The 57146-nt window shown below is 72.8% G+C and carries 51 protein-coding genes, 1 tRNA gene, 1 pseudogene and 1 riboswitch (1 of these 54 cut by a window edge); of the genes and pseudogenes, 41 read left to right on the top strand and 12 right to left on the bottom strand.

Annotation, left to right across the window (positions count from 1 at the left end):
* From B6R96_RS06640 to B6R96_RS06620, 5 genes are all read left to right on the top strand, one after another.
* On the top strand, positions 1-327 hold the 3' end of the coding sequence (locus B6R96_RS06640; protein WP_081521942.1) for a CaiB/BaiF CoA transferase family protein. The gene continues 831 nt to the left of window position 1, outside the view; 327 of the gene's 1158 nt are visible here — the last part of the coding sequence; its start codon lies beyond the left edge, outside the window; its stop codon occupies positions 325-327.
* Complete coding sequence (locus B6R96_RS06635) at positions 327-1352, top strand: LLM class F420-dependent oxidoreductase (protein WP_081521941.1); 1026 nt, start codon at positions 327-329, stop codon at positions 1350-1352. Before B6R96_RS06640 ends, B6R96_RS06635 begins: the two co-directional genes overlap by 1 nt.
* Before the next feature lie 9 nt (positions 1353-1361).
* Positions 1362-2504, top strand: coding sequence for an acyl-CoA dehydrogenase family protein (locus B6R96_RS06630; protein WP_081521940.1), 1143 nt, complete (start codon positions 1362-1364; stop codon positions 2502-2504).
* A 76-nt stretch (positions 2505-2580) separates the two neighbouring features.
* Positions 2581-3795, top strand: coding sequence for an acetyl-CoA C-acetyltransferase (locus B6R96_RS06625; protein WP_030385188.1), 1215 nt, complete (start codon positions 2581-2583; stop codon positions 3793-3795).
* Positions 3796-3846: 51 nt separating this feature from the next.
* A complete protein-coding gene (locus tag B6R96_RS06620) occupies positions 3847-6018 on the top strand; it encodes a 3-hydroxyacyl-CoA dehydrogenase NAD-binding domain-containing protein (protein WP_081521939.1) in 2172 nt (723 codons plus the stop codon).
* 65 nt (positions 6019-6083) lie between these two features.
* On the opposite strand, the gene B6R96_RS06615 is transcribed toward B6R96_RS06620, so the two are convergent.
* Positions 6084-6701: a maltokinase N-terminal cap-like domain-containing protein gene (locus tag B6R96_RS06615; protein ID WP_081521938.1), complete on the bottom strand. Its 618-nt coding sequence runs from the start codon at positions 6699-6701 to the stop codon at positions 6084-6086.
* A gap of 96 nt (positions 6702-6797) precedes the next feature.
* Positions 6798-7523: a MerR family transcriptional regulator gene (locus B6R96_RS06610; RefSeq protein WP_081521937.1), complete on the bottom strand. Its 726-nt coding sequence runs from the start codon at positions 7521-7523 to the stop codon at positions 6798-6800.
* An 85-nt stretch (positions 7524-7608) separates the two neighbouring features.
* Between B6R96_RS06610 and B6R96_RS06605 the strand changes: the two genes are divergently transcribed.
* On the top strand, positions 7609-9450 hold the full coding sequence (locus tag B6R96_RS06605) for an AMP-dependent synthetase/ligase (RefSeq protein WP_081521936.1): 1842 nt from the start codon (positions 7609-7611) through the stop codon (positions 9448-9450).
* Between the two features lie 64 nt (positions 9451-9514).
* On the opposite strand, the gene sph is transcribed toward B6R96_RS06605, so the two are convergent.
* Positions 9515-10504 (bottom strand): sphingomyelin phosphodiesterase, encoded by a 990-nt coding sequence (gene sph, locus B6R96_RS06600; RefSeq protein WP_030385183.1) that lies wholly within the window; start codon positions 10502-10504, stop codon positions 9515-9517.
* A gap of 130 nt (positions 10505-10634) precedes the next feature.
* Here sph and B6R96_RS06595 point away from each other — a divergent pair, with 130 nt between their 5' ends.
* On the top strand, positions 10635-11531 hold the full coding sequence (locus B6R96_RS06595) for an oxygenase MpaB family protein (RefSeq protein ID WP_081521935.1): 897 nt from the start codon (positions 10635-10637) through the stop codon (positions 11529-11531).
* Positions 11532-11616: 85 nt separating this feature from the next.
* Here the strand turns inward: B6R96_RS06595 and B6R96_RS06590 are convergent, their stop codons facing one another.
* On the bottom strand, positions 11617-13173 hold the full coding sequence (locus B6R96_RS06590) for a M1 family metallopeptidase (protein WP_081521934.1): 1557 nt from the start codon (positions 13171-13173) through the stop codon (positions 11617-11619).
* A 555-nt stretch (positions 13174-13728) separates the two neighbouring features.
* Here B6R96_RS06590 and B6R96_RS06585 point away from each other — a divergent pair.
* The 5 genes from B6R96_RS06585 (at position 13729) to B6R96_RS06565 (ending at position 19983) form a co-directional block, all read left to right on the top strand.
* Positions 13729-14592, top strand: a complete 864-nt coding sequence (locus B6R96_RS06585) for an SCO6745 family protein (RefSeq protein WP_053701439.1) — start codon at positions 13729-13731, stop codon at positions 14590-14592.
* 94 nt (positions 14593-14686) lie between these two features.
* On the top strand, positions 14687-17155 hold the full coding sequence (locus B6R96_RS06580; RefSeq protein WP_081521933.1) for a Tex family protein: 2469 nt from the start codon (positions 14687-14689) through the stop codon (positions 17153-17155).
* A 291-nt stretch (positions 17156-17446) separates the two neighbouring features.
* Entirely contained in the window at positions 17447-17947 is a 501-nt protein-coding gene (locus B6R96_RS06575) for a hypothetical protein (protein WP_030385178.1), read from the top strand.
* Complete coding sequence (locus B6R96_RS06570) at positions 17937-19112, top strand: MAB_1171c family putative transporter (protein WP_081521932.1); 1176 nt, start codon at positions 17937-17939, stop codon at positions 19110-19112. The genes B6R96_RS06575 and B6R96_RS06570 overlap by 11 nt, the downstream gene beginning before the upstream one ends.
* A 7-nt stretch (positions 19113-19119) precedes the next feature.
* Positions 19120-19983 carry an SDR family NAD(P)-dependent oxidoreductase gene (locus B6R96_RS06565; RefSeq protein ID WP_237291354.1) on the top strand — a complete coding sequence of 288 codons (864 nt, stop codon included), beginning with the start codon at positions 19120-19122 and terminating at the stop codon, positions 19981-19983.
* Between the two features lie 94 nt (positions 19984-20077).
* Here the strand turns inward: B6R96_RS06565 and B6R96_RS06560 are convergent, their stop codons facing one another.
* Positions 20078-21715, bottom strand: a complete 1638-nt coding sequence (locus tag B6R96_RS06560) for an ABC-F family ATP-binding cassette domain-containing protein (protein WP_081521931.1) — start codon at positions 21713-21715, stop codon at positions 20078-20080.
* Positions 21716-21815: 100 nt separating this feature from the next.
* Between B6R96_RS06560 and B6R96_RS06555 the strand changes: the two genes are divergently transcribed.
* On the top strand, positions 21816-22787 hold the full coding sequence (locus tag B6R96_RS06555) for a GlxA family transcriptional regulator (RefSeq protein ID WP_081521930.1): 972 nt from the start codon (positions 21816-21818) through the stop codon (positions 22785-22787).
* Positions 22788-22867: 80 nt separating this feature from the next.
* Positions 22868-23497: a DJ-1/PfpI family protein gene (locus tag B6R96_RS06550; RefSeq protein ID WP_081521929.1), complete on the top strand. Its 630-nt coding sequence runs from the start codon at positions 22868-22870 to the stop codon at positions 23495-23497.
* A 10-nt stretch (positions 23498-23507) separates the two neighbouring features.
* Here the strand turns inward: B6R96_RS06550 and B6R96_RS06545 are convergent, their stop codons facing one another.
* The gene (locus B6R96_RS06545) at positions 23508-24278 is read right to left on the bottom strand and encodes an enoyl-CoA hydratase/isomerase family protein (RefSeq protein ID WP_081521928.1); all 771 of its coding nucleotides are present in this window, start codon (positions 24276-24278) and stop codon (positions 23508-23510) included.
* Between the two features lie 75 nt (positions 24279-24353).
* Here B6R96_RS06545 and B6R96_RS06540 point away from each other — a divergent pair, with 75 nt between their 5' ends.
* The gene (locus B6R96_RS06540) at positions 24354-25046 is read left to right on the top strand and encodes an HdeD family acid-resistance protein (RefSeq protein WP_081521927.1); all 693 of its coding nucleotides are present in this window, start codon (positions 24354-24356) and stop codon (positions 25044-25046) included.
* 130 nt (positions 25047-25176) lie between these two features.
* Entirely contained in the window at positions 25177-25671 is a 495-nt protein-coding gene (locus B6R96_RS06535) for an ATP-binding protein (RefSeq protein ID WP_051779071.1), read from the top strand.
* A 65-nt stretch (positions 25672-25736) separates the two neighbouring features.
* Here the strand turns inward: B6R96_RS06535 and idi are convergent, their stop codons facing one another.
* From idi to B6R96_RS37970, 3 genes are all read right to left on the bottom strand, one after another.
* Positions 25737-26336, bottom strand: coding sequence for an isopentenyl-diphosphate Delta-isomerase (idi, locus tag B6R96_RS06530; RefSeq protein WP_030385169.1), 600 nt, complete (start codon positions 26334-26336; stop codon positions 25737-25739).
* A gap of 154 nt (positions 26337-26490) precedes the next feature.
* Positions 26491-27732 carry a bifunctional class I SAM-dependent methyltransferase/N-acetyltransferase gene (locus B6R96_RS06525; protein ID WP_237291639.1) on the bottom strand — a complete coding sequence of 414 codons (1242 nt, stop codon included), beginning with the start codon at positions 27730-27732 and terminating at the stop codon, positions 26491-26493.
* A gap of 499 nt (positions 27733-28231) precedes the next feature.
* On the bottom strand, positions 28232-28375 hold the full coding sequence (locus B6R96_RS37970; protein WP_234431683.1) for a hypothetical protein: 144 nt from the start codon (positions 28373-28375) through the stop codon (positions 28232-28234).
* Between B6R96_RS37970 and B6R96_RS06520 the strand changes: the two genes are divergently transcribed.
* From B6R96_RS06520 to B6R96_RS06445, 15 genes are all read left to right on the top strand, one after another.
* Positions 28370-30013 (top strand): DUF5941 domain-containing protein, encoded by a 1644-nt coding sequence (locus tag B6R96_RS06520; RefSeq protein ID WP_237291353.1) that lies wholly within the window; start codon positions 28370-28372, stop codon positions 30011-30013. The genes B6R96_RS37970 and B6R96_RS06520 overlap by 6 nt on opposite strands.
* Positions 30010-30762: a phosphocholine cytidylyltransferase family protein gene (locus B6R96_RS06515; RefSeq protein ID WP_030385166.1), complete on the top strand. Its 753-nt coding sequence runs from the start codon at positions 30010-30012 to the stop codon at positions 30760-30762. The genes B6R96_RS06520 and B6R96_RS06515 overlap by 4 nt, the downstream gene beginning before the upstream one ends.
* The gene (locus tag B6R96_RS06510) at positions 30750-31811 is read left to right on the top strand and encodes an iron-containing alcohol dehydrogenase family protein (protein ID WP_030385165.1); all 1062 of its coding nucleotides are present in this window, start codon (positions 30750-30752) and stop codon (positions 31809-31811) included. The genes B6R96_RS06515 and B6R96_RS06510 overlap by 13 nt, the downstream gene beginning before the upstream one ends.
* Positions 31789-32568, top strand: coding sequence for a CDP-alcohol phosphatidyltransferase family protein (locus B6R96_RS06505; protein ID WP_079408119.1), 780 nt, complete (start codon positions 31789-31791; stop codon positions 32566-32568). Before B6R96_RS06510 ends, B6R96_RS06505 begins: the two co-directional genes overlap by 23 nt.
* A 35-nt stretch (positions 32569-32603) precedes the next feature.
* Complete coding sequence (locus tag B6R96_RS06500; RefSeq protein WP_384511522.1) at positions 32604-33449, top strand: glycosyltransferase family 2 protein; 846 nt, start codon at positions 32604-32606, stop codon at positions 33447-33449.
* A gap of 94 nt (positions 33450-33543) precedes the next feature.
* Positions 33544-34473 (top strand): ABC transporter permease, encoded by a 930-nt coding sequence (locus tag B6R96_RS06495; RefSeq protein WP_030385162.1) that lies wholly within the window; start codon positions 33544-33546, stop codon positions 34471-34473.
* Positions 34466-35248: an ABC transporter ATP-binding protein gene (locus B6R96_RS06490; protein ID WP_053168875.1), complete on the top strand. Its 783-nt coding sequence runs from the start codon at positions 34466-34468 to the stop codon at positions 35246-35248. The genes B6R96_RS06495 and B6R96_RS06490 overlap by 8 nt, the downstream gene beginning before the upstream one ends.
* A gap of 409 nt (positions 35249-35657) precedes the next feature.
* The gene (hpnC, locus tag B6R96_RS06485; protein ID WP_237291352.1) at positions 35658-36542 is read left to right on the top strand and encodes a squalene synthase HpnC; all 885 of its coding nucleotides are present in this window, start codon (positions 35658-35660) and stop codon (positions 36540-36542) included.
* Positions 36539-37501, top strand: coding sequence for a presqualene diphosphate synthase HpnD (gene hpnD / locus B6R96_RS06480; RefSeq protein WP_081521924.1), 963 nt, complete (start codon positions 36539-36541; stop codon positions 37499-37501). Before hpnC ends, hpnD begins: the two co-directional genes overlap by 4 nt.
* 307 nt (positions 37502-37808) lie before the next feature.
* Entirely contained in the window at positions 37809-39188 is a 1380-nt protein-coding gene (gene hpnE, locus B6R96_RS06470) for a hydroxysqualene dehydroxylase HpnE (RefSeq protein ID WP_081521922.1), read from the top strand.
* Positions 39185-40360: a polyprenyl synthetase family protein gene (locus tag B6R96_RS06465; protein ID WP_199815937.1), complete on the top strand. Its 1176-nt coding sequence runs from the start codon at positions 39185-39187 to the stop codon at positions 40358-40360. Before hpnE ends, B6R96_RS06465 begins: the two co-directional genes overlap by 4 nt.
* Positions 40361-40480: 120 nt before the next feature.
* Positions 40481-42808: a squalene--hopene cyclase gene (shc, locus tag B6R96_RS06460; protein WP_237291351.1), complete on the top strand. Its 2328-nt coding sequence runs from the start codon at positions 40481-40483 to the stop codon at positions 42806-42808.
* On the top strand, positions 42808-43473 hold the full coding sequence (locus tag B6R96_RS06455) for a phosphorylase family protein (RefSeq protein WP_081521921.1): 666 nt from the start codon (positions 42808-42810) through the stop codon (positions 43471-43473). Before shc ends, B6R96_RS06455 begins: the two co-directional genes overlap by 1 nt.
* Positions 43474-43478: 5 nt before the next feature.
* Positions 43479-44510 (top strand): adenosyl-hopene transferase HpnH, encoded by a 1032-nt coding sequence (gene hpnH / locus B6R96_RS06450; RefSeq protein ID WP_030385154.1) that lies wholly within the window; start codon positions 43479-43481, stop codon positions 44508-44510.
* On the top strand, positions 44507-45925 hold the full coding sequence (locus B6R96_RS06445) for an aspartate aminotransferase family protein (protein WP_081521920.1): 1419 nt from the start codon (positions 44507-44509) through the stop codon (positions 45923-45925). Before hpnH ends, B6R96_RS06445 begins: the two co-directional genes overlap by 4 nt.
* Before the next feature lie 39 nt (positions 45926-45964).
* Here the strand turns inward: B6R96_RS06445 and B6R96_RS06440 are convergent, their stop codons facing one another.
* Complete coding sequence (locus tag B6R96_RS06440) at positions 45965-46756, bottom strand: tyrosine-protein phosphatase (RefSeq protein ID WP_081521919.1); 792 nt, start codon at positions 46754-46756, stop codon at positions 45965-45967.
* A gap of 315 nt (positions 46757-47071) precedes the next feature.
* A riboswitch (cyclic di-AMP (ydaO/yuaA leader) is annotated at positions 47072-47247 on the top strand.
* Positions 47248-47249: 2 nt separating this feature from the next.
* Here B6R96_RS06440 and B6R96_RS06435 point away from each other — a divergent pair.
* The 10 genes and pseudogenes from B6R96_RS06435 (at position 47250) to B6R96_RS06390 (ending at position 55298) form a co-directional block, all read left to right on the top strand.
* Entirely contained in the window at positions 47250-48212 is a 963-nt protein-coding gene (locus tag B6R96_RS06435) for a LysM peptidoglycan-binding domain-containing M23 family metallopeptidase (RefSeq protein ID WP_081521918.1), read from the top strand.
* A 163-nt stretch (positions 48213-48375) separates the two neighbouring features.
* Positions 48376-49163, top strand: a pseudogene (locus tag B6R96_RS06430) (SGNH/GDSL hydrolase family protein).
* Between the two features lie 98 nt (positions 49164-49261).
* Entirely contained in the window at positions 49262-50503 is a 1242-nt protein-coding gene (locus B6R96_RS06425; RefSeq protein WP_081521917.1) for an MBL fold metallo-hydrolase, read from the top strand.
* A 286-nt stretch (positions 50504-50789) separates the two neighbouring features.
* A complete protein-coding gene (locus tag B6R96_RS38630; RefSeq protein WP_081521916.1) occupies positions 50790-52601 on the top strand; it encodes a sensor histidine kinase in 1812 nt (603 codons plus the stop codon).
* Between the two features lie 38 nt (positions 52602-52639).
* The gene (locus tag B6R96_RS06415; protein ID WP_030385147.1) at positions 52640-53074 is read left to right on the top strand and encodes a roadblock/LC7 domain-containing protein; all 435 of its coding nucleotides are present in this window, start codon (positions 52640-52642) and stop codon (positions 53072-53074) included.
* Positions 53071-53484, top strand: a complete 414-nt coding sequence (locus B6R96_RS06410; protein ID WP_081521915.1) for a DUF742 domain-containing protein — start codon at positions 53071-53073, stop codon at positions 53482-53484. The genes B6R96_RS06415 and B6R96_RS06410 overlap by 4 nt, the downstream gene beginning before the upstream one ends.
* A complete protein-coding gene (locus tag B6R96_RS06405; RefSeq protein WP_078937780.1) occupies positions 53462-54094 on the top strand; it encodes a GTP-binding protein in 633 nt (210 codons plus the stop codon). Before B6R96_RS06410 ends, B6R96_RS06405 begins: the two co-directional genes overlap by 23 nt.
* The gene (locus tag B6R96_RS06400; protein WP_081521914.1) at positions 54091-54672 is read left to right on the top strand and encodes a GAF domain-containing protein; all 582 of its coding nucleotides are present in this window, start codon (positions 54091-54093) and stop codon (positions 54670-54672) included. The genes B6R96_RS06405 and B6R96_RS06400 overlap by 4 nt, the downstream gene beginning before the upstream one ends.
* Before the next feature lie 72 nt (positions 54673-54744).
* Positions 54745-55107 carry an MmcQ/YjbR family DNA-binding protein gene (locus tag B6R96_RS06395; RefSeq protein WP_081521913.1) on the top strand — a complete coding sequence of 121 codons (363 nt, stop codon included), beginning with the start codon at positions 54745-54747 and terminating at the stop codon, positions 55105-55107.
* A 117-nt stretch (positions 55108-55224) separates the two neighbouring features.
* Positions 55225-55298 (top strand) — tRNA-Pro (locus B6R96_RS06390).
* Between the two features lie 102 nt (positions 55299-55400).
* On the opposite strand, the gene B6R96_RS06385 is transcribed toward B6R96_RS06390, so the two are convergent.
* Positions 55401-55844, bottom strand: coding sequence for a DUF7144 family membrane protein (locus tag B6R96_RS06385; protein WP_030385142.1), 444 nt, complete (start codon positions 55842-55844; stop codon positions 55401-55403).
* Between the two features lie 165 nt (positions 55845-56009).
* Positions 56010-56795: a helix-turn-helix domain-containing protein gene (locus B6R96_RS06380; RefSeq protein ID WP_237291350.1), complete on the bottom strand. Its 786-nt coding sequence runs from the start codon at positions 56793-56795 to the stop codon at positions 56010-56012.
* Positions 56796-57146: the final 351 nt, after the last annotated feature.

The raw sequence follows: 57146 nt of genomic DNA, 5'->3' as shown, positions 1-57146 counted from the left end.
GACCTCGCCCGCTGGGGCGAGTTGCGCGAGGCCGTCGCCGCGCGCTTCAAGACCCGTACGCGGGCGCAGTGGACGGCTGTCTTCGAGGGCAGCGACGCCTGCGTGGCGCCCGTCCTCTCGCTGCGCGAGGCCCCGGACCACCCGCACCTCGCCGCCCGCGGGACCTTCACCGACTTCGGCGGGATCGTCCAGCCCGCGCCCGCGCCGCGGTTCTCGGCGACGCCGGGCGCCGTCACGGGGGGCCCGGCGCAGCCCGGAGCGCACGCCGCGTCGGTCGCCGCCGACTGGGACGTACCGGCCCTGCTCGGGAAGGAGGAGGAGAACTGATGGAACTGTCCATGATGCTCGACTACGCGGGGGACCCGCGCCGGGCCGCGGACCAGGCCGCGGCGCTGGAGTCCGCCGGGCTCGACGCCGTATGGGTGGCCGAGGCCTGGGGCTTCGACTCACCGACGATCATGGGCTATCTCGCCGCCCGCACCGAGCGCCTGAAGATCGGCTCGGCCATCCTCAACGTCTACTCGCGCACCCCCGGCCTCATCGCCCAGACCGCCGCCGGCCTGGACGCGCTGTCCGGCGGCCGGGCGCTGCTCGGCCTCGGCGCCTCCGGCCCGCAGGTCGTCGAGGGCTGGCACGGGATGCCGTACGACAAGCCGCTCGGCCGGACCCGCGAGACGGTCGAGCTGTGCCGGCGCATCTGGCGCCGCGAGACGATCGACCACCACGGCATCACCGACATGCCGCTGCCCCCGGAGCGGGGCAGCGGGCTCGGCAAGCCGCTCAAGATCCTCACCCGGCCGGTGCGCCCCGCGGTTCCCGTCTACATCGCCTCGCTCGGCCCGGCCAACGTGCGGATGACCGCCGAGATCGCGGACGGCTGGCTGCCCACCCTCTTCATCCCGGAGAAGGCCGCCGCGGTGTGGGGCGGCCCGCTCGCCGAGGGGACGGCCAGGCGGTCGCCGGAGCTCGGCCCGCTCCGGACCGTCGCGGGCGGACTGCTCGCCATCGGCGACGACGCGGCCGCCGCACGGGACCTCGCGCGCCCGCAGATCGCCCTGTACGTCGGCGGGATGGGCGCGGTCGGCAAGAACTTCTACAACGACCTCGCCGTCGCCTACGGCTACGGGGAAGAGGCCCGCCGGATCCAGGAGCTCTACCTCTCCGGGCGCAAACGCGACGCCGCGGCCGCCGTCCCGGACGAGTTCTGCGAGCTGATGACGCTCTGCGGGCCCGAGGGCTACGTACGCGAGCGCATCGAGGCCTTCCGCGAGGCGGGCGTCACCATGCTCAACGTCACGCCGGTCGGCCCCGACCCGGCCCGTCTGATCGAAACCGTCAAGAACTGGCTCTAGGGGGCCCCGATGCAACGCCGCATCTTCGACGCCGACCACGAGGCGTTCCGCGAGACCGTACGCACCTTCCTCGCCAAGGAGGTGCTGCCGCACTACGAGCAGTGGGAGAAGGACGGCATCGTCAGCCGCGATGCCTGGCGGGCCGCGGGCCGCCAGGGGCTGCTCGGCCTCGCCGTCCCGGAGGAGTACGGCGGCGGCGGGAACACCGACTTCCGCTACGCCGCCGTGATCGCCGAGGAGTTCACCCGGGCGGGCGCCCCGGGGCTGGCCATCGGCCTCCACAACGACATCATCGGGCCCTACCTGACCTCGCTCGCCACCGAGGAGCAGAAGCGCCGCTGGCTGCCCGGCTTCTGCTCCGGGCAGACCATCACCGCCATCGCGATGACCGAGCCGGGCGCGGGCTCCGACCTCCAGGGGATCCGGACCACCGCCGAGGACCGCGGCGACCACTGGGTGCTCAACGGGTCCAAGACCTTCATCTCCAACGGGATCCTCGCCGACCTGGTGATCGTGGTGGCCAAGACCACCCCCGAGGGCGGGGCGCACGGCCTGTCGCTGCTGGTCGTCGAGCGCGGCGCGGAGGGCTTCGAGCGCGGCCGCAACCTCGACAAGATCGGCCAGAAGTCCCAGGACACCGCCGAGCTGTTCTTCAACGACGTACGCGTCCCCAAGGAGAACCTGCTCGGCGAGCTCAACGGCGCCTTCCTGCACCTGATGACCAATCTCGCGCAGGAGCGCATGGGCATCGCGATGGCCGGCATCGCCGCCGCCGAGCACCTGCTGGAGATCACCACCCAGTACGTGAAGGAGCGCGAGGCCTTCGGCCGTCCGCTGGCCAAGCTCCAGCACATCCGCTTCGAGATCGCGGAGATGGCCACCGAGGTCGCCGTCACCCGGACCTTCCTCGACCGGTGCATCACCGACCACGCCAACGGCGAACTGGACCACGTGCACGCCTCGATGGCCAAGTGGTGGGCGACCGAGCTGCAGAAGCGTGTCGCGGACCGCTGCCTCCAGCTGCACGGCGGCTACGGCTACATGAGCGAGTACCCGGTCGCACGGGCCTTCACCGACGGGCGCATCCAGACCATCTACGGCGGCACGACCGAGATCATGAAAGAGATCATCGGCCGGTCCCTGCTCGGCTGAACCTCCTCTTCCGCCGGGCTCCGTCTTCCACTGAGCCCCTTCTTCCTCCCCCTGGAACCTCCGAAAGGCTTGACCAGTGAGCACCGAAGCTTACGTATACGACGCGATCCGCACCCCGCGCGGCCGCGGCAAGGCCAACGGCGCCCTGCACGGCACCAAGCCCATCGACCTGGTCGTCGGACTCATCGACGCCCTGCGCGAGCGCAACCCCGGCCTGGACCCCGCCACCATCGACGACATCGTGCTCGGCGTCGTCGGCCCGGTCGGCGACCAGGGCTCCGACATCGCCCGTATCGCGGCCATCGCCGCCGGGCTCCCGGACACCGTGGCCGGCGTACAGGAGAACCGCTTCTGCGCCTCGGGCCTGGAGGCCGTCAACATGGCGGCCGCGAAGGTCCGTTCCGGCTGGGAGGACCTCGTCCTCGCGGGTGGCGTGGAGTCCATGTCCCGGGTCCCGATGGCCTCCGACGGCGGCGCCTGGTTCGCCGACCCGATGACCAACTGGGACACCGGCTTCGTCCCGCAGGGCATCGGCGCCGACCTGATCGCCACCATCGAGGGCTTCTCCCGGCGCGACGTGGACGAGTACGCCGCCCTGTCGCAGGAGCGCGCCGCCGCGGCCATCAAGGACGGCCGTTTCGCGAAGTCCGTGGTCCCGGTCACCGACCGCAACGGCCTGATCGTCCTGGACCACGACGAGTTCGTCCGCCCCGGCACGACCGCCGACACCCTCGCCAAGCTGAAGCCCTCCTTCGCCGACATCGGCGAGCTCGGCGGGTTCGACGCGGTGGCGCTGCAGAAGTACCACTGGGTCGAGAAGATCGACCACGTCCACCACGCGGGCAACTCCTCGGGCATCGTCGACGGCGCCTCGCTCGTCGCCATCGGCTCCCGCGAGGCGGGCGAGCGCGGCGGGCTGACCCCGCGCGCCCGGATCGTCTCGGCGGCCGTCTCCGGCTCCGAGCCCACCATCATGCTCACCGGCCCCGCCCCGGCCACCCGCAAGGCCCTCGCCAAGGCCGGGCTGACCATCGACGACATCGACCTGGTCGAGATCAACGAGGCCTTCGCGGGCGTCGTCCTGCGCTTCGTCAAGGACATGGGCCTGTCCCTCGACAAGGTCAACGTCAACGGCGGCGCCATCGCGCTCGGCCACCCGCTCGGCGCCACCGGCGCGATGATCCTCGGCACGATCGTCGACGAGCTGGAACGCCAGGACAAGCGCTACGGGCTCGTCACCCTCTGCGTCGGCGGCGGCATGGGCGTCGCCACCATCGTCGAACGCCTCTGATCCGCCCTGTTCCCCCTGCCCACCGGACCTTCCGAAACGAAAGCAGTGACCATGAGCGAGTCCACCACGATCCGCTGGGAACAGGACGAGACCGGCGTCGTCACCCTGATCCTCGACGACCCCAACCAGTCCGCCAACACGATGAACCAGGCCTTCAAGGACTCCATCGCGGCCGTCGCCGACCGCGCCGAGGCCGAGAAGGACTCCATCCGCGGCATCATCTTCACCTCCGCCAAGAAGACCTTCTTCGCGGGCGGCGACCTCAAGGACATGATCCGGCTCCGCCCGGCGGACGCGCAGATCGCCTTCGACACCGGCACCGAGATCAAGCGCTCGCTGCGCCGGATCGAGACCCTCGGCAAGCCCGTCGTCGCCGCGATCAACGGCGCCGCCCTCGGCGGGGGTTACGAGATCTGCCTCGCCTCCCACCACCGCGTCGCCCTCGACGCGCCCGGCTCCAAGATCGGCCTGCCCGAGGTCACCCTGGGCCTCCTCCCCGCCGGTGGCGGTGTCACCCGTACCGTGCGCCTGATGGGCATCGCCGACGCGCTGCTCAAGGTGCTGCTCCAGGGCACCCAGTACACCCCGCAGCGCGCCCTGGACAACGGCCTCGTCCACGAACTGGCCGCCACGCCCGAGGAGATGCTGGCCAAGGCCCGCGCCTTCATCGACGCCAACCCGGAGTCGAAGCAGCCCTGGGACGTCCCCGGCTACCGCATCCCGGGCGGCACGCCGTCGAACCCGAAGTTCGCCGCGAACCTCCCGGCCTTCCCGGCCAACCTGAAGAAGCAGCTGAACGGGGCCCCGTACCCGGCGCCGCGCAACATCCTGGCCTGCGCCGTCGAGGGCTCCCAGGTGGACTTCGAGACCGCGCTGACCATCGAGGCCCGCTACTTCACCGAGCTGGTCACCGGACAGACCGCCAAGAACATGATCCAGGCGTTCTTCTTCGACCTCCAGGCCGTCAACGCGGGCCGCAGCCGCCCGCAGGGCATCGCACCCCGCACGGTCCGCAAGGTCGCCGTCCTCGGCGCCGGGATGATGGGCGCCGGCATCGCGTACTCCTGCGCCCGCGCGGGCATCGAGGTGGTGCTGAAGGACGTCACGCCCGAGGCCGCCGCGAAGGGCAAGGCGTACTCGGAGAAGCTGCTCGACAAGGCGCTCTCCCGCGGCCGGACCACCGAGGCCAAGCGCGCCGAACTGCTCGCCCGGATCACCCCGACCGCCGAGGCCGCCGACCTCGCGGGCTGCGACGCCGTCATCGAGGCCGTCTTCGAGGACACCGCCCTCAAGCACAAGGTGTTCCAGGAGATCCAGGACGTCATCGAGCCCGACGCGCTGCTCTGCTCCAACACCTCCACGCTGCCCATCACGGGCCTCGCGGAAGGCGTCTCGCGGCCGGCCGACTTCATCGGGCTGCACTTCTTCTCGCCCGTGGACAAGATGCCGCTGGTGGAGATCATCAAGGGGGAGCAGACGGGGGACGAGGCCATCGCCCGTGCCTTCGACCTGGTCCGCCGGATCAACAAGACGCCGATCGTGGTCAACGACTCGCGCGGCTTCTTCACCTCGCGCGTCATCGGCCAGTTCATCAACGAGGGCGTGGCGATGGTCGGCGAGGGCGTCGAACCCGCGTCGATCGAGCAGGCCGCGGCGCAGGCCGGATACCCGGCCAAGGTGCTCTCCCTGATGGACGAGCTGACCCTGACCCTGCCCCGCAAGATCCGCAACGAGACCCGCAAGGCCTTCGAGGCCGAGGGCAGGGCGTGGACCGAGCACCCCGCCGACGCGGTCATCGACCGCATGGTGGACGAGTTCGGGCGCCCCGGGCGCAGCGGCGGAGCCGGCTTCTACGCGTACGACGAAGCCGGCAAGCGCGCCGGCATCTGGCCGGGCCTGCGCGAGCACTTCGCCAAGCCGGGGTACGAGATCCCGTTCGAGGACATGAAGGAGCGGATGCTCTTCTCCGAGGCCCTGGACACCGTCCGCTGCCTCGACGAGGGCGTCCTCACCTCGATCGCCGACGCCAACATCGGCTCCATCATGGGCATCGGCTTCCCGGCCTGGACCGGCGGCGTGATCCAGTACATCAACGGCTACGAGGGCGGCCTCGCCGGCTTCGTCGCCCGCGCCCGCGAACTCGCCGAGAAGTACGGCGAGCGCTTCACCCCGCCGGCCTCGCTCGTCGCGAAGGCGGAGCGCGGCGAGACGTACGCCGACTGAGCGCACGGCGGCGTACCGCGGGTCCCGGGGGCGGCTGCCGCCCCGGGACCCGCGGTCCGGCGGGGTCAGCGCGCGGCGAGGGACGCGAAGACGCCCCGGTGCGCGGTTCCGTCCGGGCCGGTCCAGCCCGCGGTGACCTCGCCGAGGGAGCCGGTCGCCGGGGCCGCGTTCCCGAGCACGCGTGTCACGGTGAGCGCGTCGGCGTCGGCGCCGGCGCGGGCGTCGGCGTCGGCGTCGGCGACGGCCGGATCCGGTCCGTCGTACCGAGCGGTGACGGTGGGATCCGGGGTGTCGCTCAGGCTCTGCGCCTGCGGCACGGCGCGGCCATGGAACAGCGCGAGCAGCTGCGCCGCCAGCACCGGGTCGTGCGGCCCGTCGTACACCCAGCGGCGTCCGAGGACGCCGTGCTCGGTGGTGCCCACCAGGGCCGCCTCGGCGCCCGCCAGCGGCGCGCCGCGGTAGGTGAGCGGTACGTGGTACGCCGTCGGCTCCTCGCCGGAGGTATCGGTGACCACCATGAACTCGATGCCCACCTCGCCCTCGGGGTCGTCGAGCCGGAAACCGCCCGCGCGGGCCAGGGCCGGCGGCCGTCCGGTGGGCAGGTACCAGGGCTGCGCCGGCAGCCACGCGGCAAGCAGCTCCAGCTTGCCGGGGCTCATCGTGGTCTTGTGGATGATCGCCATGACGGCGAACCTACCCGGTGGGGCGCCCTGTTGGGCGACCCGGTGGGGCCGCGGGGCGTCACGCCTCCGGGGTGAACCGGTGGGGCCGCGGGGCCGTCACGCCTCCGGCGCGAACGCCGCCTTCAGCTCCTCCTTCAGCGACCGCTGGAAGGCCGTCACCAGCGCCTGCACCACCATCGGCTGCATGTGCGCCGACAGCGCCTTCATCGACTCCACCCGCTCCGGATCGCTCTCGCCCTGCGTGAAGGGCCCCCACACCTCGTCCCGGAACAACGCCGTCAGCTCGTGGGCCGCCGAGCGGGTGTGCTCCATCAGCACCCTGCGTGCCGCCAGGATCGTCTCGTGGGCGATCGGCACGTCGAGCAGCGCGACGCCCAGCCGCAGCAGCCCCACGTCCACCCGGAACCCGTCCCCCGAGACGGCGAGCACGTTCATTGCCGTCAGCCGCCGGACATCGGTGTCCGACAGGCTCCGTCCCGCCCGCTTCTCCAGCTCCTCCCGCGTCACCTCCTGGGCCGCGTCGGGAGCCCAACTGGCCACCATCGCCCGGTGGATGGCCAGGTCGTGGGCGCTCAGATCGTCGGGCAGCGCGTCCAGGTAGCGCTCGATGGCGGACAGGGTCATGCCCTGGTGCTGGAGCTCCTCGATCAGCGCCAGCCGGGACAGGTGCTCCGGCCCGTAGTGCCCCACCCGACGAGGGCCGATCACGGGAGGGGGCAAAAGCCCGCGGGTGCTGTAGAAACGAACGGTGCGCACGGTGACGCCCGCCCTGGCCGCCAGCTCGTCGACGGTGAGCATCGGCTCGGGTGCCTGGTCGGCCATCGTCTGCGCCTCGCTCTCTGCTCCACAGCTTGGGTTCAACAGTATTGCTGTCGCACCAACGATGTGAAACGGCCAGGAGCTGCCCATGACCACGAACCTGCGACTGCCCGGACGACCCGAAGAGATCACCCTGCCGGCCCTGCTGGCCCGCAACGCCGCCGCATACGGAGACCTGCCCGCCCTCTCCTGGCGAGCCGGCCCCGAGGCCGCCGACTGGACGACGCTGACCTGGGGCGACGTGCGCCGCAAGGTCGCCGTCCTCGCCGCCGGATACGCAGCCCTCGGCATCGAGCGCGGCGAGCACGTGCTGATGATGATGGGCAACCGCCCCGAGCACTGGCTCAGCGACCTCGCCCTCGTCCACCTCGGCGCCGTACCCGTCACCGTGTACGGGACCTCCGCGCCCGAGCAGATCGCCCACATCGCCCGCCACAGCCGGGCCCGGGTCGCCGTCGTCGAGGGCGCCCGCGAACTCCTGCGGTGGGAACCGCTGCTGGCCGATGCCGGCGTTCCCCTGGAACGCCTCGTGGTGGCCGAGGCCGCCGAGGCAGGCGGGCACTCCACCTACGCCTCCCTGTACTCCGGCGGGGCCCGGCTCCACCGCGGCGACGCCTTCGAGAAGGCCTGGCAGGAGACCCGCCCCGAGGACCCGCTGACCGTCGTCTACACCTCCGGCACCACCGGCGATCCGAAGGGCGTCCGGCTGACCCACCGCAACATCGTGCTCCAGGCGGTCCGCCTCGACCGGCACGTGGAACTGCCCGAGCACGCCGAGCACATCTGCTACCTGCCCTTCGCGCACATAGCCGAGCGCGTCCTCGGCATCTACCTGCCGCTGCTGCGGGCCTCGCACGTCCGGCTGTGCGCCGACCCCACCGCCGTGTCGGGGGCCGTCCGCGAGCTGCACCCGGTGCAGTTCTTCGGCGTGCCCCGGGTGTGGGAGAAGCTCGCCGCCTCGGTGCGCGCGGTCCTCGCCCAGCTGCCCGAGGCCCAGCGCACGGCCATCGAGGCCGCGAACGACCTGGCCCGGGCCCGCGCCGGCCACCGGGAGCGCGGCGAGGAGGTGCCGGCCGCGCTCGAGGCCTCGTACGCCGCGGCGAAGGAGCAGGTGCTGGACCCGCTGCTGCGGCTGGCGGGCCTGGACCGCCTGATGTGGACGGCCAGCGCCACCGCGCCGATGCCCATCGACGTGGTCCGCTTCTGGGCCGGCTGGGGCATCACCATCATGGACGCCTGGGGGCTCACCGAGACCTCGGGCGTCTGCACGGTCAACAGCCCGGACGGCTTCCGGCTCGGCTCGGTGGGCCGCGCGATCGAGGGGCTGGAGCTGAGGCTGGCCGAGGACGGGGAGATCCTCACCCGCGGGGCGACCGTGTTCGGCGGCTACCTGCGGCCGGACGGCTCGCTGGAGAGCGCCTGCGACGAGGAGGGCTGGTTCCCGACCGGGGACATCGGCCGGCTCGACGAGGACGGGTACCTCTGGCTCACCGACCGCAAGAAGGAGCTGATCATCACCTCGAACGGCAAGAACGTCTCGCCGGCCCTGGTGGAGAACACGGTCAAGGAGCACCCGCTGATCGGCCAGGCCCTGGTGCACGGCGACGGCCGCTCCTACCTCGTCGCGCTGCTGGTCCTGGACCCGGAGCTGGCCCCGGTCTGGGCCGCCGCCCGGGGCATCGAGGCCGCCTCCCCGTCCGCCCTCGCCGCGCACCCCGCCGTCCGCGAGGAGATCGCCCGTGCGGTGGAGGCGGCCAACGCCCGGCTCAACCGGACCGAGCAGATCAAGCGGTACCGGCTGCTGACCGAGGAATGGGGCCCGGAGACCGGGGAGCTCACCCCCTCGCTCAAGCTCCGCCGCCGAGTGGTCCGCGACAAGTACGGCGCGCTGATCGACGGCCTGTACGAGGAGCCGTACGGGACCGCCTGAAACCGAGACGCCCCGGTGCGGCGAGCGGGCCCGCGCCCACCGCACCGGGGCCGTCACGAGCGGGCTAGCGTCCGATCAGCGGGTAGTGGTCGGAGAGGTTGTTGTAGGTGTAGGAGGTGCCCCAGCTGGAGACCGTCCAGGGCGCCGACTGCTCCTTGACGACGTTGTTCTCCCAGCCCGCGGGGCGGGCGTTGCCCTTGCGGTAGAGGACGTAGTCCAGGTCCTCGCGCGGGTCTGTCGGGTAGCGGTAGTTCGCTATCGAGTTCAGCGCGGTGTCGAAGGAGTACGGGTGCCCCGTGCGGCTGTCGGAGCCGGCCAGGTCGGCGTTGGCGAGCAGGCTCGCGTACTCGGGGGTGCGCGAGTCGACGTTGAGGTCGCCCGCCACGATGACCTGCTCGTTCGCCGGGATGTTCTTGCCGTCCAGGAAGGCGTCGACGGCCCGGAACTGACGGGCGCGCATCTCCGCGGCCTCGCCCGCGCCGCAGCCGGGGTCGGTGGACTGCGCGTGCGTACCGACCACGTGCACCTTGGCGCCGTTCACGTTCAGGACGACGTACGCGAAGCCCTTGTTGGACCACCAGTCGGCGCCGCAGGCGTCCTTGTAGACGACCTGCTCCTTGCGGACGATCGGCCACTTGCTGAGGACGGTGACGCCGCCGTCCTCCGGGGTGGTGGAGGAGTAGGCGCCGCCCGTGGCGTCCCAGCCGCTCTTGCTGCGGCCGACGACCGGGGTCTGGTACGGGTACTGCGCGGCGGAGTTGGCCTTCAGCGCGTCCGAGGAGCTGTTGTCGAAGGCCTCCTGGAGCACGACCACGTCGTGGCCCTGGTAGAAGGACGCCTTGGGGATCTCGGCGGCGCGGTGGTCCTGGCCCCAGTTCGGGTACAGGTTCTTGCTCATCAGGAACACGTTGTACGACAGGACGCTGAGCCGCGGGGCGGCGGCGGTCTCCGCGGCCGTGGCGGCAGGCGCGGTGGTGGCGGCCAGCGCGCCTGCGGCGACCGCGGCGACGGCCGTGGCGGCGGCGCGGCGCGAGCGGGGCGTGGAAAGCAGCATGAAGGTCTCCGTCATTCCTGCGGGGGAAGATCGACGCCGTCATACAAGCAGCAGCAGTTACCTCTGGGTAACACCCGTGCAGAGACTTTCTGTCCGTGAGACGGCCGTCCGGTGCTCGCATACTTGTCATATGACGACGACGGACTCCGCACACCCCGCCGGACCTGCGGCCACGCGCCGCACCGACCCCGCGCCGCCCCCGCCGGGCGGGGTGCTGTGGACGATCGCCGGCGACGTCCGCGCCCTGCTGATGCTGCCCGCCGCCTTCACCATGCAGGTGGCGCACCCCGCGATCGCGGCCGGCGTCGACCAGTACTCGGTCTTCCGCACCGACCCCTGGGGCCGCGGCGAGCGGTCCCTGCGCTCGGTCCAGCTGTGGGTGTACGGCGGGGAGGAGGCGGCGCAGGAGGGCCGCCGGGTCCGCCGCCTGCACAAGGACATCCAGGGCACCGACACCCGCGGCCGCCGCTACCACTCCCTCGACCCCGCCTGCTACGCCTGGGTGCACGCCACCGGCTTCCCGGTCTACCTCTACGCGGGCCGCTACCTGCTGCGCCGCTTCACCCCCGCCCAGGAGCGGCAGCTCTACCGGGAGTGGCTCCAGGTGGGCCGGATCCTGGGCCTGCACGACCGGGACATGCCGCAGAGCATCGAGGAGTACCGGACGTACTGGGGCCGGATGCTGGCCGAGGAGATCGAGCCCACCGCGGTCGCCCGCGAGCTGGTCGCCACCGATGTGCCGCTGCCCCGGCCGCAGGCCGCCTCGCCCGCCGTGCGCCTGCTGCTGCGGCTGACCTGGCCGGTGCTGCGGGCGGCGTTCCTGCGCCTGCGGGCCTTCGTCACCGCCGGCTACATGCCGCCCGAGGCCCGCGCGGCGATCGGGCTGGAGTGGAGCCCGGCCCAGGAGCGCAGGCTCCGGCGGTTCAGCACGGCCGTACGGCTCCTCGTACCGCTCCTGCCGGAACGCCTGCGCTACCTGCCGATCGCCTACCGGGCCCGAGCCGCCTGGCACGCGGAAGCCCACTGACAACCCCGGGACGCACGACCCGGGGAAGCACGGGCCCCCGCCGAATGCGGGAGCCCGTGCGCGGTGGGCGGGGCCTTGCGCCGACTCAGTGCCGGTGGCCGGGCCCGGAGCCGTGCTCGGTGTCGTGGATCGTGTTGGTCTCCGCGATCTTCTTCCAGGACTTGGGCTCCGCGGCGGGCTTCGCCGGCTTCGCCGGGGCGGACTGCTGCAGCGAGCGGGCCGAGGGGCCCGCCGCCGACGGGTTCAGGGCCGAGGCCTCGGGCTTGCCGGGGGTGTAGAGCCAGGTCTCGAAGAGCTGGGCGAGCGGCTTCTTCGAGACCTTCTCGGCGTACCGGACGAAGTCCCCGACCTTGGCGTTGCCGTACGCCCGCTCGGTCGGCCAGCCCTTGAGGATCTCGAAGAACTTCTCGTCGCCGATCTCGTTGCGCAGCGCCTGGAGGGCGATGGCGCCGCGGTCGTAGACGGCGCCGTGGAACTGGTTCTCCGGACCCGGGTCACCCGGCTTGACCTGCCAGAACGCATCCTCGGCCGGGCGCAGGGCGTAGGCCCAGTCGGCGAGTTCCTGAGCCGTGCCCTCGCCCTCCTTCTCCGACCACAGCCACTGGCTGTAGCGGGCGAAGCCCTCGTTGATCCAGATGTCCTTCCAGCCGTCGACGGACACGCTGTCGCCGTACCACTGGTGCGCCAGCTCGTGCACGACCACGGAGACGTTGGCGCCGCCCCGGAACTGGCCGGGGCCGTAGAACGGCCGCGTCTGGGTCTCCAGGGCGAAGCCGGCGGTCACGTTCGGCACGTAGCCGCCCAGCGCGTTGAAGGGGTACGGCCCGAAGACCCCCTCCAGCCACTCGGCGACCTCGCCGGTCCGCTCCACGCTCGCGCGCGCCGCGCCCGCGTTGTCGCCGAGGTCCTTGCTGTACGCGTTCAGGATCGGCAGCCCGCTCGCCGTCTTGTCGGTGGTGATGTCGAACTTGCCGACGGCGAGGGTGGCGAGGTACGTGGCCTGCGGCTTGTTGGAACGCCAGTTGTACCGGGTCCAGCCGAGGCGCGAGGTCTGGGACTGCAGGACGCCGTTGCTGATCGCCTGGGTGCCGTCGGGCACGTTGACCGAGACGTCGAAGGTGGCCTTGTCCAGCGGGTGGTCGTTGCTGGGGAACCACCAGACCGCCGAGTCGGGCTCCTGCGCCGCCACCCCGCCGTCGGGCGTGCGCTGCCAGGCCGTCCAGCCGTCGACCTTCAGCTCGGAGGGCTTGCCCGCGTACTTGACGACCACGGACAGCGGGGTGTTGCGCGCCAGCGGCTTCGCCGGGGTGACCTCCAGCTCGTGGGAGCCGGAGGTGGCGAACTTCGCCCTGACCCCGTTGACCCGGATCTCGCTGACCTGGAGGCCGAAGTCGAGGTTGAAGCGGGACAGGTCCTGCTTGGCGGTGGCCAGCAGGGTGGCCGTGCCCTCGAGCAGGTCCGTCTTCGGCTGGTACTGCAGGCGCAGGTCGTAGTGCGACACGTCGTATCCGCCGTTGCCGCTGGCCGGGTAGTAGGGATCGCCGACACCCGGGGCGCCCGGACCGGCACTCGCCGCCGACGCCGGGATCACCAGCAGGAGGGAGGCGGCGAGGACGCTCGGGGCGATGACTTTGCGGTGCACGAATGGCTCCAAGTGGTAGGGGAGACAGATCGGTTCACAGAGTGGTTCAAGGCCTTGTCGCTCGACCGTATTCACCCGTGGCGGCTCAGGTCATGTCCATGGCCCCTGCTGTCACACGATCGCCATTCGGCCGTCACGGGTGAGCGGGTGGCGCGGCCCCGGGCCGGGTGGCAGCGGGCGCCGGACGGCCCCCTCGGGCGGCCCGTACGCCCCGTCCCGTGCCCGGTGGCCTGCGGTGCAGCTCCGGGCCGGGCGCCCCGCCGGCGCCCGCGGGGCCGCCGCCGCTGCGCGCGCCGAAGCCGAGCCGTGCCGGCCCCGGCATCCGCACCAGCCCCCGCGGATCGGCCGAATCGAGCCGGATGAGCTGCGCGCGGCGGACCGGGGGCCCCGGGGGCCCGGCCCCGCCAACGCCCGTCCGGCACCGGGGCGCTGGGGATCCGGCTGCCCGGTCGGGCCGGATCGGCGCGCGCGCCCGGTGCGCGCAGCAGGCGGTGAGACGCGTACTGCCGGATCCCGCCCTACCCGGCATACCGAACAGTCGGTAACCTGCCGGGCATGACGCTTCCCCTGCTCGCCGCCCGTCGCTGTTGGCATGCAGCGATCAACCCGCTGCACGCGACGATCTACTTCTCGCCGGATCTCGCCAAGGAGCTCGCAGCCCTCGGCGTCACGGACCCGGTGGCCGTCAATCTCGCCAGCCGCGCCGCCGCCATGGGCGCCGTCGGGCCCGGCACGGTGACCGCCACCTTCTACAACTACCGCCACGACCTGCTCGCCCGGCACCTTCCGGCCGTGTGGGACACCGCGACGCCCGAGCAGGTCCTCGCCGCCCGGCTGCGGGCCGCCGACAGCACCCTGCGCCGGCTGCTCGGGCCCGAGACCGTCGAGTCGCCGGAGATGGCCGAGGCCGCCGACCTGGCCATGCGCGCCACCGAGGGCTGCACCCGCCACGCCCGCACCCTCTACGCGGCCCACGCCGACCTCCCCGTACCCGAGGCCCCGCACCTGCGCCTGTGGCACGCCACCACCCTGCTGCGCGAGCACCGCGGCGACGGCCACCTCGCCGCCCTGCTCCTCGCGGCCCTGGACCCGGTGGAGGCGCTGGTCAGCCATACCGCCACCGGCCGCGGTATGACCGCCAAGTGGATCAAGGCCATCCGCGGCTGGGAGCAGTCCGACCTGGACGCCGCGACCGGCCGGCTGCGCGAGCGCGGGATCCTCGACGCGGACGGCGAGCTCACCGAGGAGGGCAAGGCCGTGCGCGAGCGCCTGGAGGCCGAGACCGACCGCCTCGACGTGGCCCCGTACGAGCACCTCGGCGAGCAGGGCCTGGCCCGTCTCGCGGAACTGGGCAGCGGCTTCGTGACCAAGGCGATCGGCGCCGGGGCCTTCCCGCGCGACCTCTTCGGCCGGGCCTGACCGCGGGCAACGGGCAGGGTTCCCGCCGTCCGTCACCGCCACCTGCCACAATTGGCAGCCTTCCAGTGCAAACGAAGGCAGGCGGGACCCGATCGTGACGACGTCCATCGAATGCAGGATCGCCGAGGAGCTCGGCGTACGGGAGCGGCAGGTCAAGGCCGCCGTCGAGCTGCTCGACGGCGGCTCCACCGTGCCGTTCATCGCGCGCTACCGCAAGGAAGCGACCGAGATGCTCGACGACGCCCAACTGCGCACCCTCGAGGAGCGGCTGCGGTATCTGCGCGAGTTGGAGGACCGCCGCGCGGCGGTCCTGGACTCCGTACGGGAGCAGGGCAAGCTCACCGACGAGCTCGCGGCCCGGATCGCCGCGGCCGACACCAAGGCCCGGCTGGAGGACATCTACCTGCCCTTCAAGCCCAAGCGGCGCACCAAGGCGCAGATCGCCCGCGAGGCCGGGCTGGAGCCGCTCGCCGAGGGGCTGCTGGCCGACCCGTCGGTGGAACCGGCCGCCGCCGCGGCCGCGTTCGTCGACGCCGACAAGGGCGTCGCCGACCCGGCGGCCGCCCTGGAGGGCGCCCGCGCCATCCTCACCGAGCGGTTCGGCGAGGACGCCGACCTGATCGGCGAACTCCGCGAGCGCATGTGGGGCCGCGGCCGCCTCGCGGCGAAGGTCCGCGAGGGCAAGGAGGAGGCGGGCGCCAAGTTCGCCGACTACTTCGACTTCGCCGAGCCGTTCACCGCGCTGCCCTCGCACCGGGTCCTCGCCATGCTGCGCGGCGAGAAGGAGGACGTCCTCGACCTCACCCTGGAGCCGGAGGAGCCGAGCGAGGAGCCCGGCCCGTCCACGTACGAGGGCATGATCGCCCGCCGCTTCGGCGTGGGCGACCGCGGCCGCCCCGGCGACAAGTGGCTGGGCGACACGGTCCGCTGGGCCTGGCGTACGAAGATCCAGGTGCACCTCGGCATCGACCTGCGGATGCGGCTGCGCCAGGCCGCCGAGGACGAGGCCGTACGGGTCTTCGCGTCCAACCTGCGCGACCTGCTGCTCGCGGCGCCCGCCGGCACCCGGGCGACCCTCGGCCTGGACCCCGGTTTCCGTACCGGTGTGAAGGTCGCCGTCGTGGACGCGACCGGCAAGGTCGTGGCCACGGACGTGATCTACCCGCACGTGCCCGCCAACAAGTGGGACGAGTCCCTCGCCAAGCTGGCCCGCCTGGCGAAGGAGCACTCCGTCGAGCTGGTCGCCATCGGCAACGGCACGGCCTCCCGCGAGACCGACAAGCTGGCCGGTGACCTCATCACGCGCCACCCGGAGCTGGGGCTCACCAAGGTGATGGTCTCCGAGGCGGGCGCCTCCGTGTACTCGGCCTCCGCCTTCGCCTCGCAGGAACTGCCGGACATGGACGTGTCGCTGCGCGGCGCGGTCTCCATCGCCCGCCGGCTGCAGGACCCGCTCGCCGAACTGGTCAAGATCGACCCGAAGTCGATCGGCGTCGGCCAGTACCAGCACGACCTGTCCGAGGTGAAGCTCTCGCGCTCGCTCGACGCGGTCGTCGAGGACTGTGTGAACGGCGTCGGCGTGGACGTGAACACCGCCTCCGCGCCGCTGCTCTCCCGGGTGTCGGGCATCAGCGGCGGCCTCGCCGAGAACATCGTGGCCCATCGCGACGCCAACGGCCCCTTCCGCAGCCGCAAGGGGCTCAAGGACGTGGCCCGGCTCGGCCCGAAGGCGTACGAGCAGTGCGCGGGCTTCCTGCGGATCCGCGGCGGGGACGACCCGCTGGACTTCTCCAGCGTGCACCCCGAGGCCTACCCGGTGGTCCGCGGGATGGCCAAGACGGCGGGCAGCGAGGTGGCGGCGCTGATCGGCAACGGCGATGTGCTGCGCTCGCTGCGACCGGAGCAGTTCGTCACGGAGGCCTTCGGCCTGCCGACCGTCACGGACATCCTGCGCGAACTGGAGAAGCCGGGCCGCGACCCGCGTCCCGCCTTCAGGACGGCCACCTTCAAGGAGGGCGTGGAGAAGATCGGCGACCTGGCGCCGGGGATGATCCTGGAGGGAGTGGTCACCAATGTGGCCGCCTTCGGCGCCTTCATCGACATCGGCGTCCACCAGGACGGGCTGGCGCACGTCTCGGCGCTGTCGAAGAACTTCGTCAAGGACCCCCGGGACGTGGTCAAGCCGGGCGACATCGTCCGCGTGAAGGTCATGGACGTGGACATCCCGCGCAAGCGGATCTCGCTGACCCTGCGCCTGGAGGACGAGGCGGGGGCGGAGCGCGGCGCGGGCGCGCCCCGGCAGCGCGAGGACCGGCGGGGCGGTGGCAACGGCGCCGGCAACGGCCGTCCCCCGCAGCAGCGCGGCGGCGCCGGCGGCCGTGAGGGCACCCGCGAGGGCGGCCGGAACCAGGGCCGGGGCCAGGGCGAACGGGGCCAGGGCGGCCAGGGCCGGCGGCAGGGCGGCGGCGGAGGCAGCGCCCCGGCCCCCGCCAACAGCGCGATGGCCGACGCCCTGCGCCGCGCGGGCCTCACCTCCGCCCCCGAGGAGCGCCGCAAGCGGTAGCGGCCGTCAAGGGTGTCTTGCAGCCACCCGGCGCGTGAGGATCTTCGTACAGGATGGCCGAATAGGTTCCCCACCTGGGGACTTGCCTTGCCAACTCACGTACAAGATCTGTAGGCATGGTGGAACGCCCGTTCGTCACTCGGCGGACGGGCGTCCGCGTTTTCTCCTCAGGACCCCCCAGGACCCCTCAGGACCGCGTTCCCCGAGGCCGCCTCGAAGGCACAGGACGTCATGCCCATGCCCACACACGCCTACCGCCGTTGCCCCGGAAAGGGTCCGAAGAGGGATCACATGCCCCACCGGCAACTCAGCATTCGCAAAAGGTGCGAGCAGATTCTCGGCCATCTGGATCTGACCCACCCCTTCTCCCTCGACGTCCTGTGCGGACGGATAGCCGAGCGGCGCGGACGCCCCATCCGGCTCCACCCGCTCCCCAAGGAGGCGGCGGAGTCCGGGGTCTGCGGACTGTGGGTGGGCACGGCCAGCGTCGACTACGTCTTCTACGAGGCGCAGACGACGCCGCTGCACCGGGAGCACATCGTCCTCCACGAGCTCGGCCACATCCTCTTCGGCCACCACTCGCTGGAGGGGGAGGAGAGCGACGGGAACGCCCCGGTCGTCCTCGGACGCACCAACTACACCACCCGCCAGGAACAGGAGGCGGAGATGCTCGCCAGCATGATCCGCATCCGCACGGCGAACACCGGGCCCCGCTCCACCGGCAGTGAACGCGGCACCCTGGCCCGGCTGGAGTCCGCCATGGGGTACGAGCGGGCCAACGATGGCAGCTGACCTCACCGCCTTCGGCAACTGGCTCGCCCTCCCCAGCGTGGTGTGCCTGTGGGCCGCCGTCCTGCTCCGCGCCCCCGGCGCCCTGCGCTCGCCCCAGCAGCGCGGCCTGTGGCTGGCCGTCGCCACCGCCGCCGCCGCGATGACGCTCAACCTCCCGGAGGTCGTCGCGTACGCGATGGACCGCGGCCCGGGCTACGCCCACACCATCGGCCTCGTCCGCAACCTCATCGGGGTGCTCTCGGCGGGCGCCGTCCTCTACTTCGTCGCCGCCACCACCCGCGGCCGCCGGCTCCAACTCGCCGCCTGCACCGCCACCGCGGCCTGGCTGGGCGCCCTCCTCGCCCTGGACGCGGCCGCGCCCGGCCACGGCACGCACACCATGCCCCCGGTCGGCGACCCGGTGCCCTCCCTCGCCTACTGGCTGGTGCTGATCTCCGCGCACGTGGTCGCCAACACCGTCTGCGTGGCCCTGTGCTGGCGCTACAGCCGCCGCACCGCGAGCCGGGGCCTGGCCGCCGGGCTCCGCCTGTTCGGCCTCGGCACCGCGCTCGCCGGCCTGTTCTGGCTGGCGTACCTGCTCAAGGCCCTGTTCGGCAGCACCTGGGCGATGCCCGCCCTCCCGCTGCTCATGAACCTGCACGGCCTGCTGCGCGCCGTCGCGATCCTCGTGCCCACCCTGTTCACCCTCCGCCGTACCTTCGCCGACCTGGCCACCGCCTGGCGGCTGTGGCCGCTGTGGCGCGACCTGGTCGAGGCGGTCCCGCACGTGGCCCTCAACAAGCCGCGCGCCTGCCGGGTGATGGAGCTGCTGTGGCCGCCGGTCCCGCGCAACCTGCTCGTCTACCGCAAGGTCATCGAGACGCGCGACGCGATCCTGATCCTGGGGGAGTACGCGGCGCCGGGCGCCCTGGACCGCGCCCGCGGCCAGGTCGCCGGACACGGCATCCCCGAGCAGCGGGCCACCGCCACCGCGCTGGCCCGCGTCCTGCGGGAGGCACGGCAGGCGAAGCTCGACGGGGCGCCCGGACAGCCGGGGGAGGGCGCCGCGCTGGAACTGCCCGCCGCGATCCACACCTCGCAGGAGGACGGGGACCTGGCGGACGAGGCCCGGTTCCTCGTCGACGTCGCCCAGGCGTACGCCTCGCCCGTCCCACCAAGGAAGTGAACCCGCTGTGACCACCGACCGGACCACCGACCGGACCACCGACCGGACCGCTGACCGGACCACCGATCCGATGACCGCGGCGAACGCCGCGGCGACCACCGTACTGATCACCGGGGCCAGCGCCGGACTGGGCGCGGCCTTCGCCCGGGGCTTCGCCGCCAAGGGCTGCGACCTGGTCCTCGTCGCCCGCGACAAGGACCGGCTCGACGCCGTCGCCGCCGAACTGGCCAGGGAGTACGGCACCGCGTCCGAGGTGCTGCCCGCCGACCTGCTGGACCCGGCGGACTGCGCCGCCGTCGCCGCGCGGCTCGCCGACCCGGCCCGCCCCGTGGACATCCTGGTCAACAACGCGGGCTTCGGGCTGCCCGCGCCCTTCCCGTACAGCCCGGTCGAGGACGAGGAGCGGATGCTCGACCTGCTGGTCAAGGTCCCGCTGCGGCTCACCCACGCCCTGCTGCCCGGCCTGCGCGCCCGCCGCCGGGGCGCCGTCCTGAACGTCTCCTCGGTGGCCGGACTCCTGCCGACCGGGACCTACGGGGCCGCCAAGGCCTGGATCACCGCCTTCAGCGAGTCGCTGCGGGTCGACATGGCGCCGTACGGGGTCCGGGTGCTGGCCGTGGTCCCCGGCTTCACCCGCACCGAGTTCCAGGCGCGCGCCGGGATGGACGTCAGCGCGCTGCGCGACGCGGTGTGGCTGGAACCGGAGGCCGTGGTCGCGCAGGCGCTGAAGGACCTCGCCCTGCGCCGCCCGGTCAGCATCACCGGCCGCCGCTACCGCGCCTACGCCCTCGCAGCCCGGCACCTGCCGCGCACCTTCGTCGCCCGGAAGATGGCCCGCAAGCGCCGGCCCCCGGCCGGGGCGGACATGTGACCCCGCCCCCGGAGCGGGCCCGCGAGGCCCGTGAGGGCTGTGCCCGGCGCGAGACCACGGGGTACGGCCGGCCCGGGGCGGCCCTTCCGGAGGACTAGAGCTCGGTGACCTTGCCGCCGGAGACCTCCAGGCGGCGGGTCACGTGTACCGCGTCCAGCATGCGGCGGTCGTGCGTGACCAGCAGCAGGGTGCCCTCGTAGGCGTCGAGGGCGGCTTCCAGCTGCTCGATCGCCGGCAGGTCGAGGTGGTTGGTGGGCTCGTCCAGGACCAGCAGGTTCACCCCGCGGCCCTGGAGCAGGGCCAGCGCCGCCCGGGTGCGCTCGCCCGGCGAGAGGGTCGCCGCCGGGCGCAGGACGTGCGCCGCCTTCAGCCCGAACTTGGCCAGCAGGGTGCGCACTTCGGCCGGCTCGGTGTCCGGGACCGCCGCGCAGAAGGCCTCCAGCAGCGGTTCGTCGCCGAGGAACAGGCCGCGCGCCTGGTCCACCTCGCCGACCAGGACGCCGGAGCCGAGGGTGGCGGAGCCGGAGTCCGGCGCCAGCCGGCCCAGCAGGACGGCGAGGAGGGTGGACTTGCCGGCGCCGTTGGCCCCGGTGATCGCCACCCGGTCCGCCCAGTCGATCTGGAGGCTGGCCGGGCCGAAGGAGAAGTCCCCGCGCCGGACGGCCGCCTCGCGCAGGGTGGCCACCACGGAGCCCGAGCGCGGGGCCGCCGCGATCTCCATCCGCAGCTCCCACTCCTTGCGGGGCTCGTCCACGACGTCCAGCCGCTCGATGGCGCGCTGCGTCTGGCGGGCCTTGGCGGCCTGCTTCTCGCTGGACTCGGCGCGCAGGTTCTTGCCGAGCTTGTTGTTGTCGCTCGCCTTGCGGCGGGCGTTGCGCACGCCCTTGTCCATCCAGTTGCGCTGCATCTGGGCCCGGCCCTCCAGGGCGGCCTTCTTGTCCGCGTACTCCTCGAACTCCTCGCGGGCGTGGTCGCGCGAGCGCTCGCGCTCCTCCAGGTAGGCGTCGTAGCCGCCGCCGTAGAGGTTGATCTGCTGCTGGGCGAGGTCGAGTTCGAGGACCTTGGTGACCGTCCGGGTGAGGAACTCGCGGTCGTGGCTGATCACGACCGTGCCGGCACGCAGCCCCTTGACGAAGCGTTCCAGCCGCTCCAGACCGTCCAGGTCCAGGTCGTTGGTGGGCTCGTCGAGGAGGAAGACGTCGTAGCGGGACAGGAGGAGAGAGGCGAGGCCCGCGCGGGCCGCCTGGCCACCGGAGAGCGCGGTCATCGGCAGGTCGAGGCCGACCGCGAGACCGAGGTCGTCGGCGACCTCCTGGGCCCGCTCGTCGAGGTCTGCGCCGCCGAGGTTCAGCCACTGGTCCAGCGCCGTCGCGTACGCGTCGTCCGCGCCCGGCGTCCCGTCCACCAGGCCCTGCGTCGCCGCGTCGAGCTCCGCCTGGGCGGCCGCGACGCCGGTGCGGCGGGCCAGGAACTCCCGGACGGACTCCTGCGGCCGGCGCTCCGGCTCCTGCGGCAGGTGCCCGACGGCCGCGCCGGGCGGGGACAGCCGCAGCTCCCCGGTCTCGGGAGTGTCCAGCCCGGCGAGCAGCCGAAGCAGGGTGGACTTCCCGGCGCCGTTCACGCCGACGAGGCCGATGACGTCGCCGGGCGCGACGACGAGGTCGAGATCGGCGAAGAGGGTGCGCTCACCGTGCGCGGCGGTGAGCTTCTTGGCGACGAGGGTTGCAGTCATGATGAGCCGATCCTATCCGCGCGCGGACGGGGCCCGGCATGGCCGGATAGGTGGGAAGCCCGTCATTGCGGCCGTCACGGGCGCAGAACACCATGGATCCATGGGGTCATCGCCGCGCAACGTCCTCGTCCTCCTCTACGACGGGGTCCAGAGCCTGGACGTGACCGGGCCGGTGGAGGTGTTCGCCGCGCTCGCCCACTTCCCGGGGCGGGCCGGGTACACGATCCGGACGGTCGCTCCCGCAGGAACGCCCGTCCGCACCGGAAGCGGGCTGACGCTGGTGCCGGACGGGGAGCTGGAGAGCGCCCGGCCGGACCCCGGGACCACGGTGCTGGTGCCCGGGGGGCGGTTCACGGCGGACTTCGAGCCGAGGCTCACCGACTGGCTCCGTGCCCACGGGGGCGGCGCGGGACGGCTGGTGTCCGTGTGCACGGGAGGACTGCTGCTGGCCGAGGCGGGGCTGCTGGACGGGCGGCGGGCGACGACGCACTGGTACGCCTGCGAGCGGATGGCGCGGGACTACCCGGCCGTCTCCGTCGAGCCGGACCCGATCTACGTACGGGACGGACCGGTGGCCACCTCGGCCGGGGTCACCGCCGGGATCGACCTCGCCCTGGCGCTGGTGGAGGAGGACCACGGCCGGGACGTGGCCCTGACGATCGCCCGGCACCTGGTGGTCTTCCTGCGCAGGCCCGGCAACCAGGCGCAGTTCAGCGCGCAGCTGGCCGCCCAGACCGCCCGGCGGGACCCGCTGCGGGACGTGCAGCAGTGGATCACCGAGCACCCGGGGGAGAACCTGGGCGTCGAGCGGCTCGCCGCCCGGGCCCGGCTGTCGCCGCGGCACTTCGCGCGCGCCTTCCAGGCGGAGACCGGGGTCACGCCCGGCCGGTACGTCGAACGGGTCCGGGTGGACCACGCGCGGCGGCTGCTGGAGGAGAGCGGGGAAGGGATCGCACAGATCGCCCGGGCCTGCGGGTACGGGAACCCGGAGGCGTTGCGCCGGGCCTTCGTACGGACCCTCGGCCAGCCGCCCGCCGAGTACCGCCGCCGGTTCGGCACGTCCCGCGCCTGAGGGCCGGCCCCGGCGGCCGAAGAAGAAGAGTCGCCCCCCAGGGGGTTCCGTCGTGTTCCGACCACCGCTCCGGAGGAGCCATGCAGATCGCCGTACTGCTCTACGACCACTTCACCGCCCTCGACGCCGTCGGGCCCTTCGACACCCTCGGCCGGCTCCCCGACGCCGAGGTCGTCTTCGTCTCCGAGCGGCCGGGTCCCGTGCGGACGGACAGCGGGGCGCTCGCGCTCGTCGCCGACAAGGGCCTCGACGAGGTCACCCGGCCCGACATCGTCATCGTGCCCGGCGGGCCGCATCCCGAGCGGGAGATGGCCAATCCCGTGGTCCTGGACTGGCTACGCACCGTCGACGCCACGACCACCTGGACCACCTCGGTGTGCACCGGATCCCTGCTGCTGGCCGCCGCCGGGCTGCTCGACGGCCGGCGGGCCACCAGCCACTGGCTGTACCTGGACCGGCTGGCGAAGCACGGGGCCGAGCCGACCGGCGAGCGCGTGGTGTTCGACGGGAAGTACGTCACCGCCGCAGGGGTGTCCTCCGGGATCGACATGGGGCTCACCCTGCTCGGCCGGATCGCCGGCGACGACTTCGCGCAAGCCGTGCAGCTGATGACCGAGTACGACCCCCAGCCGCCCTATGACGCGGGCTCGCCCGACAAGGCCCCGGCCGCTCTCGTCGAGATGCTGCGGGGCAGCGGCACGCCCGGCTGACGGCCGGCCGTCAGGGCGTCCACGTGAAGCGCGGTGCCCGGCGTTCCAGGAACGCGGCGACTCCCTCCGCGGTGTCCTCGCCGGCGGCGGCCCGGCCCTGCCAGTAGGCGTCCCGGTCGGTCCGGCCGTCCGCGAACTCCTTGGCGGCCGCCTGCGTCAGCTGGGAGCGCGAGGCCAGGATCCGGGTGAACTCGGCGACGCGCTTGTCCAGTTGGCCGGCCGGCAGCAGCTCGTTCAGGAATCCGGCGCGCAGCGCGGTCTCCGCGCCGATCAGCTCGGCGGAGAAGAGGAGGTACTTGGCCCACGCCGGGCCGACCAGGCCCGCCAGCCTGCGGGTGGAGGACGCGGGGTAGACGATGCCCAGCTTGGCCGGGGTCACTCCGAAGGAGGCGCCCTCCTCGGCGAAGCGCAGGTCGCAGGCCGCCGCCAGCTGGCTGCCGCCTCCCACGCAGAAGCCGCGGATCGCCGCCAGCGTCGGCTTGGGGAAGGCGGCCAGGGCCTCCTCGGCCGCGACGGCCAGGGCCCGCGGATCATCGGCGCCGGCGTCCCCGGCGTCCCCGGTCAGGGAGGAGATGTCGGCGCCCGCGCAGAAGGTCGCTCCGGCCCCGGTCAGCACGAGCGTCCGTACCGCCGGGTCGTCGGCCAGGCCCGCCAGCAGCTCCGGGAGCGCCCGCCACATGGCAGCGGTCATCGCGTTGCGCTTCGCGGGGTGCGAGATGACGACGGTGGCCACCCCGTCGGCGACCGTGTGCAGGAGGGTTGCGTCCTGGGCTGCGTCCATGCGCCGGATGCTATCCCGGGCGGTCATACCTATGATCAAGGGAGTCCGTCGGGGGTGCGAGGAGGTGGCACGTCCATGGGCGCAGACCGCGCAGACCGTACGGGGGCCAGGGTCGGGGGCCCGGAACCGCAGCGCGAGAAGAAGAAGCTGGGCCGCAGTTTCGCGCTGATGACGGCGCTCGGGGTGCTGCTGGTGCTGGCCGGACTGGTCGGCCTCGTCTACACCGGCCTGGCCACCCTCACCTCGATGTTCCTCTTCGGCTGGCTGCTGCTGATCGGCGGTGTGGTGGGCCTGCTGCAGGCCGTGCAGGCGCGCCGGAGCAACTACTTCTGGCTCGCCGTCGTCGTCGCCGCGATCAACCTCGCGGCGGGCTTCGTGATCCTGCGCCGTCCCGGGGCGAGCGCCGAGGCGCTGACCATGTTCGCCGCGCTGCTCTTCCTCACCGGTGGGGTGTTCCGGCTGGTGGGGGCGCTGGTGGTGCGCGGCTCCCACTTCGGTCTCGCGATCGTCCAGGGGGCGTTCGGGATCCTGCTGGGGTTCCTGATCCTCTCCGGCTGGCCCGGCAACAGTCTGTACGTGATCGGAACCTTCTTCTCCCTCGCCCTGCTGTTCGACGGGCTGAGCCTGGTCGCGATGGGCATGGGGTCCCGGCGCATCCTGGGGTTGGTCAGGGAGGACGGGCTCCCGGCGGAGGCGGCAGCGGCGGGCGTGCCGGGCGAGACGGCCGGGAAGCGTCCGGCAGAAGATCAGGAACAGTCGAACAACTGACTCTGTCATACGCCAGCGGTCAGAAAGTGCCCTATAGACGCTGACTTCTGGTCAGCAGTCCGGTCCGGACCAGCCCGTTCCCCACTCTTGTCGCGTGGAGACGATCGAGCGTGAAGACGGGGGACGGAAGATGGATGTGAGCGGGAGCATCCCGCCGGCCAAGGAGGGGGAGGCGGAGGCTCCGGCCGACCCCCTCGCCTACGAGGGAGTGTGGAGGTTCACCGCGCCCGCGGTTGAAGAATCCGTTCCGCAGGCCCGCCGCGCGGTCCGCGACCTGCTCGGGCGCCAGGGGGTGCCGGCCCACCAGGACCTGGTGTACTCCCTGCTCCTGATCGTCTCCGAACTGGTGACGAACTCGGTCCGGCACGCCGCCCTGCTCTCGCCGGAGGTCGCGGTCGAGGTGGCCATCGGCCGCGCATGGGTACGGGTGGCCGTCGAGGACAACCACCCCTACCGCCCCAAGGCGCTGGAGGCCGACTTCGGCCAGACCGGCGGCCGGGGACTGCTCCTGGTCCGGGAGGTCACACTGGAGGCCGGCGGGGTCTGCGACGTCGAGCACACCTCGACCGGCGGCAAGGTGATCTGGGCCGCCCTCCCGCTCACCGCCCCGCCGGCCGCGGGCTGAGCGGCGGTCGGCGGAACGGCGGAACGGCGGGGCCGCGCGGCGGGACGGCGCTGCGGGCCTGTGGGCTACCAGCCGGCCGCGTCGCCGGTCAGCTCGCGGATCGCGGGCCGCGCCGCGTCCAGGACGGTCATGAACCACGCCGAGAACGGCACTTCGGCGTGCCGCTTCGCCAGCTCCTCGGCGGAGACGAAGGCGGTGTCCTCGACCTCCTCCGGATCCGGCTGCACGGCAGCCTGCGCGAGTCCCACGAACAGGTGATTGAACTCCTGCTCCACGAGACCCGATGCGGGGTCCGGGTGGTTGTAGCGGACCGTTCCCGCCTGCGCGAGCAGCGAGGGCGACAGTCCCAGTTCCTCGTGGGTCCGCCGGGCCGCGGCCGCGAACGGAGACTCCCCGGGGTAGGGGTGACCGCAACAGGTGTTCGACCAGACGCCGGGGGAGTGGTACTTCCCGAGGGCCCGCTGCTGGAGCAGCAGACGGCCCTGCTCGTCGAAGAGGAACACGGAGAACGCCCGGTGCAGCTGCCCGGGCGCCTGATGGGCGGAGAGCTTCTCCGCCGTGCCGATGGTGTTGCCGGACTCGTCGACCAGTTCGAGCATGATCGGTTCTTGAGTACCGGTGCCGTTGGACGCGCTGTTCGCGGCGGTGGCTGGTGTGGTCGGCATACCCATCCTTCGCTTCGGACTTCGGCCTTCAGTCTGCCGTACAAAAGCGGCTTGTCCCCACTTCGGAGATCCACGCATGTCCGCCCCCCGTCGCGTGCTAGGCGACGAGGGGCGGATCACATCGCGGGCGACATCAGCGGATGCCGCGCGGGCGTCAGACCCCGAACGGGGCCGGGTAGCCGATCGTTCCCGCCGGCACCGGAACAGAATCGTCCAGCACCAGCGCCATCATCGCCCCGTCCGGGACCTCGAAGGGTGCCCGGATCCCGAAGTGCGACGCCGGTACGAAACCGAAGCGCGGGTAGTACTCCGGGTGCCCCAGGACGAGGACCAGCGACTCCCCGCGCTCCCGGGCCGCCGCCAGCAGGGCCCGTACGACCGAGCTGCCCGCGCCCGAGCGCTGGACCGCGGGATCGGCCGCCACCGGGGCGAGGGCGAGCGCCGGAACGCCGTCGACCTCGCACCGGGTCAGCAGGGCGTGCGCCGCCACCGACCCGTCCGGGGCCTCGGCCACGTACGACAGGCCGGGCAGCCAGGAGTCGTCCGTGCGCAGCGCGTCCACGAGGTCCGCCTCCAGCGGGGTCCCGAACGCCGCCAGGTTGACCTCCCGTACCGCGGCCGCATCCGCCGCGGTCTCCGGGCGGGCGGGCCAGGCGCCGCCGTCCCCGGCGGTGACCGGACGCAGGACGTAGCCCGTGTAGCCGTACTCGTGCCCGTGACGGGCCCGTACGTCGAGCTCCTCACGGGTCGCGGCCAGCGCGGCGGCCATCGCGGGGCTCTCGGCCCCGGAGAGGGTACGCACCCTCTCGGAGAGCGGGCCGTAGTACTCGGCCCAGTCGGCATCGGGCAGGTGGTGCACGCCGAGCACCCGGTACCCCGCCGCCTGGGCGGCCGCGAGGTTGCCGGCGGTGGTGCGCAGCGCGTAGTGCGGGTCCCAGAAGGCGCGGGCGCCGGCGGAGGGCTCGGGGACCGTCCACTGGCACTCGGTCAGGACGAGGGTGCCGCCCGGGGCGAGCAGCCGCTTCCACCGCGCGAGCGCGGCGTCGAAGCCGAGGATGTAGGCGGAGCCCTCCGCCCAGACGAGGTCGAAACAACCGTCCTCGAAGTCCTCGCCCGTGAGTGATCCCATGTCCGCCAGGGCGGTGCGGACGCGGTCGCCGAGCCCGCGGGCCGCGGCGGCCGCCCGGAGTTCTTCGAGGAAGGGGGCGTGCAGGTCGACGGCGGTCACCTCGGCCCCGCCCGCGCCCGCCTCGGCGGCGAGCAGGAGGGCGCTGCGGCCCGGACCGCAGCCCAGGTCGAGGACGCGCGGCCGCTCGGGCAGCGGTCCGCACAGGGACAGCAGGCGGCGGGTGCTCGCGTCGGAGCCCGGAGCCTGCCGGGGCAGGCCGTGGTGCAGGGCGAAGAAGGCGTGCGTGAAGTCGTCGACACCGCCCGACTCGTCGCAGGAGTCGTCGAAGCGGTCGTCGGAGGAAGTGCTGTCGGTCAACGTGAACCCTTGGAACGGGGGCTCCGGCCGACGAGGCCCAGCTGTGGGGTCAGGCCCGGCCGGATACCCGGAAGGAATGGGAGATGCACCGGAGTTCGCTGCGCATGGCCGCGACCACTACGACGGTCATCAACCCACCTCTTTCCACTCGACACGTTCAGGGGCGTGTCCACCGTAACATCCGGGCCGTTTGTGGTACCGCGCCGTGATCGTCAATGATGATCGGAACCCGGCCCGGAGCCCGGATATTCGGCTTATCGGGGCGTAAACGGGTGGTGAACCCCTGCTTCCATTCATCCGATAGCCTCTGCCGACGTGCCGCCGCCCCCTCAGGCGCGCGTTCGGAATTCGTTACAAGGAGTGAGTTCGTCTGCCGACCGTCATCCTCACCGGCCTGCCGGTCCCCGGATCACCGCTCGCTGACGAGCTGCGCTCCCTCGGCTTCGAGGTCCGCCCGGCCGCCGGTCCCCAGGACGCCGCCGCCGCACTGGCCGGCGTACCCGCCGACCAGCGCGTGGCCGTCGTGGACAGCGCCTTCGTCGGGCACGTGCACGCACTGCGCCTCGCGCTGACCGATCCGCGCTTCGACGCCTGCGCCGTCACCGGGGCCCTCGGCGTCCAGGCCGGCGCCCGTGAGGCCCTCGAGAAGGCCGCGGCCCTCGCCGCAGCGGAACCCGTTGGCGCCGAACCCGCCGCCGAACCCGCCGCCGCCGGCCCGTACCCGGACCGGCTCGCCGCCGCGGTCGAGGCCGCCGGCACCACCGTGCAGCGCCCCGAGCTGGGCACGCTCGTCGCCGCCGTCCCCGCGGGCCCGGCGGAGCGGGAGGCCGCGACCGCCGCCGTCGCCGCCGTCGACGACGAGGCCGTACGCCTGCGGACCGCCGTGAAGTCCCGCGACGGCTTCTTCACCACCTTCTGCATCAGCCCGTACTCGCGCTACATCGCCCGCTGGTGCGCGCGCCGCGGCCTGACCCCGAACCAGGTCACCACCGCCTCGCTGATCACCGCGCTGATCGCGGCCGGCTGCGCGGCGACCGGCGAACGCTGGGGCTATGTGGCGGCCGGCGTGCTGCTGCTCGTCTCCTTCGTGCTGGACTGCACCGACGGGCAGCTCGCCCGCTACTCGCTCCAGTACTCGACCATGGGCGCCTGGCTCGACGCCACCTTCGACCGCGCGAAGGAGTACTCCTTCTACGCGGGCCTCGCGCTCGGCGCGGCCAGGAACGGCGACGACGTCTGGGCCCTGGCGGTCGGCTCCATGATCCTCATGACCTGCCGGCACGTCGTGGACTTCTCCTTCAACGAGGCCAACCACGACGCCACCGCCAACACGAGCCCCACGGCCGCCCTCTCCGACCGGCTCGACAGCGTCGGCTGGACCGTATGGCTCCGCCGGATGATCATCCTTCCGATCGGTGAGCGCTGGGCGATGATCGCGGTCCTGACCGCCTTCACCACCCCGCGGATCGTCTTCTACGCCCTGCTGATCGGCTGCGCCTTCGGCGCGCTCTACACCACCGCCGGGCGGGTCCTGCGCTCCCTGACCCGCAGGGCCACCCGCACCGACCGGGCGGCCCGGGCCCTGGCCGACCTGGCCGACTCCGGCCCGCTCGCCGAGGTCCAGGCCCGCCTGCTGCGCGGCCGCGCCGGATCCTTCGGCTCCGTGTACGTGGCGGCCCTCGGCACGCTGGTGATGATCGCGGGCGCGGTGTTCCTGCCGTTCGGCGACCCGCGGCTGATCGCGGTCGCGGTGATCTACGCCATGACGGCGGGCCTCGCCGTCGCCGCGCCCCTCAAGGGCGCCCTGGACTGGCTGATCCCGCCGCTGTTCCGGGCCGCCGAGTACGTCACGGTCCTCGCGCTCGCCGTCAGGGCGGACGTCCCCGGGGCCCTCCCGGCGGCATTCGGCCTGATCGCGGCGGTCGCCTACCATCACTACGACACGGTGTACCGCATCCGCGGCGGCACCGGCGCGCCCCCGCACTGGCTGGTGCGGACGATCGGCGGCCACGAAGGCCGGGTCCTGCTGATCACGGTCCTCGCGGCCGTCCTCGTATCGCGCGAAGCGGACTTCCCCGTCGCGCTCACGGCCCTGGCCGTGTTCGTGGCACTCGTGGTGCTCGTGGAGAGCATCCGATTCTGGGTCTCCTCCGGAGCACCCGCCGTACATGACGAAGGAGAACCAGCATGATCGGCCTTGTACTCGCTGCCGGTGCCGGACGCCGTCTGCGTCCCTACACCGACACCCTGCCCAAGGCGCTCGTGCCGGTCGGCCCCGAGGGTGACGAGGAGAGCCTGACGGTTCTCGACCTGACGCTGGGCAACTTCGCCGAGGTCGGCCTGACCGAGGTCGCCATCGTCGTCGGCTACCGCAAGGAAGCCGTGTACGCCCGCCGCGAGGCCCTGGAGGCCAAGTACGGCGTCAAGATCACGCTGATCGACAACGACAAGGCCGAGGAGTGGAACAACGCCTACTCCCTGTGGTGCGCGCGTGAGGTCCTCAAGCAGGGCGTGATCCTCGCCAACGGCGACACCGTCCACCCGGTCTCGGTCGAGCGCACCCTGCTCGCCGCCCGCGGCAACGGCCAGAAGATCATCCTCGCCCTCGACACGGTCAAGAACCTGGCCGACGAGGAGATGAAGGTCGTCACCGCCGACGGGAAGGGCGTGCAGAAGATCACCAAGCTGATGGACCCCGCCGACGCCACCGGCGAGTACATCGGTGTCACCCTCATCGAGCCCGAGGCCGCCGAGCAGCTCGCCGAGGCGCTGAAGACCACCTTCGAGCGCGACCCCGACCTCTACTACGAGGACGGCTACCAGCAGCTCGTCAACGACGGCTTCACCATCGACGTGGCCCCCATCGGCGACGTCAAGTGGGTCGAGATCGACAACCACGACGACCTCGCCAAGGGCCGGACGATCGCATGCCAGTACTGACGAGGCTCATCCCCTCGCCCGTCGTCGTCGACATCAGTCGCGGGGCGATGGACGACCTGGCCGGCCTCCTGGCCGACCAGCGGATCTCCGCCTCCGGCAAGCTGGCCATCGCGATCAGCGGAGGCTCCGGCGTGGCGCTGCGCGCCAAGCTGGAGCCCGTCCTGCCGCACGCCGACTGGTACGCGGTCGTCGACGGCACCATCGACTCCGCGGTCAAGCTGGCCGACGACATAAAGGGCCGCCGCTACGACGCCGTCGTGGGCCTGGGCGGCGGCAAGATCATCGACGTGGCCAAGTACGCCGCGGCGCGGGTCGGGCTGCCCATGGTGGCCGTCGCCACCAACCTCTCGCACGACGGCATCTGCTCGCCGGTGTCCATCCTGGACAACGACAACGGCCGCGGTTCCTACGGCGTGCCCACGCCGATCGCCATGGTGATCGACCTCGACGTGATCAAGGAAGCACCGGTCCGGTTCATCCGCGCCGGCATCGGTGACGCGATCTCCAACATCTCGGCGATCGCCGACTGGGAGCTCTCGCACAAGATCACCGGCGAGCCCGTCGACGGCCTGGCCGCCGCCATGGCCCGTACCGCCGGCGAGTCCGTACTGCGCCACCCCGGCGGATGCGGCGACGACGAGTTCCTCACCGTGCTCTCCGAGGCGCTGGTGCTCTCCGGCATCGCCATGTCGATCAGCGGGGACTCCCGCCCGTCGTCCGGCGCCTGCCACGAGATCAGCCACGCCTTCGACCTGCTCCACCCGGGACGCTCCGCGCTCCACGGCGAGCAGGTCGGCATCGGCGCCGCCTTCGCGATGCACCTGCGCGGGGCCGCCGAACAGTCGGGCCTCTTCGTCGAGGTACTGCGCCGGCACGGCCTGCCGGTCGGACCCGAGGAGATCGGCTTCAGCGTCGACGAGTTCGTCGCGGCCGTCGAGTACGCCCCCCAGACCCGCCCGGGACGCTTCACGATCCTGGAGCACCTCAACCTGTCCGCCGCCGAGATCAGGGACGCTTACGCCGACTATGTCAAGACCATCCGTAGCTGAACTGAGGCCGGTCGTCCACCCCGCGGGTGTCAAGGACCGGGTCAGCGGCGAGCACTGGGGCGGGCGCCTCTACATGCGCGAGGTCTCCCTGCGCATCACCCGCTACCTGGTCACCACCAAGGTCACGCCGAACCAGCTGACCTACCTGATGACCCTCGCCGGCGTCCTCGCCCTCCCGGCCCTGCTGGTGCCGGGCATCCTGGGCGCCGTCCTCGGCGTGGTCGCGGTCCAGATGTACCTGCTGCTCGACTGCGTCGACGGCGAAGTGGCCCGCTGGAAGAAGCAGTACTCGCTCTCCGGCGTCTACCTGGACCGGGTCGGCGCCTATCTGTGCGACGCCGCGGTCCTGGTCGGCTTCGGCCTGCGCGCCGCCGACCTGTGGGGCCCCGGCGGCGCCGACTGGCTGTGGGCCTTCCTGGGCACCCTGGCCGCGCTCGGCGCCATCCTGATCAAGGCCGAGACCGACCTGGTCGGTGTCGCCCGCCACCAGGCCGGCAAGCCCGTGGTCAAGGACGCGGCCGCCGAGCCGCGCGCGAAGGGCATGGCCTTCGCCCGCCGCGCCGCCGCCGCGCTCAAGTTCCACCGCCTGATCCTGGGCATCGAGGCCTCGCTGCTCATCCTGGTGCTGGCCGTCGTCGACCAGGTGCAGGGCGACCTGTACTGGTCCCGCGTCGGTGTCGCCGTACTGGCCGGCATCGCGATGCTCCAGACCGTGCTGCACCTGGTGTCCATCCTCGCCTCCAGCAGGCTCAAGTGAGTGCCCCGCTGCGGCTGGGCGCCGTGATCATCACCATGGGCAACCGGCCCGACGAGCTCAAGGCGCTCCTGGACTCGGTGGCCCGCCAGGACGGCGCCCCCGTCGACGTGGTCGTCGTGGGCCAGGGCGTGCAGGTCACCGGCCTGCCCGAGGGTGTCCGCAGCATCGACCTGCCCGAGAACCTCGGCATCCCGGGCGGGCGCAACGTCGGCATCGAGGCCTTCGGCCCCGGCGGCCGTGACGTGGACGTGCTGCTCTTCCTGGACGACGACGGCCTGCTGGAGCGCACCGACACCGCCGAGCTGTGCCGCCAGGCCTTCACCGAGGACCCCGCGCTCGGGATCATCAGCTTCCGGATCGCCGATCCCGAGACCGGTGTCACCCAGCGCCGGCACGTGCCGCGCCTGCGCGCCTCCGACCCGATGCGTTCCTCCCGCGTCACCACCTTCCTGGGCGGCGCCAATGCCGTCCGCACGACGGTGTTCGAGCAGGTCGGAGCCCTGCCGGGGGAGTTCTTCTACGCGCACGAGGAGACCGATCTGGCCTGGCGGGCGCTCGACGCAGGGTGGTTGATCGACTACCGGGCGGACATGGTGCTGCTGCACCCGACAACTGCCCCCTCCCGGCACGCGGTCTACCACCGTATGGTGGCTCGTAACCGGGTGTGGCTCGCCCGCCGCAACCTGCCCGCCCCGCTGGTCCCGGTCTACGTGGGCGTCTGGCTCCTGCTGACGCTCGCCCGCAGGCCTTCGGTACCCGCGCTCAAGGCCTGGTTCGGCGGCTTCCGGGAGGGATGGACCACTCCCTGCGGACCCCGCCGCCCGATGAGATGGCGTACGGTCTGGCGGTTGACCCGGCTGGGCCGACCTCCTGTCATCTGACCAGCCCGCGTCTGGGAACATGACGCGATCACGGGCCTCGAGCCACCAGCCTGATGCCCACCTGGCCGCATCTTGAAGACGAAAGTTTCAACTTGTGAGTGACACAACCCACGACGGTGCCCTCGCCACGAGCAGGCCGCCGTCCGACGACGCGGGGCTGAGCCCCGCGGAGCTCGCCAGGAAGTACGGCCTCTCGGTCAGCGGCGCCCGGCCGCGGCTGGGCGAGTACGTGCGGCAGCTCTGGGGCCGGCGCCACTTCATCATGGCCTTCTCCAGGGCCAAGCTGGTCGCGCAGTACAGCCAGGCGAAGCTCGGCCAGGTCTGGCAGGTGGCCACCCCGCTGCTGAACGCGGCCGTCTACTGGCTGATCTTCGGCCTGATCCTCGGCGCGGGCCGGGAGATGCCCAAGGGCGTCTACGTCCCGTTCCTGATGATGGGCATCTTCGTCTTCACCTTCACCCAGAGCTCGGTGATGGCGGGTGTCCGGGCGATCTCCGGGAACCTCGGCCTGGTGCGCGCGCTGCACTTCCCGCGCGCCTCGCTGCCGGTGTCCTTCTCGCTCCAGCAGCTCCAGCAGCTGCTGTACTCGATGATCGTCGTCTTCGTGATCGCCGTTGCCTTCGGCAATTACCCGCGGCTCTCGTGGCTGCTGGTCGTCCCGACCCTGGCGCTCCAGTTCGTCTTCAACACAGGCCTCGCCATGATCTTCGCGCGGATGGGTTCCAAGACCCCCGACCTGGCGCAGCTGATGCCGTTCGTGATGCGTACCTGGATGTACGCCTCCGGGGTCATGTTCCCGATCGGGATCTACCTCGAGGACCAGCCCCAGTGGATCAGCGACGTGCTGCTGTGGAACCCGGTCGCGATCTACATGGACCTCATCCGGTTCGCGCTGATCGACGACTACGGCAGCAGCAACCTGCCTCCGCACGTGTGGGCCTTCGCGGTGGGCTGGGCCGTGGTGATCGGCATCGGCGGCTTCGTGTACTTCTGGAAGTCTGAGGAGCGTTACGGCCGTGGCTGACAACACCCAGGGGCGCATCCCCACCGTGATCGCGGACGACGTCCACATCGTCTACCGGGTCAACACCGGCAGCGCCGGCAAGGGCGCGGCCACCGCCGCGCTCAGCAAGATAATCCGCCGGAAGAAGGGCGACGCCCCGGGCGTCCGGCGGGTCCACGCCGTGCGCGGGGTCTCCTTCACCGCCTACCGCGGCGAGGCCATCGGCCTCATCGGTTCCAACGGCTCCGGCAAGTCGACCCTGCTGCGCGCCATCGCGGGCCTGCTGCCCTGCGAGGAGGGCAAGGTCTACACCGACGGCCAGCCCTCGCTGCTGGGTGTCAACGCGGCCCTGATGAACGACCTCACCGGCGAGCGGAACGTCGTTCTCGGCGGTCTCGCGATGGGTATGACCCGCGAGCAGATCAGGCAGCGTTACCAGAGCATCGTCGACTTCTCGGGCATCAACGAGAAGGGCGACTTCATCTCCCTGCCGATGCGTACCTATTCCTCCGGTATGGCGGCGCGTCTGCGCTTCTCCATCGCGGCGGCCAAGGACCACGACGTTCTGATGATCGACGAGGCGCTGGCCACCGGTGACCGCAGCTTCCAGGTGCGTTCGGAGGACCGGATCCGCGAACTGCGGCAGAAGGCCGGCACGGTGTTCCTGGTGAGCCACAACAACAAGTCCATCCGTGACACCTGTGACCGGGTGCTGTGGCTGGAGAAGGGTGAGCTCCTGATGGACGGGCCCACCGAGGAAGTCGTCTCGGCGTACGAGAAGGCCACCAACGGCTGACCTCCGGGTCGCGCGGCGCCCTCTTCCGGCGCTTTTCCGCTTCACCCGAAGGCCCCCGCCGCTCAGCGCGGCGGGGGCCTCAATCGTGCTCCCGCATTCCGCGGCGACATTCGGTGGCGGAGCGAATACCCGGGAGGGCTCCGCGACGTTCTACAGCGTAAGCTGAGGCGGTCCTCAATCACGGCAAGAGGGGACGATTCCCCGCAGGTGAAGGGCTCTGGGGCGGCCCGGGGAATCCCCGGGCGGCGTGTCCGAAATAGGATGTAATGGGTCGGCAGTGTAGAACGGGAGATGTGACGGCAATGGCTACGGGAATTCTCCGGCCCCCAGGCACAACGGCCGTCCCCGCCCCGGGCGGCGGGCGGTGACCCCGGGGCACGGCATCCGGCCCCTGTCCGACACGGTCCACGTGAACGCCACCCTCGACAAGGCGACGGCGGAGAACTTCCCCGTCGCCCCCGTCTTCCTGCCCCGCGCCTGGCGCGACGGACTGACCGCCGTCTACGGCTACGCCCGCCTCGTCGACGACATCGGCGACGGCGACCTCGCCCCCGGGGGCCGCGACGCCGTCCTCCTCGGCCTGGACCCCGCCGCCGTCGACGACCGGCTCGCCATGCTCGACGCCCTCGAGGCGGATCTGCACCGGGTGTTCGGCGGCACGGACGGCCCCCCGCGGCACCCGCTGCTGCAGGCTTTGCGGCCCGTCGTGCGCGCCCACGACCTGACCCCCGAGCCGTTCCTCGGACTCATCGAGGCCAACCGCCAGGACCAGTACGTCGCGCGCTACGGGACGTACGCGGACCTGCTCGGCTACTGCGAGCTGTCCGCGAACCCGGTCGGCCGCCTCGTGCTCTCCCTCACCGGCACCAGCACCCCCGAACGGATCCGCCGCTCCGACGCCGTCTGCACCGCCCTGCAGATCGTCGAACACGTCCAGGACGTCGCCGAGGACCTCGGCCGCGACCGGATCTACCTGCCCGCCGAGCACATGCACCGCTTCCACGTGACCGAGGCGGAGCTCGCGGCCCCGACCGCCGGCGCGTCCGTGCGCTCCCTGATCGCATTCGAATGCGATCGCGCACGCGAGCTGCTGAATGAAGGCACCCCGCTCGTGGGTAGCGTGCACGGCAGACTCCGGCTGCTGCTCGCGGGCTTCGTGGGAGGGGGGCGTGCGGCCCTGCGAGCCGTCACCGCCGCCGGCTTCGACGTCCTCCCCGGCCCGCCCAAGCCCACCAAGAGCGGCCTGCTCCGCGAGGTGGCCGCCGTCCTGCGCACAGCGCCGAGAAAGGGGTGAGCCCGACCGTGGAGGGCCCCACACACGTGTCCGCACCGGTCCAGGCCGCCTACAGCTACTGCGAGGCCGTCACCGGTGCCCAGGCACGCAACTTCGCCTACGGCATCCGGCTGCTGCCGAACGACAAGCGGCAGGCGATGTCCGCGCTGTACGCCTTCTCGCGGCGGGTCGACGACATCGGCGACGGCACGCTGGCGCCCGAGGCCAAGTTCGCCCGGCTCGAGGAGACCCGCGCCCTGCTCGGGCGGATCCGGGCCGAGGAGATCGACGAGGACGACACCGACCCGGTCGCCGTCGCCCTCGCGCACGCCGCGCGCCGCTTCCCCATCCCGCTCGGCGGCCTCGACGAACTCATCGACGGGGTCCTGATGGACGTCCGCGGCGAGACCTACGAGACGTGGGACGGCCTCAGGACCTACTGCCGCTGCGTGGCCGGAGCCATCGGGCGGCTCTCGCTCGGCGTGTTCGGCACGGTGAACGGCTCCGCCCTCGGGGCTTCCGACTCCGCGCGCGCCGCGGAGTACGCCGACACCCTCGGCCTCGCCCTGCAACTCACCAACATCCTGCGCGACGTTCGCGAGGACGCCGGCAACGGACGCACCTACCTGCCCGCCGAGGACCTCGCCAAGTTCGGCTGCTCGGACGGCTTCCACAGCGACCGGATGCCCGCCGGCGCCGACTTCGCCGGGCTGGTCCACCACGAAGTCCGCCGCGCCCGGGCCCTGTTCGCCGAGGGCTACCGGCTGCTGCCGATGCTCGACCGGCGCAGCGGCGCCTGCGTCGCCGCCATGGCCGGCATCTACCGGCGCCTGCTGGACCGCATCGAGCGCGAGCCCGAGGCGGTGCTGCGGGGCCGTGTGTCGCTGCCGCCGCACGAGAAGGCGTACGTCGCCGTGCGCGGCCTGTCCGGCCTCGACGCGCGCACCGTGTCCCGCCGCAGCACGCGGAGGAGGGGCTGATGGCCGCGATCACCCGGCCCGCGCCGGCGGCAGCCGGTCCGGCCGCGCCCGCCGCGGCGTGCACGTGCCCGCCGGGCCGTCCCGGCGGGGACGCCGCCCGCGCGGTGCCCGGCGCCGGGCACCCGGCGAGCGCGCCCGCGCACCCGCGCCCGCACCGCGCCCCCGCGCGGCCCGGGGCCCGGTTCCGGGCAACCACGGCGCAGGCGGCCGCGTCTCTCCCACGGGACTTCGCACCGGGCGGGGCCGCGGCGCCCGCCGAGGACCGACCGGCCGGCCCGCAGGGCCGGCGCAGCACGGGGGAGGGCGCATGAACGGCATCGAACAGCACGCCGTCGTCGTGGGCGGCGGACTCGCCGGGGTCACCACCGCCCTCGAACTCGCCGACGCCGGGCTCCGCGTCACCCTGATGGAGGGCCGCCCGCGGCTCGGCGGCCTCGCCTTCTCCTTCAAGCGCGGCGACCTCGACGTCGACAACGGCCAGCACGTCTACCTGCGCTGCTGCACCGCCTACCGGTGGTTCCTCGACCGCGTCGACGGCGCCGCCCTCGCCCCCCTCCAGGACCGGCTCGACGTTCCCGTCCTGGACGTCGCCCACCCCGGCGGCCCGCGCCTGGGCCGGCTGCGCCGCAGCGCCCTGCCCGTGCCCCTGCACCTGGCCGGATCGCTCGCCTGCTACCCGCACCTGTCCCTCGCCGAGCGCCTGAGCGTCGGCCGCGCCGCGCTCGCGCTGCGCCGCCTGGACCCCACCGACCCGGCGCTGGACGGCCTGGACTTCGCGACCTGGCTCAGCCGCTACGGGCAGTCGGCCCGCACGATCGAGGCCCTGTGGGACCTCGTCGGCATCGCCACCCTCAACGCCACCGCCGAGCAGTCCTCGCTGGGCCTGGCCGCCATGGTCTTCAAGACCGGCCTGCTCTCCGAGAACGGCGCCGCCGACATCGGCTGGGCCAGGGTCCCGCTGGGCGAACTGCACGACACCCTCGCCCGCAAGGCGCTCGACGCGGCAGGCGTACGGACCGAGCTGCGCACCCGGGTCACCGACATCTCCCGCATGCCCGAGGGGGCGTGGCGGATCGACACCGAGGACGAGTCCCTGGAGGCGGGCACCGTGGTCCTCGCCGTCCCGCAGCGCGAGGCGCACGCACTGCTGCCCGCCGGCGCCCTGCCCGACCCCGACAAGCTCCTGGACATCGGCACCGCGCCCATCCTCAACGTCCACGTGGTCTACGACCGCAAGGTGCTCAAGCAGCCCTTCTTCGCCGCCCTCGGCTCCCCGGTGCAGTGGGTCTTCGACCGCACCGACTCCTCCGGACTCCCCGACGGCGGCCAGTACCTGGCGCTCTCCCAGTCCGTCGCCCAGGACGACATCGACGAGCCCGTCTCGGTCCTGCGCGCCAAGTACCTGCCCGAGCTGGAGCGGCTGCTGCCGGCCGCGCGCGGCGCCAAGGTACGGGACTTCTTCGTCACCCGGGAGCGGACGGCCACCTTCGCCCCCACCCCCGGCGTCGGCCGGCTGCGCCCCGGGGCGCGCACCGACACGCCGGGGCTCTACCTCGCCGGTGCGTGGACTGCCACGGGCTGGCCCGCGACCATGGAGAGCGCCGTCCGGAGCGGACTGAGCGCGGCACACGCCGCGCTCGCCGCGCTCGGCCGCCACCGCGAACACCCTCTGCAGGAGGCGGCATGACGAGCACCACCAGCAGCACCGGCACCACCAGCACCACGAGCACAGCACGTACAGGAACAAGAGGAGAGCCAGTGAACCCGGGGAATCCGGCTGTCGAGAACACGGATGCCAGTGTGGGCACAGCCGGAGGGGGCGTGGAGAAGGCGGACACGATCGCTCTCCTGGAACGCGGCCGTACGCTGTCGACCCCCGCGCTCCGCGCAGCCGTCGACCGGCTCGCGGCGCCCATGGACACCGTCGCCGCCTACCACTTCGGCTGGATCGACGCCCAGGGCAACGTGGCCGACGGCGACGGCGGCAAGGCCGTGCGCCCCGCCCTCGCGCTGCTCTCCGCCGAGGCCGCGGGCGCCGCACCCGAGGTCGGCATCCCCGGCGCCGTCGCGGTCGAGCTCGTGCACAACTTCTCGCTGCTGCACGACGACCTGATGGACGGCGACGAGCAGCGCCGCCACCGCGACACGGTGTGGAAGGTGCACGGACCGGCCCTCGCGATCCTCGTCGGCGACGCCCTGTTCGCCCTCGCCAACGAGGTGCTGCTGGAGCTCGGCACCGTGGAGGCGGGCCGTGCGACCCGCCGGCTGACCACCGCCAGCCGCAAGCTCATCGACGGCCAGGCGCAGGACATCTCCTACGAGCACCGCGAGCGCGTCAGCGTCGAGGAGTGCCTGGAGATGGAGGGCAACAAGACCGGCGCCCTGCTCGCCTGCGCGGTCTCCATCGGCGCCGTCCTCGGCGGCGCGGACGACCGTACCGCCGACAAGCTGGAGGAGTACGGCTACCACTTGGGCCTCGCCTTCCAGGCCGTCGACGACCTGCTGGGCATCTGGGGCGACCCGGAGGCGACCGGCAAGCAGACCTGGAGCGACCTGCGTCAGCGCAAGAAGTCCCTGCCCGTCGTCGCCGCCCTCGCGGCCGGCGGGGAGGCCTCCGAGCAGCTCGCCGAACTGCTCGCCGCCGACGCCAAGAGCAGCGACTTCGAGAACTTCTCGGAGGAGGAGTTCGCGGCCCGCGCGGCCCTCATCGAGGCGGCCGGCGGCCGCCGGTGGACCGCCGACGAGGCACGCCGCCAGCACGCCGTCGCGATCCGGGCCCTGGACGACGTCGACATGCCGCAGCGCGTGCGCGACCAGCTCGTGGCCCTCGCGGACTTCGTCGTCGTGCGCAAGAGGTGATCGCCACCCGACAGCGGATATGAATCGCGAGTCGCCGGCCGGCGCCGCCACCTGAGCGTGGCGCGCACCGGCCGACGGCAGACCCCAGCACAGCACAGGACACTGTTCTAAGGGGAAGCCATGACAGCGACGACCGACGGCAGCGCCGAGGGCGCTGGCGCTGGCAGCGAATCAACTCCGGGCGCCCAGGGGCTCCCGGCAGGCACCGGCGTGGGGCGCGCCCGCGGCCCGGCCGCGGAACCGGGGCGGCCGCCCGCCCCGACCCGTGCGGGGCGGGCAGGCCCGCGGGCCGAGTACGGGCCGCCGGGCACGCCCGGCCCGCAGGGCGCCCGCTCCGCCCCACCGGCGGCCGAACCGGGGCCGCTGCTCCCGCCCGCCGGCCGGCAGGGCGTGGCCACGATGCCGCCCGAGGCGAAGCCGGCCGGCCCCACCGCGCCGGACACCGGCCGGGGCGGCGGCCGTGCCCGCACCGCGGACCCGTCCGCCGGCCCGGGGCCCGACCGGCCGGGCCGGACCACCACGGCCGCCGACCTGCGCCGACCACCGGAGGGCGTCCGGCCGGGGGTGTACGAGGCCGCCGCGCGCGCCACCCGGAACCTGCTGGAGCGCCAGGACCCCGAGGGCTGGTGGAAGGGCGACCTGGAGACCAACGTCACCATGGACGCGGAGGACCTGCTGCTGCGGCAGTTCCTCGGCATCCGGGACGAGGCCACCACCCGCGCCGCCGCCCTCTTCATCCGCGGCGAGCAGCGGGACGACGGCACTTGGGCCACCTTCCACGGCGGACCGCCCGAACTGTCCGCCACCATCGAGGCGTACGTCGCACTGCGCCTGGCCGGGGACGCGCCGGACGCCCCCCACATGAGCCGCGCCTCGGCCTGGATCCGGGCCCACGGGGGGATCGCCGCCGCCCGCGTCTTCACCCGGATCTGGCTGGCCCTCTTCGGCTGGTGGAACTGGGACCACCTGCCCGAACTCCCGCCCGAACTGGTCTTCCTGCCGTCCTGGGTGCCCCTGAACATCTACGACTTCGGCTGCTGGGCCCGCCAGACCATCGTGCCCCTCACCGTGGTCTCCGCACTGCGCCCGGTCCGCCCGGCCCCCTTCGCCCTGGACGAGCTGCACGCCGACGCCCGGAATCCCCACCCCGTCGCCGGACTCGCCCCGCTGACCAGCTGGGACGGCGCCTTCCAGCGCATGGACCGGGCCTTGCACGTCTACCGGCGGTTCGCCCCGCGCCGGCTGCGCAAGGCGGCGATGGCCACCGCCGGCCGCTGGATCATCGAACGCCAGGAGAACGACGGCTGCTGGGGCGGGATCCAGCCGCCCGCCGTGTACTCGGTCATCGCCCTGCACCTGCTCGGCTACGACCTGCGGCATCCGGTGATGCGCGCCGGACTGGAGTCCCTGGACCGGTTCGCGGTGTGGCGCGAGGACGGCGCCCGGATGATCGAGGCCTGCCAGTCCCCGGTGTGGGACACCTGCCTCGCCGCGATCGCCCTGGCCGACGCGGGACTGCGGCCCGACCATCCCGCACTGGTCAAGGCCGCCGACTGGATGCTCGGCGAGGAGATCGTCCGCACCGGGGACTGGGCGGTGCGCCGGCCCGGACTCGCCCCCGGCGGCTGGGCGTTCGAGTTCCACAACGACACCTACCCCGATATCGACGACACCGCCGAAGTGGTCCTCGCCCTGCGCCGGATCAAGCACCCGGACCCGGCCCGGGTCGAGGCGGCCATCGCCCGCGGGGTGTCCTGGAACCTCGGCATGCAGTCGCGGAACGGGGCGTGGGGAGCCTTCGACGCCGACAACACCAGCCCCTTCCCGAACAAGCTGCCCTTCTGCGACTTCGGCGAGGTCATCGACCCGCCCTCGGCCGACGTCACCGCCCACGTGGTGGAGATGCTCGCCTTCGAGGGCCGGGCGGGCGACGCGCGGACCCGGCGCGGCATCGCCTGGCTGCTCGCCGAACAGGAGCCGAGCGGCGGCTGGTTCGGCCGCTGGGGCACCAACTACATCTACGGGACCGGGTCGGTGGTCCCGGCCCTCGTCGCGGCGGGCATCGCGCCGGGGCACCCCGCGATCCGGCGGGCCGTGCGCTGGCTGGAGTCCGTACAGAACGAGGACGGCGGGTGGGGCGAGGACCAGCGCTCCTACAAGGACCCGTCCTGGGCCGGGAAGGGCGCCTCCACCGCCTCGCAGACCGCCTGGGCGCTGATGGCCCTGCTGTCGGCGGGCGAACGCGAGGGCAAGGCCGTCGAGCGGGGCATCGCGTACCTCGTGGAGACCCAGCGGGAGGACGGCACCTGGGACGAGCCGTACTTCACCGGGACCGGCTTCCCCTGGGACTTCTCCATCAACTACCACCTGTACCGGCAGGTGTTCCCGCTCACCGCGCTCGGCCGCTACCTGTACGGAGAACCGTTCTCCCCGGCCGGGGAGGCGTGATGTCCGCCGCGGGCGGGCCCCGGGCCCCGGGTCCCGATCCGCTGCTGGTGGCCTGCGCACTGCGCATCGAGCAGGCCGCGCTGCGCAGCGCCGGGCGCGGGCCGGACCGCGGGCCGGCCGGCGGGCACACCCTGCTGCGCACCGGGATGGGCCCGAGCGCGGCCGAGCGGGCCGTCGGCCGGGCACTGGGGCGGCCCGGGATGGACCGGGCCGCCGTCCTCGCGACCGGGTTCTGCGCCGGGCTGGTCCCCGGCATGCACCCCGGTGACCTGGTCGTCGCCGAGGAGACCCGGGATCCGCACGGGACCGTCCCGTGCACCGGCAGTGCCCTGCTCGCCGAAGCACTGGCCCGGGCCGCCCCGGGCCGGACCGTGCACACCGGCGCGCTGACCGGATCCGACCACGTCGTCCGCGGCCAAGAGCGCGCGCAGCTGCGCGCCACCGGCGCGATCGCGGTCGACATGGAGTCCGCGGCCACCCTGTGGGCCGCCACCCGGGGCGGTGACCGCCCGGTTGCGGCCGTCCGGGTGATCGTGGACGCTCCGGAGCACGAGCTCGTCCGTATCGGCACGGTTCGCGGGGGAATATCGGCCTTCCGTGTCCTGCGTGCCGTACTGCCCGCGTTTCATGAATGGCACCGTTCGTTGCTGCTCCCCAGGAGGTGAGCCAGATGGCCATGCCGCTGCGCCAGTCCATCAGGGTCGGGACGTATCTTCTCGAACAGAAGCTCCGCAAGCGCGAGAAGTTCCCCCTGATCGTCGAACTGGAACCGCTCTACGCCTGCAACCTGGCCTGTGAGGGGTGCGGGAAGATCCAGCACCCGGCCGGGGTGCTCAAGCAGCGCATGCCGGTCGCCCAGGCGGTCGGCGCCGTGCTCGAGTCCGGTGCCCCCATGGTGTCCATCGCGGGCGGCGAGCCCTTGATGCACCCGCAGATCCACGAGATCGTCCGCCAGTTGGTGGCGCGCCGGAAGTACGTGTTCCTGTGCACCAACGCGATGCTGCTGCGCAAGAAGATCGAGAAGTTCACGCCCTCCCCGTACTTCGCCTTCGCCGTGCACATCGACGGGCTGCGCGAGCGCCACGACGAGTCCGTGGCCAAGGAAGGCGTCTTCGACGAGGCGGTCGCGGCCATCAAGGAGGCGAAGAGGCGCGGCTTCCGGGTGACCACGAACTCCACCTTCTTCAACACCGACACCCCCCAGACGATCATCGAGGTGCTCAACTACCTCAATGACGACCTCCAGGTCGACGAGATGATGATCTCCCCCGCCTACGCCTACGAAAAGGCTCCCGACCAGGAGCACTTCCTCGGCGTCGAGCAGACCCGGGAACTCTTCAGGAAAGCCTTCGCGGGCGGCAACCGGCGGCGCTGGCGGCTCAACCACTCCCCGCTCTTCCTGGACTTCCTGGAAGGGAAAGCTGATTTCCCCTGCACGGCCTGGGCCATTCCGAATTACTCCCTCTTCGGCTGGCAGCGTCCCTGCTATCTGATGAGCGACGGGTACGTACCGACGTACCGCGAGCTCATCAACGACACCGACTGGGACAAGTACGGCCGCGGAAAGGACCCGCGCTGCGCGAACTGCATGGCGCACTGCGGCTACGAGCCCACCGCCGTCCTCGCCACCATGGGCTCCCTCAAGGAGTCCCTGCGCGCGGCCCGGGAGACGATCGGCGGCAACCGGGGTACGTCGGCATGACCGCGCGGCCACAGCAGGAAGGGGGCGGCCGGGGCAAGGGCTTCGACCTCGGCGCCCTGCTGGCCGAGCGCGGCGCCGAGCGCTACGAGCTGCACGCCAAGCACCTCAACCACCAGCTGCCCCGGATGCTGCACACCATCGGCTTCGACAAGGTCTACGAGCGGGCCGAGGGCGCCCACTTCTGGGACGCCGAGGGCAACGACTACCTGGACATGCTGGCCGGGTTCGGGGTGATGGGCCTGGGCCGGCACCACCCGGTCGTCCGCCGCGCCCTGCACGACGTCCTGGACGCCCAGCTCGCCGACCTCACCCGCTTCGACTGCCAGCCGCTGCCCGGACTGCTGGCGGAGAGACTGCTCTCGTACAGCCCCCACCTGGACCGGGTCTTCTTCGGCAACAGCGGCACCGAGGCCGTGGAGACGGCCCTGAAGTTCGCCCGGTACGCCACCGGGCGCCCCAGGATCCTCTACTGCGACCACGCCTTCCACGGGCTGACCGCCGGCTCCCTCTCGGTGAACGGGGAGGGCGGCTTCCGCGACGGCTTCGCGCCGCTGCTCCCCGACACCAGGATCGCGCTGGGGGACCTCGCCGCCCTGGAGCGGGAGCTGAAGCGCGGGGACGTGGCCGCCTTCGTCGTCGAGCCGGTCCAGGGCAAGGGGGTGCTGGCCGCACCGCCCGGATTCCTGCTCGCCGCACAGGAGATGCTGCATCGGCGGGGGGCGCTGCTGATCGCGGACGAGGTGCAGACCGGCCTCGGACGCACCGGGGACTTCTACGCGTACCAGCACGAGCCGGGCGTGGAACCGGACCTGGTGTGCGTGGCGAAGGCGCTGTCGGGCGGCTACGTGCCGGTCGGCGCCACCCTGGGCAAGGACTGGATCTTCAAGAAGGTCTACTCGTCCATGGACCGGGTCCTCGTGCACTCCGCGAGCTTCGGCTCCAACGCCCAGGCGATGGCGGCGGGCCTGGCGGTGCTGTCCGTCATGGAGGACGAGGAGGTCGTCGCCAACGCCCGGGCCATGGGCGACCTGCTGCGCGGGCGGCTGGCCGCGCTGGTGGACGAGTACGAGCTGCTGCACGAGGTGCGGGGGCGCGGGCTGATGATCGGCATCGAGTTCGGCCGGCCGTCCTCGCTGGGCCTGCGCAGCCGCTGGACCATGCTGCAGGCGGCCCGCAAGGGTCTCTTCGCGCAGATGGTCGTGGTGCCGCTGCTCCAGAAGCACCGGATCCTCACCCAGGTCTCCGGGGACCACCTGGAGGTGATCAAGCTGATCCCGCCGCTGATCGTGGACGAGCGGGACGTGGACCGGTTCGTCGGCGCCTTCCGCGACGTCATGGACGAGGCGCACGGCGGGTCCGGGCTGATCTGGGACTTCGGCAGGACGCTGGTGAAGCAGGCCGTCGCCGCGCGCTGACGGCCTGCCGACCCCGGCGGGGAACCGGCCCCCGCCCCGTCAGACCAGGAGCCGGTCCCGCAGCCGGTCGAGGGTCTCGGGCCGCAGCCCGAGGCCCTCCGCCAGGTAGCGGTCCACCCCGCCCCAGATCTCGTCGATGGTGTCGAAGGCGGCCACCAGGTATTCGGCGCGCGCGTCGAAGAGCGGTGCGAGCAGCTCCATCACCTCGGGGGAGCGGGCGTCCGCCGACTCGTCGGTGCGGCGCACGCGGTAGCGGCGGTGCGGGGCGTTCGACTCCAGGTAGTCCGTCACGATCGCCTCGCGCTCGACGCCCAGCGCGAGCAGGGTGACGGCGATCGACAGGCCGGCCCGGTCCTTGCCGGCCGCGCAGTGCATGAGGGCGGGGACGCTGTCCTCGGCGAGGGCGTGCACGACCCGGCTGTGCTCGGTGGTGCGCAGGCGGATGATCCCGCGGTACGAGTTCGACATCCGGGCGGCGGCCCTGCCCTCGCCCAGGAGCTCGCGCAGCTGCACGAGGTCGCCCTCGCGGACCAGCCGCCAGAACTCCCGCCCGTCGGCCGGGTCCGAGAGCGGGATGTTGACGTTGCGCACGCCCGGCAGTTCGACGTCCGGCCCCTCCAGGGCGTGGTCGGCGCCGTTGCGGAAATCGAAGATGGTGTGGAGGCCGAGCGAGGCGAGGAACTCCGCATCGCTTTCGGTGGCATGTGCGAGATGTCCGCTTCGGTACAGTCGTCCCGTCATGACCGTTCGGCCGTCAGAAGTCGGCAATCCGCCCACATCGCGGAAATTGCGCACTCCGGTCAGCTCCGGCTCCTGTATCTGCTGGGTCAAAGCAACTCCTCCGCCGCATCCTGGGTGCTGTGTCCGAATTACACTACTTGGCGCCAACTTGCCATATCCGGAGGCGAGATCGGGCACGTCCCCGTGAGCCAGATCATACGGTGACCGTGAGTGCCTGATCGCTGAAGGCGAATGGCCCGGTCGGGGCGGCTGTTGACGGTCGGGAATGGACGCAGGGTGACCGGAATTCCGCCGGTCCCTCATGCCTGTTATTCCGTCAGGGAATTCGCGGCTTGTAGCGCGCGGCCGCAAGGGATTACCTTCGCGATCGATCCGGGCGGAACGCCAAATCCTGCCGCCTCCCGGAAACCGCATCCGACCTATTCGTGCGGCAGGAGCGGGGGAACCAGGTAAGCCGCCGGCCCGGAGATCCTTTCACCGGGACGGCTCGGGGTGAAGCCGTTCATGTCCCGTACATGTACGGCCGGACATCTCCAGTCCGAACCCGACAGCTCACCTCGCAGGCGCCGGAGAGGAATTCGTCATGCCTGCAAAGGGTAAGCACCGCCGCCCCAAGTCCCTTTCCCTTTCGCGCGGTTTCGCCGTCGCCGGAACCGGCGGCGCGGCCCTCGCGCTGCCGCTGATCGGTGCCGCCGGCGCCCAGGCGGCCGGTGCTCCGGCCGCCGCCCCCGCGGTCGCTCCCGCGGTGGCCCCGCAGGCCCCGGCCGCGCTCCCGGCGGCGCCCGTCGCCGCCGTGCAGGCCGCCCCGTCCGTGTACACGGTCGTGCCGGGCGACTACCTCTCCAAGATCGCCGCCGAGCGCCACCTGTCGGGCGGCTGGGAGCAGCTGTACGCCGACAACCGCGAGGCCGTCGGCAGCAACCCGTCGCTGATCCACCCGGGCCTGAAGCTGACCCTCGGCGGTGCGGGCCGGGCGGCTGCCGCCCCGGCCGCCCCCGAGGCCGACGCGAAGCCGGCCGAGCCGGCCGCGCCCAAGCAGGAGCGCAAGCAGGCCGGCAAGGCCGCCCCCGTGCAGCGCGAGGCCACCACCGGGTCCCGCGCCGAGGCCCGCGCCGAGGCCCCGGCCGCGCCGCAGTCGGCCGCCGGCTTCGTGGCCCCGGTCAGTGGTGGGATCTCCACCCAGTACAAGGTCGCGGGAGCCATGTGGTCCTCCGGTTACCACACGGGCGTCGACTTCATCGCGAGCTCCGGCACCAGCGTCAAGGCCGTCGGCGCGGGCACCGTGGTCTCCGCCGGCTGGAGCGGCTCGTACGGCAACGAGGTCGTCATCCGCCACGCGGACGGCAAGTACTCCCAGTACGCCCACCTCTCCCAGCTCTCCGTCTCCTCCGGTCAGAGCGTCACCGCCGGCCAGAGCATCGGCCTCTCCGGCTCCACCGGCAATTCGACCGGCCCGCACCTGCACTTCGAGATCCGCACGAGCCCGTCCTACGGCTCGGACCTGGACCCGATCGCCTACCTCCGCTCGAAGGGCGCGAGCCTCTGACGGCACCCGCCGGCGGACCGCCGACCCGCGTGGGGCCGGGACCCGAGGGGGGTCCCGGCCTCACGTGTACTTATTCCTTATCCCATGCGTGGTATAGATCACGGTCCGTCAACCCCTCATTACGTTGGCGTAGGTTGGTTACGGGAGTGAAGTATGGGTTCCCGTGGCAGCGACGACGACGAAACTCAAGACCATCGGCTCGTACGCGGCGATCGGGGACAGCTTCACCGAAGGCGTGGGGGGACCCGGGACCCGGGGGATTCCTATCTCGGCTGGGCCGACCGGCTCGCCGTGCTCCTGGCGGACCAGCGCGACGAGCACGACTTCCGTTATGCGAATCTGGCGGTGCGGGGGAAGCTCCTCGACCAGATCGTGGCCGACCAGCTCCCGAGGGCCAAGGCCCTCGCGCCGGACCTCGTGACCTTCTGTGCGGGCGGCAACGACATCATCCGGCCCGGGACCGACCCGGACGACGTGGCGGAGCGCTTCGAGGCGGCCGTGGCCGACCTCACCGGGGCCGTCGGCCAGGTCATGATCACCACGGGCTTCGACACCCGCGGCGTGCCGGTGCTCAAGCACCTGCGCGGCAAGGTCGCGACCTACAGCGCGCACGTCCGCGCCATCGCCGACCGCTACGACTGCCCGGTGCTCGACCTCTGGTCGCTGAAGTCCGTACAGGACCGGCGGGCCTGGGACACCGACCGGCTGCACCTCTCACCCGAGGGCCACACGCGGGTCGCGCTGCGCGCCGCCCAGGTGCTCGGCCTCCCGGTGCCGGCCGACCCCGACCAGCCGTGGCCCCCGCAGCGCCCGCGCGGCTCCGTGGACGTCACCCGGGACAACATCCAGTGGGCGCGCGAGCACCTCGCGCCGTGGATCGGCCGACGGCTGCGCGGGGAGTCCTCCGGCGACCACGTGGCGGCGAAGCGGCCGGACCTGCTGCCGCTGTAACAGGGTCGGGGGCGGCAAGCGGAATCCTTCGGGGCCGGTGTGCGTTGGGATGGTCGTAGAAGCACGACCATCCTGACCCCACCCTCCCTGGAGGCGCTTTGACCGGCTCCCGTCCCTTGCGTCCGCGGCTGCGTGCCCTGCGGCCCGAAGCCTTCGGTGCGGACCCGTCCGGTGCCCGGCTGGAGCGGATCCGCCGCTCGCCGAACTTCGCCGACGGCGTCTTCCAGAACCCGGTCGGGGCCCGGAACAGGCCCTCGGGCTCGATGACGGAGTTCGCCAAGATCTACTTCCACCGGGAGCAGCGGGTCCGGCGCAGCCCCGCCGCACCCATCCCGGTCCACCCGACGACCCTCGCGGACCTGGCGAAGCCGCCCGCGAGCGGCCTGCGGCTGACCTGGATGGGGCACTCCAGCGTGCTCGCGGAGATCGACGGGCGCCGGGTGCTGTTCGACCCGGTGTGGGGCGAGCGGTGCTCCCCCTTCCCCTTCGCCGGCCCCAAGCGCCTGCACCCGGTACCGGTCCCGCTGGCTTCGCTGGGCACGGTCGACGTCGTCGTCATCTCGCACGACCACTACGACCACCTCGACCTGCCGACGATCAAGGAGCTGGCCGGTACGGACACGGTCTTCGCCGTCCCGTTGGGCGTCGGCGCGCACCTGGAGCGCTGGGGCGTACCGGCCGACCGGCTGCGCGAGCTGGACTGGAACGAGAGCACCGAGATCGCCGGCCTCTCCCTCACGGCGACCCCCGCCCGGCACTTCTGCGGCCGCGGCCTGCGCAACCAGCAGCACACCCTGTGGGCGTCCTGGGTCGTCGCGGGCGGCGAGCACCGGATCTACCACAGCGGGGACACCGGCTACTTCCCCGGCTTCAAGGAGATCGGCGCCGAGCACGGCCCCTTCGACGCCACGATGATCCAGATCGGCGCCTACTCGGAATACTGGCCCGACATCCACATGACGCCCGAGGAGGGCATGCGCGCCCACCTCGACCTGCAGGGCGGCACCCCGCACGGCACGATGCTGCCGATCCACTGGGGCACCTTCAACCTGGCCCTGCACCCGTGGGACGAGCCGGGCGAGGGCACGCTGTCCGCGGCCGAGGGGGCCGGAGCGGCCATCGCGCTGCCGATCCCGGGCCAGCCGTTCGAGCCCGGCGCCGCCGGCGCCCCCCACACCCCGTGGTGGCGGCCCTTCGTCGCCGGGACGACGGCGGGCGGCCGGGTCGACGGTCCGTCGTCCGTGCCCCCGCTCGGAGCCGGGTCAGTGGCGGGGACCGCGGCGCGCGTCGGGTCCGCGGCGGCCGGCGGACAGGAGAAGCCGGAGTCCGTCGGGTCGTAGCGAGCCACACCGGCGAAGCGTCCGGCCGCCCCGGCACACCGGGGCGGCCGGCGGCCGTTCGGACCGGTCCCAGCGGCCGCCGCGGGGCGGCGCCGGGGCGGCCCGCAGGGCCCGACCGGCGCATTCGGGCTGCTGTACGAGCGCTCCACCGGGAGCGGGAAGCACCCCCGCGAAGTTCGCAAACTGGTACTCCCGGGCGCGGCGGAGGGGTCTAGCGTGGGTATTCGGTGATCAACACCGGGCCCCGGGAACGCCGGTGGCCGGGCCCCACGTACCGAGGACCCAGATGTCCGGACTCCGCGCCGCCCGCCACGCCCCGTCGAGACACGCCGTCACCGGTCCCGGCCGGCAGATACGGCCCCTGTTGGTGCGCGCCGCCGTACTGCCCGTGCTCGCCGCCGCGCTCAGCGGCGCCGCCGCGGTGATCTTCACCCTCCAGCTCGGCGGGGGAGCGGGCGAGCGCGACGCCCGGCTGTGGCCGGTGCTCACCGGCTGCGCCCTCCTCGTGGTGGGCGCCCTCGCGGCCGCCCTCCTCGGGGCCCAGCGCGCAGCCAAGGCCGTACGGGACCGGTGCGAGGCGCTGCGCCGCTCCAGCGTGCGCGGCCGCCACGAGCTGCGCACCGCCGCCGACCGGCTGGACCGGGGCGAGACCCCGCCCCGCCCGGTGCGCGGCGGCCCGAGCTCCCCGCCGCCCGGCGGGGATCCCGCCGGCCTGGACGAGTTCTGGCTGCTCTCCCAGGAGCTGCGCAGCGCCCGCGAACAGGCGCACACGACCCTGCTGCGGCTGGCCGGACCGGCCGCCCCGTCCGACAGCGAGCGCAAGGTCGAGGTCTTCGTCAACCTCGCGCGCCGTCTCCAGTCCCTCGTGCACCGCGAGATCTCGCTGCTGGACGACCTGGAGGACACGGTCGAGGACCCGGACCTGCTCAAGCAGCTCTTCCACGTCGACCACCTCGCCACCCGCATCCGCCGCCACGCCGAGAACCTGGCCGTACTGGGCGGCGCCGCCTCCCGGCGCCAGTGGACCCGGCCCGTCGACCTGAGCGAGGTGCTCCGCTCCTCGGTCGCCGAGGTCGAGCAGTACACCCGCGTCAAGGTCGTGCCCCCGGCCGGCGGCAGCGTCCGCGGGCACGCCGTCGCGGACGTGGTGCACCTGCTCGCCGAGCTCGTCGAGAACGCCACGGTGTTCTCCGCCCCCGACACGGACGTGGTGCTGCGCGCCGAGCGGGTCACCGCCGGGATCGCCGTCGAGGTGGAGGACCGCGGGCTCGGCATGCCGGCCGAGGAGCAGCACCGGATGAACGCCCTGCTCGGCGACCCCGACCAGGTCAGCGTCCGGCACCTGCTGGCCGACGGACGGATCGGCCTCTTCGTGGTGTCGGCCCTGGCCCGCCGCCACGGCATCGCCGTCGAGCTCAAGTCCAACATCTACGGCGGAGTGCTCGCCGTGCTGGTGCTGCCGCAGGAACTGCTGGGCGCCGAGGCACCGACCGCGGCCGACGCGGCGGGGGGCTCACGGGCCACCTCGTGGGGGACCGGGCAGGGGGCCGCGGCCGGGCCGCTGGAGCCGGTCCGGATGCACCTGCCGGGGCCGGGGCCGGCGCCCGAGCCGCGCCCCGCACCCGTACCGGGTCCGGCGCCCGAGCCCGTACCGGCACCCGTACCGGTGAGCGTCGTGGAACCGGCGCCCCTGCCCGCGCCCCGGTCCGGCACGGCGGCCGGGCCCGTACCCTCGCCGCGGACCGGTGCCGATCCCGCCTTCGGCCGCCCGCCGTCCGATCCGCCCTCCGGCGCCGGGGCGATGGCCTGGTCGGCGCCCGCCACCGGGCCCCGGGGCGGTCCCGCGCCGGGCCCGGCGACCGGGGCGGTGGCCTGGTCGGCCCCGGAGCCCCCGGCCCCGCCCGCACCCGGCGGGCACGACACCGGTGACCGGCCTCTGCTGCCCCGGCGCCGTGCCCAGCAGCACCTCGCGCCCCAACTGCGCGAGGCGCCCGCTCCCCGGCGGCCCGCGGATCCCGAGCAGCCCGTCCACGACCCGGGCCTCATGGCCGCGTTCCAACGGGGCTACGGGCTCGCCCAGTCGGAGCACCAGGCATGACCCCGACCCCCCACCCCCTCAGCAAGGAGCGCACCCCCATGGGCGGCGAAGTGGCGACGAAGACCGGCAGCCGGCTCTCGGACCTCGACTGGCTGCTCAGCGGCCTGGTGCAGCGCGTGCCGTACACGCGCAGCGCCGTACTCCTCACCGCCGACGGGCTCGTGACCTGCGTGTACGGGCTGGACGCCGACAGCGCCGACCATATGGCGGCCCTCGCGTCCGGGCTGTACTCACTGGGCCGCAGCGCGGGCTCCCGCTTCGCGGACGGGGCCGACGTGCGGCAGGTGGTGGTCGAACTGGACACCGCGCTCGTCTTCGTCTCCGCCGCCGGATCCGGCACCTGCCTGGCGGTCCTCGCCGACCGGGACGCCGACGCCGGAGTGCTCGGCTACGAGATGGCGATGCTGGTCAAGAGCGTCCGCCCGTACCTGGCGGCCCCGCCGAGGCGGCCCGTCGCCGACGCGGAGCGATGAGGCTCCGCGGGCCGGGGGCGCACACGAAGGGCCGGGACACACCGTGGCTCGACGATTCGGCGGGCCGGGTGATGCGCCCGTACACGGCCAGCGGGGGGCGGACCAGACCGGGCGTCGCGCTCGACCTGCTCTCGACGGTGACGACGACCGGGGTGCGCCCGCGCGTCCCGCTCGGCGCGGAGCACACCCTCGCCCTGCGGATCTGCGCGGGCTCCGCGACCGTCACCGTCGCCGAGGTGGCCGGGCAGCTGCGGCTGCCGGCCGTGGTGGTGAAGGTGCTGCTGTCCGACCTGATGGAACACGGGGCCCTGATGGCGCAGGCGCCGCGGTTCCCGGGTGGCGGCTCCTTCGCCGCCGATGACCGGTCCCTGCTCCTGGCGGTGCTCGATGGCCTGCGCAAACGACTGTGACACCCCCGCTCCCGTGGCCGGCCCTGCCCACGGGCGCGCCCCCGGCCCCCCGCCCGTGACGCTGAAGATCCTGGTCGCGGGCGGCTTCGGGGCGGGCAAGACCACCTTCGTGGGCGCGGTGAGCGAGATCGAACCGCTGAGCACGGAGGAGCTGATCGGCGGCATCGGCGCGAGCGCCGACCCGCTGCACGGCGTCGAGGAGAAGACCACGACGACCGTCGCGCTCGACTTCGGCAGGATCACCCTCGACGAGCGCCACGTGCTCTACCTCTTCGGCACGCCCGGGCAGCACCGCTTCTGGTTCCTGTGGGAGGAGCTGTGCGCGGGCGCGCTCGGGGCGGTGGTGCTCGCCGACACCCGCCGCCTCGCCGACTGCTTCCCCGCCGTGGACTTCTTCGAGCGGCGCGGCATCGCCTTCATCGTCGCCGTCAACGAGTTCGACGGCGGTCACCGCTACGCGCCCGACGAGGTCCGCGAGGCGGTGGGGATCGGGCCCGAGGTGCCGGTCGTACGGTGCGACGCGCGCCTGACCAGTTCCGGGACGGGGGCGCTGGCCGCCCTCGTCCGTCATCTGCTGTGCATGTCTTCGGAGTCGGGGGAACCGTTATGACCTACTACGAATCGACCGGACACCTGCTGCTCACGCCGGTGGACCGGGAGGCGCCGGTGCGCGCCGTCCGGCTGCGCGAGCTCGGCATCGGGGAGCGTACCGACGCCGAACTGGACGCCTTCGCCCGCCGCGTCTCCGACACGCTCGGCGCACCCTACGCGGGGGTCAACTTCGTCGGGGAGGAGCGGCAGTTCTTCGCCGGCCTGCACCACGCCGCCGAGGCCCCGGCCAGCGGCTACCCGGCCCGGGTGCTGGCCCGCGACCACGGCTACTGCCCGCACGTGGTGGTACGGCGGCGGGCGCTGGTACTGGAGGACGTACGGGACTTCGCGCGCTTCGCGGGCAATGCGGTCGTGGACGAGAGCGGGGTGCGGTCCTACGTGGGCGCGCCGCTCCTGGACCGGCGCGGGATCGTGCTGGGCACGGTGTGCGCGGTGGACGTGGTCCCGCGGCGGTGGGGGACCGAGGGGCTCACCACCGTGAAGGCCCTCGCGGCGGAGCTGGTGGCCCTGGTGCACGAACGGGAGGACCGGGGGCAGCTCCCCGGGGCGGCGCCGGGGGAGGACCGGCGGGGGTGAGCACGAGGGCCGGTGGCGGGCGCTACGGTCGCGGGACAAGGGTCCACCGGTGGCTGGAGAGGAGTTTCGGGGATGGCCGCAACCGCGCAGGACGTCCGCCTGATCGCGCTGTCGCTCCCGGACAGCACGGAGAAGCTCGCCTGGGGCATGCCGACCTTCCGGGTCGGCGGGAAGATCTTCGTCTCGCTGGCCGACGACGACACCACGATCGGGGTGAAGTGCCCGAAGGAGGACCGGGCCGAGCTGATCGCGGCGGAGCCGGAGAAGTTCTTCCTGCGCGCCGGCCACGACGACAACTACGCCTGGATCCGGGTCCGGCTGGCGGCACTGCAGAGCACGGGCGAGCTGCGCTCCATCCTGATCGACTCCTGGCTCCAGGCGGCGCCCAAGCGCCTGATCGCCGCCCATCCGGAGCTGACCGGAGCCACCGGCTGAGGGCCGCGACACGCCCCGGGGGGCCCGGAGGCGGAAAAGGTGCGCGCGACCACCCCACGAAGTGCGGTATCGTTCTCCTGCGCGTTCAACCAGGGGAAAGCCCAGGTCAGCGCGCATCGGGACGTGGCGCAGCTTGGTAGCGCACTTGACTGGGGGTCAAGGGGTCGCAGGTTCAAATCCTGTCGTCCCGACTCGGAAGAGTCGTAGATCGAAGGGCCGGTCCGGAGCAATCCGGACCGGCCCTTCGATCGTTCCCGGCCCTGCTGGGCCTGCTGCGGCTGCTGCGGCCGAGGTCAGGCGGTCGTACCCGCGTCGGCCTCCTTGTGCATGCCGGCGCACAGCGCCCAGACCACGAACAGGTTGACGGCGACCAGGGTCAGGGCCCACCAGGGGTAGTACGGCACCCACAGGAAGTTGGCGATCGCCGCGAGTCCGGCGACGGCCACGCCGAAGAAGCGCGCCCACAGGGCTCCGGTGAACACGGAGCAGCCGGCGATGACGAGGGCGATCCCCAGGATCAGGTGGACCCAGCCCCAGCCCGTCAGGCTGAATTCGAACACGTAGTGCCGTGTCACGACGAACAGGTCGTCCCGGGCGAGCGCCGCGATCCCCTCGAAGATCGCCATCGCACCGCCGAAGACCATCAGGGCTCCCGCCGTGATGGTGGTGCCCGATGTGGGCGCGTGCCAGGCGCTGGGCTGCTGGCTTGTCCGGGGCCTGCTGGCGTCACTGGCCATGTCGATCTCCTCGGTGACAGAGCCGACCTGGCACGCCAGGATCGGCGATCCCCCGATTCAGCGTGTCACGGTCACCCTCCGTCGGCACTCCGGCCCGACGGAGGGGCCCTTTCGGACCAATCCGCAAACGGCCCCCCACCGTCCGGCGGTCGGGATCCGGGCTGCCTAGGCAGGTACCGGGTGCGGGGCCCGGGTGCCCGGCGGCCGGTCGGGGCGCTCGCGGTGGGGCCGGGCCCCGGCGGCCGGCCGTCGCGCCAGATTGGCGCTGATCATCGCCGCCGCGCGGGCCACGGACTCACCCAGCGGGGCGATCTGCCGGGCCTCCAGGGCGGTCGCCGCCACAGCGGCCACCACCTGCCCGGACGCGGAGAGTATCGGCGCCGATACGCACGAGAGCGAGCTCACGCACTGCCCGTACTCGAAGGCCAGCCCCCGCTCCCTGGCCTGCGCGACCTCCCGGGCCCACGAGGCGGCCGAGCGCCCCTCGGGCGGCTCGCCCACCGGGGCCGAACCCGCCAGGATCAGCTCGGCCGCGCTCCCGGGCGGCAGGACGACACCCGAACTCAGCGGAAACACGTCGTCCACCTCGCCGCGCAGCCCCCCGACCACGATCGTCTGCCCCGCCTCCGCCACCGACAGGCTGAGACTGACCCGGCCGCTCGCGGAGGCGAGCTCACGCAGCGGCCGGGCCGATGCCACGCGCAGCGCACGCGCGGGATGCCATGCCTGTCCCAGCCGGAAGGTCCGGGCCCCGAGACGATAGCGGCCGGCGCGGCTCTGCACCGCGCCCAGTGCCACCAGCTGCCCCAACAGCCGGTGGGCGGTGGCCTTCGGGAGTTCGGCGTCGGTCGCCAGGCGGGTCAGGCCGACTTCCTCGCCCTGCGCGAGCACTTCCATCAACGCGAACGCACCCTCGAGCACGCCCCGCCCCTCTGCACCGGATCTGGCCATGGGCGGTCCCCCTTTCACCTCTGGCCCCATCGGTCGGATGGGTCCAGAACTCCCCGTTCGTCCCGGATCGTTGGAGGTAACGGTGGTGCCGTCCCCCGTTCACCGGTCCGTTGAATGGACCAGATCATTGCCCCTGTGTTGCGATCGCGCCAGTGTGTTCTCGTCCAAGTGACGGAACGTTACGGCGACCTCAGGGGAGCCCGGAGCACCGTCCGCCCGGAACGAAACAAGGAGGATCCGATGAGCGCGATCAAGACGAGCGCCAAGCAGTTCAAGTACGTCATGGGCGCCATGACGGCGGTCTTCTTCGCCACCTGTTCCGCCAGCTGACGAAGAAGTGAGGGGTGGGAG

Origin of the sequence: Streptomyces sp. Sge12, assembly GCF_002080455.1 — a bacterium.
Taxonomy (GTDB): domain Bacteria; phylum Actinomycetota; class Actinomycetes; order Streptomycetales; family Streptomycetaceae; genus Streptomyces.
The sequence above is the reverse complement of the archived record's forward strand: the minus strand, read 5'-3'. Positions and strand labels throughout refer to the sequence as shown.

Excerpts from the sequence above, each read along its gene's own strand:
- B6R96_RS06635 (WP_081521941.1), top strand. The coding sequence starts at position 327 with ATGGAACTGTCCATGATGCTCGACTACGCGGGGGACCCGCGCCGGGCC.
- B6R96_RS06630 (WP_081521940.1), top strand. The coding sequence starts at position 1,362 with ATGCAACGCCGCATCTTCGACGCCGACCACGAGGCGTTCCGCGAGACC.
- B6R96_RS06620 (WP_081521939.1), top strand. The coding sequence starts at position 3,847 with ATGAGCGAGTCCACCACGATCCGCTGGGAACAGGACGAGACCGGCGTC.
- B6R96_RS06615 (WP_081521938.1), bottom strand. The coding sequence starts at position 6,701 with ATGGCGATCATCCACAAGACCACGATGAGCCCCGGCAAGCTGGAGCTG.
- B6R96_RS06610 (WP_081521937.1), bottom strand. The coding sequence starts at position 7,523 with ATGGCCGACCAGGCACCCGAGCCGATGCTCACCGTCGACGAGCTGGCG.
- B6R96_RS06605 (WP_081521936.1), top strand. The coding sequence starts at position 7,609 with ATGACCACGAACCTGCGACTGCCCGGACGACCCGAAGAGATCACCCTG.
- sph (WP_030385183.1), bottom strand. The coding sequence starts at position 10,504 with ATGCTGCTTTCCACGCCCCGCTCGCGCCGCGCCGCCGCCACGGCCGTC.
- B6R96_RS06595 (WP_081521935.1), top strand. The coding sequence starts at position 10,635 with ATGACGACGACGGACTCCGCACACCCCGCCGGACCTGCGGCCACGCGC.
- B6R96_RS06585 (WP_053701439.1), top strand. The coding sequence starts at position 13,729 with ATGACGCTTCCCCTGCTCGCCGCCCGTCGCTGTTGGCATGCAGCGATC.
- B6R96_RS06575 (WP_030385178.1), top strand. The coding sequence starts at position 17,447 with ATGCCCCACCGGCAACTCAGCATTCGCAAAAGGTGCGAGCAGATTCTC.
- B6R96_RS06570 (WP_081521932.1), top strand. The coding sequence starts at position 17,937 with ATGGCAGCTGACCTCACCGCCTTCGGCAACTGGCTCGCCCTCCCCAGC.
- B6R96_RS06560 (WP_081521931.1), bottom strand. The coding sequence starts at position 21,715 with ATGACTGCAACCCTCGTCGCCAAGAAGCTCACCGCCGCGCACGGTGAG.
- B6R96_RS06555 (WP_081521930.1), top strand. The coding sequence starts at position 21,816 with ATGGGGTCATCGCCGCGCAACGTCCTCGTCCTCCTCTACGACGGGGTC.
- B6R96_RS06550 (WP_081521929.1), top strand. The coding sequence starts at position 22,868 with ATGCAGATCGCCGTACTGCTCTACGACCACTTCACCGCCCTCGACGCC.
- B6R96_RS06545 (WP_081521928.1), bottom strand. The coding sequence starts at position 24,278 with ATGGACGCAGCCCAGGACGCAACCCTCCTGCACACGGTCGCCGACGGG.
- B6R96_RS06540 (WP_081521927.1), top strand. The coding sequence starts at position 24,354 with ATGGGCGCAGACCGCGCAGACCGTACGGGGGCCAGGGTCGGGGGCCCG.
- B6R96_RS06535 (WP_051779071.1), top strand. The coding sequence starts at position 25,177 with ATGGATGTGAGCGGGAGCATCCCGCCGGCCAAGGAGGGGGAGGCGGAG.
- idi (WP_030385169.1), bottom strand. The coding sequence starts at position 26,336 with ATGCCGACCACACCAGCCACCGCCGCGAACAGCGCGTCCAACGGCACC.
- B6R96_RS06515 (WP_030385166.1), top strand. The coding sequence starts at position 30,010 with ATGATCGGCCTTGTACTCGCTGCCGGTGCCGGACGCCGTCTGCGTCCC.
- B6R96_RS06510 (WP_030385165.1), top strand. The coding sequence starts at position 30,750 with ATGCCAGTACTGACGAGGCTCATCCCCTCGCCCGTCGTCGTCGACATC.
- B6R96_RS06505 (WP_079408119.1), top strand. The coding sequence starts at position 31,789 with ATGTCAAGACCATCCGTAGCTGAACTGAGGCCGGTCGTCCACCCCGCG.
- B6R96_RS06500 (WP_384511522.1), top strand. The coding sequence starts at position 32,604 with ATGGGCAACCGGCCCGACGAGCTCAAGGCGCTCCTGGACTCGGTGGCC.
- hpnE (WP_081521922.1), top strand. The coding sequence starts at position 37,809 with ATGAACGGCATCGAACAGCACGCCGTCGTCGTGGGCGGCGGACTCGCC.
- B6R96_RS06465 (WP_199815937.1), top strand. The coding sequence starts at position 39,185 with ATGACGAGCACCACCAGCAGCACCGGCACCACCAGCACCACGAGCACA.
- shc (WP_237291351.1), top strand. The coding sequence starts at position 40,481 with ATGACAGCGACGACCGACGGCAGCGCCGAGGGCGCTGGCGCTGGCAGC.
- B6R96_RS06455 (WP_081521921.1), top strand. The coding sequence starts at position 42,808 with ATGTCCGCCGCGGGCGGGCCCCGGGCCCCGGGTCCCGATCCGCTGCTG.
- hpnH (WP_030385154.1), top strand. The coding sequence starts at position 43,479 with ATGGCCATGCCGCTGCGCCAGTCCATCAGGGTCGGGACGTATCTTCTC.
- B6R96_RS06445 (WP_081521920.1), top strand. The coding sequence starts at position 44,507 with ATGACCGCGCGGCCACAGCAGGAAGGGGGCGGCCGGGGCAAGGGCTTC.
- B6R96_RS06435 (WP_081521918.1), top strand. The coding sequence starts at position 47,250 with ATGCCTGCAAAGGGTAAGCACCGCCGCCCCAAGTCCCTTTCCCTTTCG.
- B6R96_RS38630 (WP_081521916.1), top strand. The coding sequence starts at position 50,790 with ATGTCCGGACTCCGCGCCGCCCGCCACGCCCCGTCGAGACACGCCGTC.
- B6R96_RS06415 (WP_030385147.1), top strand. The coding sequence starts at position 52,640 with ATGGGCGGCGAAGTGGCGACGAAGACCGGCAGCCGGCTCTCGGACCTC.
- B6R96_RS06410 (WP_081521915.1), top strand. The coding sequence starts at position 53,071 with ATGAGGCTCCGCGGGCCGGGGGCGCACACGAAGGGCCGGGACACACCG.
- B6R96_RS06405 (WP_078937780.1), top strand. The coding sequence starts at position 53,462 with ATGGCCTGCGCAAACGACTGTGACACCCCCGCTCCCGTGGCCGGCCCT.
- B6R96_RS06400 (WP_081521914.1), top strand. The coding sequence starts at position 54,091 with ATGACCTACTACGAATCGACCGGACACCTGCTGCTCACGCCGGTGGAC.
- B6R96_RS06395 (WP_081521913.1), top strand. The coding sequence starts at position 54,745 with ATGGCCGCAACCGCGCAGGACGTCCGCCTGATCGCGCTGTCGCTCCCG.
- B6R96_RS06385 (WP_030385142.1), bottom strand. The coding sequence starts at position 55,844 with ATGGCCAGTGACGCCAGCAGGCCCCGGACAAGCCAGCAGCCCAGCGCC.
- B6R96_RS06380 (WP_237291350.1), bottom strand. The coding sequence starts at position 56,795 with ATGGCCAGATCCGGTGCAGAGGGGCGGGGCGTGCTCGAGGGTGCGTTC.